The sequence below is a fragment of the Pseudomonas fungipugnans genome (assembly GCF_029955235.1).
Taxonomy (GTDB): Bacteria; Pseudomonadota; Gammaproteobacteria; order Pseudomonadales; family Pseudomonadaceae; genus Aquipseudomonas; species Aquipseudomonas fungipugnans.
Genome location: NZ_JARBWL010000001.1, coordinates 1,668,205 through 1,725,875, shown reverse-complemented (window position 1 = coordinate 1,725,875; position 57,671 = coordinate 1,668,205). Strand labels below are relative to the sequence as shown.

Here is a 57,671-nt window from a genome sequence, read left to right as displayed (position 1 = left end):
TGTTTGGCACCTCGATGTCGGCTCATCACATCCTGGGGCTGAAGCCGGTCCCAAGGGTATGGCTGTTCGCCATTTAAAGTGGTACGCGAGCTGGGTTTAGAACGTCGTGAGACAGTTCGGTCCCTATCTGCCGTGGACGTTTGAGATTTGAGAGGGGCTGCTCCTAGTACGAGAGGACCGGAGTGGACGAACCTCTGGTGTTCCGGTTGTCACGCCAGTGGCATTGCCGGGTAGCTATGTTCGGAATAGATAACCGCTGAAAGCATCTAAGCGGGAAACTAGCCTCAAGATGAGATCTCACTGGGACCTTGAGTCCCCTGAAGGGCCGTCGAAGACTACGACGTTGATAGGTTGGGTGTGTAAGCGCTGTGAGGCGTTGAGCTAACCAATACTAATTGCCCGTGAGGCTTGACCATATAACACCCAAGCAATTTGCTGACTCGAAAGAGCACCAGATTGCGGTGTGTGAAGACGAAACGAACCGAAAGTTCGAGAAACAAACACACAAATCTATCGCATACCCATTCGCTGGAGCGTGATCCGTAAGGAACACGAGCTGGCTACCGAATTTCTTGACGACCATAGAGCATTGGAACCACCTGATCCCATCCCGAACTCAGCAGTGAAACGATGCATCGCCGATGGTAGTGTGGGGTTTCCCCATGTGAGAGTAGGTCATCGTCAAGATTAAATTCCGAAACCCCTATCTGCGTACGCAGGTAGGGGTTTTGTTTTTGTCCGCAGGAAAGTGATTTGAAAAGGATTGCCCACGGCAATCCCCTTGAACCTTTTCAATGAAACTTCGGTAACACGTACTCGGCTATCTCTTCAATCACTTGCGCGACCGGCCGTTCACTGCGCCGTACATGCAGGCCAACGTGCTGAACACCCGCTTCACGCAATGCCTGGAGCTCATCGATCAGCGCCAATCGCCCGCACGTGCCGCCAAATCGAACACGTTGCATCGGGGCGTGTGGATTAGCCGCTAAATCCAGATGAATGAAACTGATGTATGGCTTCTCGCCTCCAACTTCCCGCCACAACCCCACCCGCCGACGGTGCTCCTCTGGCGTGCCGGGATAAGCGAGCCAGCCGTCCATATGTTCACCGATCCAGGCTGGGGATTGTTGCCCTAGCCCGGCTACCAACAATGGAAAGGGCTGATCCCGCTCGGGCAGCAAGCGAGCGCCTTCAGGCAAGCGTCCGTTGCCCTGACTGCGCAACAACTCGACTGTATCGCGAAAGATTTCCCCTCGCTGCTCATAGTCCACGCCAAACAACGGGTACTCCATCGGCCGGTCGCCACTGGCAACACCCAGAAGCAAACGTCCATCACTTAACTCATCGACGCTGTTGGCCGCCTTGAGCGTCAACCACGGCTGACGCAATGGCAGGACGACCGCTGCTGTACCCAACATGATGTTGTCGGTGATCCCGGCCAGATACCCCAGATAGGAAAAGGTTTCGAATACCTGGGCCGCATCACCGAAGTGAGGATCGTAAATGGGCACATCCCGCATCCACAGTGCTCGAAACCCGGCTTCGTCGGCCAGGCGTGCCATGGCCGTGTGTTGTTTCAGGTCCGGAACACCAAAAGGCCGGTTTGCGTTCATTCGCAGGCGCTGACCGTCGCTCGACCAATCGTTATCCAGCGGTAGCTCCAGCCCCATGGAAAACCCGCTTTTACCCAACAATCGTTGAAATCGTGAATGCATGGAAAACTCCGTGGAAGGACTAACAGGCACCCAGTATCCCGAGTCCGTTCTGTAAGAAAAATGCACGAACCCGAACATCAATCTTGAGCAAGACGCACAAATACAACCGCGCCATAAGCACGTCCGACTGTCGTTTTGGCCTTCAAGGACAACCGTTCGAGAAAATCGCGCTAAAGTGATCGCGCAGTTTTTGGTATGGTGCAGCTCGTTTTTTAACGGACCGAGTTCAAGCCTACGGATCGGCACCCTTTTAATCGTCAAAGAGTTGCTGCAGAAATGCCCGAACCGATACCCATCAAGGACCACGAAAAAGAGACGCGCCTGGTCAACAAGAGGCTGATGGCCTGCGCCTTGTTTGTGGTCGCTATTACCTGCGCGCTGGTGGTGCGCATGTACGTATTGCAAGTGGTCGAATTCGACTACCACTCCACCATTTCCGAAAACAACCGGGTCCACGTGTTGCCGATCACCCCGACCCGTGGGCTGATCTATGACCGCAATGGCGTGGTGCTGGCGGATAACCGGCCCAGCTACAACCTCACCATCACTCGCGAACGCACCACCGACGTCAAAGCCGAGCTGGACGAAGTGGTCAACCTCCTGCACCTGCCCGCCGAAGACCGGACGTTGTTCGACAAGGCGATGAAGCAGGCTCGGCACCCGTTCGTGCCGGTCACGCTGTTTTACGAATTGACCGAAGAGCAAATCGCTGTGTTGGCGGTCAACGAGTTCCGTTTGCCGGGCCTCGATGTCGAACCACAGTTCGTCCGTCATTACCCGTTGGGCGTGCATTTTGCACATTCCATCGGTTACGTCGGGCGCATCAACGAGAAAGAGTCCAAGGCGCTGGATTCGGTGGAATACCGAGGCACCCAATCGATCGGCAAGACCGGCATCGAAAAATTCTACGAATCCGAGCTGCATGGCCGGGTAGGCTATGAAGAAGTCGAAACCAACGCTCAGGGCCGCGTGCTGCGCGTGCTCAAGCACACCGATCCGATCCCGGGCAAAAACATTGTCCTGAGCCTGGACGTCAAACTTCAGGAGGCCGCAGAAGACGCACTGGGTGATCGCCGTGGTTCGGTGGTCGCGCTGGACCCGTCCACCGGCGAAGTGCTGGCTATGGTCAGCAAGCCAAGTTTTGACCCGAACCTGTTCGTGACCGGTATCAGCTTCAAGGAATACGCGGCGCTGCACGATTCCATCGACCGGCCGCTGTTCAACCGCGTGCTTCGTGGCCTCTACGCTCCCGGCTCGACCATCAAGCCGGAAGTGGCCATCGCCGGCCTTGACGCCGGCGTGGTGACCCCGCAGACCCGTGTGTTCGACCCCGGTTATTACCAACTGCCAGACTTCGATCATAAATATCGCAACTGGAACCACAGCGGCGACGGCTGGGTAGACATGGACGCGGCGATCATGCGCTCCAACGACACCTATTTTTACGACCTGGCCCATAAGCTGGGCATCGACCGTCTGCACGATTACATGGCCATGTTCGGTCTCGGCGAGAAGGTCTCGCTGGACATGTTCGAAGAGTCAGCAGGGCTGATGCCCTCTCAGGCCTGGAAGCGCGCCACACGTCGTCAGCCGTGGTTCCCCGGTGAAACCGTGATCCTCGGTATCGGACAGGGCTATATGCAGGTCACGCCGCTGCAACTGGCCCAGGCTACGGCCCTGATCGCCAATAAAGGCGTATGGAACCGGCCGCATCTGGCCAAGACCATCGACGGCGTGGCCCCGGTGGACGAACATCCGATGCCGAACATCCTGCTCAAGGACCCGCGTGACTGGGAGCAGGTCAACCACGGCATGCAGATGGTGATGCACGACGCGCGCGGTATTGCCCGTGCAGCTGCCGTCGGCGCCCAGTACCGTATTGCCGGCAAGAGTGGTACCGCACAAGTAGTCGCGATCAAGCAGGGCGAGCGCTACAACCGGGCGAAAACCCTGGAGCGTAACCGCGACAACGCCTTGTTCGTCGGTTTTGCTCCGGCCGAACATCCCAAGATTGTCATTTCGGTGATGATCGAAAACGGCGAAGCCGGTGGTCGTGTCGCCGGCCCAGTGGTGCGGCAGATCATGGACGCCTGGTTGCTCGATCAGGAGGGGCATCTGAAACCACAATACGCCGCGCCCGCCAAGGCCCCCGGCGATCCTCACGTTTAAGGCCCAATGTTTTCCGGCACTGTCTCACGAAAGCTCGCAGATGCATGCTCCTTCCTAATCAATAACTGACTTGCGCTTTCAGTATCGAAAAGGAAGGAGCGACCCGCATCGCGAGCAAGCCCGCATCCACGTTTTTATGGGTTAGCTGTCCAGGCTGGTATACACCTTGCGGCCGCCTTTCCAGGTTTCGCATACCTTGATGTCGCGGATACTGGTGGCCGGGACTTTTTCGTCGAGCGGGTCCTGTTCAAGAATCACCAGATCAGCAAAGTGGCCATCCTGTAACGATCCCATCCAGTTCTCGGCATGGCATTGCCAGGCGGCGTCATAGGTGATGGCTTTCAAGGCTTGTTTGCGTGACAGGCACTCGGCTTCGTTGAGGATCGGTTGCCTACGCGGGTCGCTGATAAACAGGCCCTGGTCATCGCGCATGCCCTCCATTTTTCGGGTCACGGCTTGCTCCATGGAGCGCAGCGGCCCCAGTGGTGTGACCGAACAATCGCTGTGCAGGGAGATTCTCAGATCGTGCTCCAGGGCCGACTTGCACAGATCAAGCATCTGTGTGGCTTTGTCCTCGAAAATCGCCTTTTCGAAACTATAACCCCAGTAACCGACGTGACCGATCAAAAAGCTGGGAGAGATGCCCAGTTTTTTCATGCTCTGCAGATGGGCGTCGGACAGCAGCGAACAGTGTTCGATGCGGTGTCTTTTTTCAAGTCCACTGCTTTTTTTCAGCGCTGTCTCGTAGGCGGACAGTGTGAAGCTGATTGCCCGGTCACCGTTGGCATGAATCATCAGTGGCCAGCCGGTGGCCATGGCTTCGTTGATGGTCGCCTGATAAGCGTCGGGAATCACCGTCGGGGTCGTGGTTCCATCCGGATCACAGAAGTTGAAGTTGCCCAACTCGGGCTTCGTCTTACAGCAATACGGTTGGGCCTGGTAGCCCGTCAGCCCCTGGTTGGAGCCATCCGATATCACCTTGAGCCCGGCTTGATAAAAGCTTCTGGCGGCTTCCTTGGTAACAGGGAAATCAGCCTTTTGTTTCGAATCTTTACTGTCGTAGGGCACGGCATAACCGATCCGTACGTTGCGGTGGTGCATCAGGTCATACGCTTTCAGGATATTTTTGGATACCTTGTCCATCATGGCGTCGTAGAGCAGGGTCACCCCCCGGCGGGACGCCTGTTCGAAATAGTCCTTGATGTGGCTGAAGATGTTCAACAGGTCGAGGGCCTGCTTGAACGGAATCGAATAGATGGCTGGCAGCATGCCGGCTTCTTCCTGGAGGTTGCCACGGGTGGCGTCGAGGTATGCCTGGAAGGTCCGGTATTGCTCGCGCAATGCTTTGCTGTGTGCGTTCTGGCTGTTGTAGACGGCCTTGCACGCCGCGGTATTCAAATAAATGGTGTGCATCGAGGCGCTGATCATCAGCAACGGGTTTTGCGTCACGATGCAGTCAAGATTGCCGACCTTGTCCCCGGTTTCATTGAGGTCGCAATAAAACGTCGTAAGTTGGTTGAGATCGTTTTTCACCTCCTTGAACGGCATCAGCGCCGGGTCGACCATGCGGCCGAGAATCCAGGTCGAACTGTCCTTGGGAATGTTTTTACGGATTTCATCCTTCAGCCAGTTCCAGTCATAACGGGGGCGCAACCGCTGGTCTTTCTTGAGTGCCGCCGGGTCCGACCGGTCCTTGGCCAAGTCCGCAGGCGATAACTCCACGATGGCGCCCAGGTCCAGCCAGCCTTGTATGGCAGACGTCTGCACGATGTGCACATGAGGCTCGATTAACCCGGGCAGCAGGGTTTTGCCTTCCAGTTGTTGAGTCTTGCAGTTGATGCCTTTGGCTTTCATGCGAGCCCGGACATCGGCGAGGCTGCCAGAGGCGACAACGTCGCCTCCATGGATGGCCAGGGCTTCGACCCGGTCATCCATGTTGCCGTCCTTGAGTGGGTAAATCACGCCGCCGGTGAAGATGATCGACTCGCTGCCGGGTTCTGGTGCGAGCGAGGACCCCTTGCCCGTGTGGGCTGTCAGGTCGAGGGTGTGTTTGAGCGCCTTCCATATCGGGTTTTCGCAGCCGCAATGGGTGCAGTTATGATCATTTCCTTTTGATCCCATGATGCTTTCCTCAGGTTTTCGGTGGTTTGAGGCGTAGGGCACATGATGTGCGAAATGCAAGCGTAGCAGGCACTTTGCTATTGAGCGGGGAGGTCTATCTTTTCAAGGGGCGGAAGGCACAGGGCAACTCATATCCCCCTCCTGACACTTCAAGTAATTCTTGAATGCCTCGACCCGCACCTTGGTCAGGTCCGTGACGCAATTGTTGTAGATCAGCGGGTACACACTGCCGCCTGCCACCCCGGACGCCGAGAACTTGCACTCCGCATCCCGAAAACCGATCCACGAACGTTGGGCGCCGACCAGCAGTTTTTTCGCCTCCGGGTTGTCCTTCAATCGCGTGGTGATTTGCTGATAAAGCGTATTCAACTCTTTATCCGCGGTCTTGTTCTGCTCGGAGGCACACTGATTCATGGTGGCCTGATCGCTGGCATTGTCGCAGTCCACGGCATGGGCCAGGGGGCTGAGCAACAGAGGTGTCAGCGCCAGAAGAAAGCGAAGGTGCATGGGAAATCTCGCTGTGTCAGGGAATGTAGAGCTGCAGTGTAGCGAAGTGTCTACCGGGAGCGGTCATGAGTGGTTGGCTCAATGAACGTCGTCTCTGTCAGCCTTTGCAGATCCGGTTTGGACAAGCCTTGAAGCGCCTTGGCAATCAGCCCGGCGAACAACTGACAGCATTCAATTGCTTCTGTCGCGGCATGCGTCACCCGTGAGCTGTTCGCAGCGTGAGTGCTGAGCTGATCCAGGTCAGGGAAGTAGTACAACACCACGGGCACCAGCCGCATCAAAGAGCCATTGCCGGCCGTACAAGGATCGGAGGAGCCTGCGAACGGGTCACCGGTTTCCTGATAGCGCTTCAGGGCGTCCCTTACCGTCATGCCAATGTCGAAGCATTCGCCGGTTGAACTCAGATACCCCCCATTGCCACCAGTTGAGGTAACGGCCCATCTGATCGGTTGCGTCGAAACCTTTTTTGCTCAGCAGGCTTTCAGCCAGGCAAAGGGCCATTGAGGTGTCATCGGTCCTTGTCCGGTTCAACTATGCTGCAAACGTTAACAGTTTCGGCGGGTCGGCTACTGCTTCTTGGCCCTTGAAAATGCGCCCGGATATTTCCCGAACGCGGGATGACAGCCACCGCCAGATACAACTTAGGGTTGGACTTATGGTCTTACAGGCCTACTGTTCAATACAGGAGGTGACTTATGAACCCAGCATCAGATCGTATCGAAAGGAAGATCCTGCTCAAGGCGCCACGTTCGCAAGTCTGGCGCGCTCTGGCCAATGCCGAGGCATTTGGCCAATGGTTTGGCGTGGCGCTCGAGGGCAAGCGTTTTGTCGCCGGTGAATGGACGCAAGGGCAGGTGACGTACCCCGGTTATGAACATCTGTTGTGGAACGTCCTCGTCGAACGGGTCGAGCCGGAGCGGGTGTTTTCGTTCCGCTGGCACCCTTATGCGGTGGAGCCGGACGTCGACTACACCCAGGAACCCACCACGCTGGTGTTGTTCGAACTTCAGGACATGGACAACGGTACGTTGCTGAAAGTAACCGAGTCAGGTTTCGATCACGTCCCCCAATATCGCCGGCTCAAGGCATTCCGCATGGACAGCCGTGGCTGGGACGAGCAGATGAGCAACATCGAACAGTTTCTGACAACCACCGCCAAGACACATGTGCATCAAGGAGGCTGATGCCGGCATGTTTGAACCCTGGTTGACACGTTGGGCGCTGGTGCCGGACGGCGAGCCGATCATCACGCCGGGCGGTCGTTTGTTGCCGGTGCGTAGGGGCGATGTACCCGCGATGCTGAAAGTTGCCGTGGATGCCGAGGAAAAGTTCGGCAACCTGTTGATGACCTGGTGGGGCGGTGAGGGCGCGGCGCGTGTCTTGGCACATCATGGCGACGGCTTGTTGATCGAGCGGGCCATGGGTCGCCGTTCGCTGATGCACATGGCGCTCAACGGCGAGGACGACAAGGCAAGCCGCATTCTCTGCTCGGCACTGGCGCGTCTGCATGCTCCGCGCTCATCGGAGCCGCCACCACTGGTGCCTTTATTTCTTTGGTTCTCCTCGTTACGCCAAGCCGTTACCCACCATGGCGGCCTTTATTCCCTGAGCTTTGCTATCGCCGAAGCATTGCTGGCCGATCCGCAGGATGTGGTGGTATTGCACGGTGACATGCATCACGACAACGTCCTCGATTTTGGCCTGCGAGGCTGGCTGGCCATTGATCCCAAGCGAGTGATCGGTGAACGGGGTTACGACTACGCCAACCTGATTTGCAATCCCGATTTGCCTACTGCAACTGATCCGTGGCGCTTCGGGCGGCAAGTCAACGTCGTCGCCGAGGCTGCCGGATTGGAGCGCCGGCGATTGCTCCAATGGGTGCTGGCGTTTGCAGGGTTATCGGCGGCGTGGTTCCTGGAGGATGACGACACCCTGGCGGCGGAAGGTCAGCTGCAGGTCGCCAATCTCGCGGCCTCGATGCTCGAAATCTGACACGCCTAAGGGTTTTCGGAAGGGTTGCTATGGCGAATGTCCTACACGCGGTGGTAGCTATGTCGTCTATTGCACTTTGGATTCGAGGCGTAATCTAGCTCCATCAACTGAAGCACAGGAAGTGCTCAGGATCACGGATGATCGACCATAAGCACGGAGCGCTGACGACAGGGAGTCGCAATGGTCTTGGAAAAACCCGCTTCGGCGGGTTTTTTTATGTCTGGTGAAAAGTCCTGCGTTCAAATGGTCAAAAGCTTACACGCGGCCACGAACATGTCGTCTGTTCAGGTGCCCGCCACAGGCTTAATCTGAACCCATCAACTGCAGCACAGGGAGTGCTCAGGATCATGGATGATCGGCCAACAGCAAGGATTGCTGACGACAGGGAGTCGTAATGGTCTTGGAAAAACCCGCTTCGGCGGGTTTTTTTATGGGCGTCGTAAAAAGATGTTGGAGTGGTGGCCATAAGCTATTATCTCGACCCTCAACCGCTTTAATTCGAAATACTTGAAAGGATTTCAATGTCATCCCCCGTCGATAGCGCCTCAGTCACCCAGTCCGCCCTGAACGAAAGCACGCCACCCTCGGCCGGTCAGCCTGTATTGAATACGCCAATTGCGCAGTCTCCGGTCTCGGGGGCCGCCCGTTTGCGACGGTGGTGCAAATCGGGCTGGAGCTGGTTGAAATCGTGCGTCTGCATGTCAGCAAAAGTCCTTCGGTGGATTTTACTTTCGCCCTGGTACTTGTTTGTGCTGATCCGGAAAGTCAACCGGACGACAGTGCCAAACAGTTACTTCAAATATTTGGCTTTCTTCAAGGAGGGCATGGGAAGGTATATCCCCTTTGTTCGAGCTGACGACGTCAGTCCATTGTCCTTCAGGTTGGCGAGACGTCTGGGTGACCCATTCCTGACATCAAAAATCGTCTTGGTGATGCTGGGGTTCGGGGTGGTATTCAGGGCGCTCTACAAGTATCACGATACGACCGTTATGAAGGCCTTGGTCACGACCACTGAAACCTTGAGTTGGGGCCATATTCAGGGGCGTTTTGCCGAGAATGTGGTACTGATCCTGGCCGGGGTTTGCGTGGTAGGACTGAAGTATCTATTGGTGGATTACAGGCGGCTGGCCAAGCTTGCGGCGTTTGAGTCCCGTCGAAAAGAACCATCGTTTTACGGCATCAAAGCCTTCATCCAGTACATTTTGCGTCGTAATCCTGCTGATAGCTGGCTGGTTAAAAAAATCGATGCGCTTCACCGCGCTGAGTTTCAGAGCATTGTTTTCATCAGTACGGGGTCCCAGGCGTTGCTGGAGGCCCGATTGATGCAGCCGTCCAGCGGTATGGGGATCCTGGATGGACTGGAAGATGAAGAAAAAAAAGCCGTCAACAAGGTTGCCCGAAATCTGATCATCAATTATCTGGTCCCGGTATCTGAGGCCACGGAACTGGCCGTTCGGTTGATCCTGTGTGAAAGCGGTGATTCAGCACTGGTCAATGCTCTGCTCACCAGCCGAGCAGTTCCCGCGCATTGGAAGTCGTACTATAAATTCGCACCCGAGCTGATGGTTGCAATGTGATCCGAGCCATGTTGCTGACGCCCTGCCACGGTCATTGCCGTGGCAGGGCGGGCCAGGCCCTGAAGGCTGGACATCTACACATCTTTAGAGGGTCGGAAAAAATCTGTGACGTGACACATACAAGATGTGTAGATATTTATCCTGCAATTCGACAATCGCGCTCCTTCGACATCCGCCGCGCTTTGCAGGTTTTGCTGTTCCGCCGCGTTGACCACTCCCAGCACTTCTAACGGTCATCCCCCGTGAGCGTTTGCTCGCCTCCATCCAGATGCAGCTCCCCTCGACACATTCATCAACTCGTTAGTTGGTCTTCCTCAGTAATTACTGTTGTTCTTTAGAGTATGTAATCTTATTCTTACGGACGTGTTTTTCTGTAAATAATTCTCACTAATTCGCGCGTAGTCTTATTCTTACGGACGACTATAAAGTTTTGGCAAATAGCCATAATTTTCCCGCGTGACTTGGTGTGACAAGACTACGCAATTAAGTGAATCGGACGACTTTTTTATTAAGCATCGCTATGGATAATTGCCAGGCGTTGAGCGGTGTCCTGAATTGCAATGCAAATAGTTGGAAAAATTGAACGCTCCAACACTTTCAGGAAACTGTTCAAGCGCTTAACAAGTCCTGCGCACAACCGCGGCCAGGATTCCGTTGTGATATTCAATATTATGTGAGCGTCTGCAAATGAAATCTAAAGTGAAAACCACGCTGTTAACTCTCGGGCTCTTGGCAGGCTCGATCTCTGTTGCTCATGCGGCGGATGGAACGGTTACGTTTTTGGGGTCGGTGCATTCGGGTGCTTGCTCTATCAAGCCTGACTCCGTAGATCAGACGGTTCGCCTGGGTGCAATCGCAAAGCATCAGCTGGAATCTGGCGGCAAGTCGACAGCCCGCAGCTTTTTTATCGAGCTTGAAGGCTGCGATCTGTCCAGCCTCACTGACAAGACGGTGACCACTGCCTTCACTGGCGCGCAGTCGACCATTGTTCCTGGCGCGATCGGCACTGTCGGCGACGCGGGCGGCATCGGCATCATGATGACCCATGGCGGCCGACCTATTGTGCTGGGTACCCCTACGACCCCGCAGATCATTTCCGACGGTAACAACACGCTGGAATTCGGTGCCCACGTACAAGGCCAGGCCACCGGCCCAATTGTTCCTGGTGAGTTCAGCGCGGTCACCAATTTCACCTTGGCTTATCAGTAAGTTTTTCCCCCGCCACTTCGGGTGGCGGGGGGAAGCTGGCGGGAGGTTCAGGTGAAAACATTCATAAGTCTCGCTATCGGCTCCTCATTGACGATGTTCATCAGCCCTTGGGTATTCGCGCAGGCGGATGCGCAAGGCGATGGGGTCGTCACGCTGGGAGGCGTGGTCATCGATTCAGCCTGCGGGCTGGAAACGGCCACTGTCGATCAAACCATCGAGATGGATTCCGAACCCATAGGCCGGCTTTTACGAGACGGGGAGGGGCAAAAAAAGCCCTTCCAGTTGCGTCTGGTGAATTGCTCGGTCACTCGTCCCGATCCCTCGCGCCCCGGCGCAACGCTGCCGGATTGGGAACATCTGCGCGTGACATTCGACGGCCCTGCCGACAGGGGCGGGCGCTCTTTTGCTGCCTTTGGCAGCTCGCAAGGGGTTGCCTTCCATATTCAGGATGCGGCGGGTGAGGAGAGTGTTCCGGGAGTGCCGATGGCGCTGCATCCGGTGGTCGATGGCGACATGACGCTCAACTACACGGTGCACTTGGTGGGCAACGGAGTGCCGCTATTGGCGGGGGATCACACGGCCGCCGTGCGGTTCAAGTTGGAATACTTTTGAAGAATGATGGGTTGCTTGCATGTGGAATGCGTCGAAAGTCATAAATACGCTTCGCCCGGGCTTCTTTGGCGGGTTGATATCACTGGCAGGAACTGCAATGGGCGCCGGGGATATTGAGTTTAATACCGACGTTCTTGATCTGAGTGATCGAACCAATATTGACTTGTCTCGGTTTGCACGCAGCGGGTTTATCTTGCCCGGCAACTACTCGATGGTGGTGCAGTTAAATACCCAGCCAATTACTGAGCAGTCAGTGGCGTTCTATCCGCCCGATGATGATCCCAAGGGAAGTCAGGCCTGTTTATCGCCAGAACTTGTAGAGCAGTTGGGCCTGAAACAATCCGGCGTTGCAAAACTGCGCTGGTGGAAAGACGGGCAGTGCCTGGACCCTCAAGGTTTGCCCGGTATGGAGGTCAGCGCAGACCTGGCCACCTCCACACTGAGCATCAATCTGCCCCAGGCCTATCTGGAATACAGCGCCATCAACTGGGACCCGCCTTCGCGCTGGGATGAAGGGGTGCCCGGGCTGCTGATTGACTACAACATGACGGCGCAGTCGAGCTACCGCAGGCATGACGGTACCCGCAATGACCTCACGGGTAACGGAACACTTGGGGCCAATGCCGGTGCCTGGCGCCTGCGGGCGGATTGGCAGGGGCGTGTCGAGAAAGACCGCGAGTCGGCGGCCAGGCGGCAAAAACTGGAATGGAGCCGTTACTACGCTTATCGCGCCCTTCCTGAGCTCAAAGCGCGCCTGGTGGTAGGCGAGGACTACCTGTATTCGGACCTGTTCGACAGCTTTCGCTTTACCGGGGCCGGGCTCAAGTCGGATGAAAGCCAGCTGCCACCCAACTTGCGCGGTTACGCGCCGGAAGTGGTCGGCGTCGCCAAGACCAATGCCAAAGTCATCGTCAGCCAACAGGGGCGTGTGCTGTATGAAACGCTGGTGGCGGCAGGACCTTTTCGTATTCAGGACCTGAATGACGCCGTGTCCGGCAGGCTGGATGTGCGGGTGGAAGAGCAGGACGGTTCGGTACAAAAATTCCAGCTCGATACGGCAGGCGTTCCCTACCTGACGCGTCCTGGGCAGGTTCGTTACAAGCTGTCTGCCGGGCAGCCGTCCAATCTCCAGTACCACGACGACGGTGCCTTCTTTGGTACCGGGGAATTCTCCTGGGGCATCAGCAACGGCTGGTCGCTGTTGGGCGGTGCGATATTGGATAACAACTACCGTGCGCTGTCGGCCGGGGTGGGTCGTGATCTGCTGGCGTTCGGGGCCATCTCGGTGGACGTGACAGAGTCCCGTGCACACCTTTGGAACGAGACGCTCAAGGGGAAATCCTACCGGCTTCAATATTCCAAGAACTTCGAACAGTACGACAGCCAGGTCACCTTCGCGGGTTACCGATTCTCCGAAAAGAACTTCTTGAGCATGAGCCAATACCTGGATGCCAAGCATTACGGGATGAACGGCGAACTCGGCGGGCGGGGCGTGTATGACCAGAACGGTGAGTTTGTTGAACACTGGAGGCCGATTGGCGGTAACAAGGCACTTTATACGGTCACGGTGAATAAGCAGTTCCGTGACCTGGGCGCCACTGTATACGCCAGTTACAACAAACAAACGTATTGGAATCGCCCGCAGACTCAGCGCTGGAACTTGTCTGCGTCACGCTACTTCAATCTCGGGACCGTCAAAAACCTGAACATGTCCCTGAATGTCTACCGCACTCGGGAGTATCACCATAAGGATAACGGGATGTCGCTGACGGTCAGCTTGCCGTTCGGGCGCAGCGGCACACTCTCGATGGATGCTAATAGATCCGGGGGCGATAACAGCTTTTCAACGCGCTTCAGCGATCGCATCGATGAGCGCAATAGTTACCAACTGGGGGCCAGCAATAACTCCGCCAGTGGTTACCTGAGTCACATCGGGGACCAGGCCGACGTCGACCTGAGCGCGAGTACGCAACAAGGCAATAACCGAACCCTCAGTGCGTCAGTTCGCGGCGGCGGCACGCTCACGCCTTACGGTGCGGCGCTCCATCGTACAACCAGTACCGGCGGAACCCGACTGATGGTCGACACCGGTGGTGTGTCCGATGTGCCTGTGCGGGGTTATGGCACGCCGACCCGCAGTAACGCCTTCGGCAAGGCGGTCATTTCCGATATCAGCAGCTATCAGCGTACGGCGGCCAGCGTCGATCTGGAGCGCTTGCCGAACAATGTCGAAGCCACTCAATCAGTGACGCAACTGACCCTCACAGAAGGGGCAATTGGTTATCGATCACTGGAAGTGATTTTCGGTTCGAAGGCCATGGCGGTTCTTCGCTTGCCGGATGGCAGTTCACCGCCCTTCGGCGCGACGGTGAAGAACATGAAACAGCAGGACACCGGAATTGTGAATGACGGCGGCAATGTCTACCTGAGCGGCATTCAGGCTGGCAAGCAGATGATCGTCAGTTGGGGGGGGAGTGAGGGATGCATCCTCACGCTCCCGGCCATTTTGCCAATTGATGGCTTGACCGATGCCCTGCAACTGTCCTGCCAGCGGATAGCCACTGAACAATCTTTACCCGAGCCGGCAGCGCTGACCGGGACGCGTAACACTATGGAGAACACATCCTCATGATGCTGAACATACGCCTCACCTGCCAGGCCTTCGCACTGTTGGCTCTGGCCTTGAGCCAGGGTGCCAACGCCGCGGTTGCCCTGGACCGTACCCGAGTGATTTTTGATGGGGGCAAGGATGCCACCAGCGTGAACATCACCAATAACAACACCCAGTTGCCGTATCTGGCCCAGGGCTGGATCGAAGATGAAGCGGGCAAAAAAATAACCTCGCCCTTGATCGTGCTGCCGCCGGTTCAACGATTGGAGCCCGGCAAACAAAGCCAGGTGAAAGTTCAGGCGTTGCCGGCGGTCAAGTCGCTGCCCCAGGATCGAGAGACGGTCTTCTACTTCAACTTGAGGGAAATTCCGCCACGCAGCGACAAGGCCAACACCCTGCAAATTGCGCTGCAAACCCGGATCAAACTGTTTTACCGGCCCCAAGCCATTGCGCCCAGCCAGCAAGACTTGTCCACCCCCTGGCAGGAAAAGCTGACCCTTACCCGAAAAGGCGACCTTTATCAGGTGAACAACCCCACGCCTTACTACGTGACCCTGGTGGATGCACGCAGCAGCAAGGACGGTAAAACCGTACCGGACTTCGAGCCGGTGATGGTCCCGCCCAGAGGTTCGCAGACCTTGGGGCCAACGGCCAAGGCACTCGGCACAACCCCCTATCTGGCCTACGTGAATGATTACGGCGCACGTCCGCAGCTGGCGTTCACCTGCAGTGGCGAGACGTGCAACGTGAACGTGCAAGCCTCGCTGCCCAGTCAGTAGTGCCTGCCGCCGGAGAAAGTCATGAAGTTAGACAACGTGAAGGTCCTGGGCTGTCTGTTACTGGCCTTGATGGCAAGCGCGCACGCCCTGGATGAAGAAGAGATCGAGGGCATGGTGGGCAGGCTGAATATTCGTGGGGCCATGCATGAAATGCCTTGCAGCCTGGAGATGACATCCATTCATCAAACGATTGATCTGGGCGCCATCTCCGCCGGCCAGCTGCAACGGCCTGGGGATCAGGCGACCGCCAAGGCATTCCAGCTGCGTTTCAAGGATTGCCAGCGAACTGCCGGCAAAATCGCCAATGAGCGTACGGGGAACCTGACATGGAGTGCCCACCAACCCGTGTTGTCGGTGGCGTTTGACGCGCCCGCCGATGCCGATGATCCACGGCTGGTCAAGGTGCAGGGCATCACCGGGATGGGCCTGCGTTTGACCGATGCCGAGGGGCGGGACGTGCAGCTGGGCTCAAGGGGCGAGCCGTTGTTTTTGCCCTTGGGCGACAGTACTCAAACCTGGAATGTCCAGCCCACGCGCACTTCCGCGCCATTGACCAGCGGGGCATTTCGGGCCGTGGTGGATTTCAGGCTCAACTATGAGTAAGGGCAGAGCGATGGCTAAGTTAACCGGCTCGCGGGCCATGTTTATCGGAGGGGGCCTGCTGTGGGCCGTCAGCCAGAGTGGGCAGGCGGCAACCAACCTGACCATCCGCGCAGTCATTATTGCGCCTCCGCCGTGTGTGATTAACGGCGGCAGTACGCTCAATGTGCCGTTCGGCAATGACCTGCATACGACACGCATCGACGGCGTCACGTATCGCCGGGATGTGCCGTATACCGTCAGCTGCACGCCCCCCGTCTACAGCAATGCGATGACCCTGGAGCTCAAGGGCGTTGGCGCGGCGTTTGATAGCAATGTGCTCTTGACCCGCAAGACGGACCTTGGGGTAAAGCTGTTCGTCAACGGTGCTGACTGGCCTCTGAATACGACCGTGAGATTTACCCATCCCAACTTCCCCGTCGTGCAGGCAGTACCGGTCAAACGCGTGGGCAGCACGCTGACGGGAGGGGCATTTGATGCCACCGCCACCCTTGTGGTCGAGTACCAATAATGAGGAACGATCAATGACTTTTTGGTCGCAGCGAGCATTGCTCGCCTTGTGTTCAATCGGCCTTTGCAGTGGTGCGTCGGCCAACGTGACGTTCAGCGGCACGCTGAACGAGCCCCCTCCTTGCACCATTGATTCTGGAAGCACGATTGAAGTGGACTTTGGCGATGTCGGCACAAAGCGTGTCGACGGTGTGAAATACCGCAGGACGGTCGGCTACACCATCCGATGTGGCCCCTCCACGCTGCCGTGGTTGCTGAGGTTGAGCATCAACGGCACCGCCACGACGTTTGACAACACAGCGGTGCAGACCAGTGTGCCCGAACTGGGTATTCGGCTGTTTCAAAACAACGTGCCGTTTCGACTCAATACGCCGCTGGACATCACCTTGTCGTCACCGCCGACATTGGAAGTGGTACCCGTCAAGCAGCCGGGTTCTGTTCTGGCCCCCGCCAGGTTTACGGCGGTGGCCACGCTGTTGGCCGAATACCAGTAGGAGTCGAGTCTATGCGACATGAAAGGGTTCAAAAGGGCTGGTCATGCGCCGGGTTGGCAATACTGCTGACCGTCGGCCTGACCTCCACTGGGCACGCGGCGGACAACCTGAGATTCAAGGGCAACCTGGTCGAGCAGGCCTGCACGATCCGGCCTGGTGACGAGGCAATCACGCTGGAACTCTGGGACGTTGCCAGCAAGCACCTCTACATCAACACGCGCACGGTAGGCAAAGGTTTCAGACTGCACCTGGACGACTGTGACACCACGATCAGCGAGTCGGTCAGCATCACGTTCGGCGGTGTGGAAAACCGTGAGCTGCCCGGGTTGTTCGCACTGGATGGTGGAAGCGGTGCCTCAGGTATCGGGCTCGGTATTGAGACGTTGAACAACAGGCTATTGCCCGTCAATACCGCCAGCGACGAACAGCGGTTGACCAATGGCAACAACATCATTGAGCTCAAAGCCTATGTGCAGGGCGAGCCGAATGCCATCAGGGATCAGACCATTGGGCATGGTGCCTACAGGGTGAGCTCTATTTTTACACTGGATTATCCGTAATGAAACGACTCTATGGAATCATTGTACTTCTCGGCCTGATCAGTGTGACTACGACCGTGAAAGCCAATCAATGCCGCATAGATGGCGGAGCCTGGCTAGAGGTCAATACGGGCGATGGTGTGGACTTCCAGGTCCGGGTGACTGTCCGGGCGGACACGGACACAACCCGTATCCTGCTTGAAGGGGCGAGGCTTGAGTGCCGATTCACCCCTGAGGGGTCTACCCCAAATCCTGCGCAGGATTACTGGGCAACCGGTACAACATTCGGCCCGGCCTGGACAGCCGGCGCGAAGTTCAGCCACTTGGGCTCCGGCTTGCGAATAAACGGAACGTTCTACAACGCCCCTGTTCCGGGGGGGATTCGGATTGCGACCATGCCGAATAATGCTGCCGCTGTTCCGGTCAATGTAACGCCCTATATTTTGCTGCGCAACAATCCAGTGACACCTATCGATATTCGAACAGGCGACATTCTTGGCACGTTGCGTCTCGACCAGACCAACAATTATGACCCCACCTGGAGAACTTTAAGGCTCGTTTACACCGCCGCCAACAACTTCACCATCTCCCCCTCAACTTGTACGATCAACAATAACAACCTGATCGTGATCGACTTCAACGAGGTGCATCAGAGGGCGATCGGCACTGATCCGCTGACATCGACCGTTCGCATGAACCAACGGCTGAACTATTCATGCCCCGGCCCGGGGAGTGTTACCAGCCCGATCACCATCACCTACCAAGGCACGCCGTCCTCGTTCAGCACGAGCCTGCTGACGATGAGCAATCCGGATGTGGGGACCGCCCTTGTCCGTGGGGGGGCTGCGGTGCGAGTCAACGGTTCGTTCCAGAGCCAGATTACCAACAACTCGGGGGGCGACGATGTGATGTTTTCTCTTGTCAGGCGTGCAGGGTCCCTGCCTGCCGCCGGGCCCATAAACGGGAGCGGTGTACTCGTGATGGGTGTGCCATGACACACGCACCAGGCTAAGGCCGAAGCCACGTCGTTTCATCGTGCAATCTTCTGGACAGGGGAGCGGTGGCAGGTGTTGCCAACGCGGCCATCGGCTGGATAACCAGCCGCAGGCCGTAGCGGTGTAGAGACCCGTGCCTATAGGCCAAGCCGCTCGGCCACTCTATGGACGATCTCCCCACGCTGCCTTAACGACACTGCTGTTCGTCTGTTCGCCTCCTGCAATACCGAATCCGGTGCCGTCTGCGGGCTGCCCGATGCAAATGGCGGCGCTGGCGCGTACTCCAGCTGCAACTGCACCAACTGCGCCGTGTCCTTATCGAACAGCTCCGCCGCCAACGTCAGGGCAAAATCGATCCCCGCCGTGATGCCGCCGCCTGTCAGCAGATTGCCGTCGCGCACCACCCGATCCTTTACCGGCGTTGCACCCAACGGTGCCAGCAGATCGTGAAAGGCCCAGTGCGTGGTAGCGCGCTTGCCCTTGAGCAGGCCCGCCGCGCCGAGCACCAGGGCGCCGGTGCAGACCGAGGTGACGTACCGCGCAGCCGCCGCTTGCGCCTTGATGAAGTCCAGCGTCTGTTCATCCTCCATCAAGGGCCCGACACCGCTGCCGCCGGGAATGCAAATCACGTCCAGTGCCGGGCAGTCTTCAAAAGTAGTGGTGGGTTTGAGCACCAGGCCGGTGCTGGCGGTGATCGGCATCAGGTCTTTCCAGACCAGGTGCACTTTTACATCCGGCAACGAGGCGAGCACATCGTAAGGGCCAGTCAGGTCCAGTTGTTGAACCTGTGGAAACAACAAAAAACCGATCTGCAACGTCATGGCATTTTTTCTCCGGGGTGGGATAGACGGCTTCACTGTAGGCTCGTAGGATTTGGCGTATACGCCAATAACCCCACGAATTACGCCAATCATGCCGAAAGCCATTCACGTACTTGCGTTTGCCAATGTGCAGTTGCTGGACGTCACCGGGCCACTGCAAGTCTTCGCCTCAGCCAACGACATCGCCCGGCAGCAGGGCCAGCCCGCACCCTATGCGCCGCTGGTGATTGCCAGCGGTGGTGGGGCGGTGATGTCATCTGCCGGGTTGGCGATGCTGGCCGAGCCATTGCCCGAAACGGCCAGCGACACCCTGATCGTCGCCGGTGGCTGGGGCGTCTACGCAGCAGCAGAAGACGAACAGCTGGTGGCGTGGGTACGTGAGCATGCAGCAGGTTGCCGGCGCGTGTCTTCGGTGTGCACCGGGGCGTTCTTGCTGGCGGCCAGCGGCTGGCTCGACGGCCGGCGAGTGGTGACCCACTGGACCCGATGCGAAGAGTTGGCGCAGAAACACCCATTGCTTCAGGTCGAACCCAATCCGATTTTCATCAACGACGGTCCGGTCTGGACCTCGGCGGGGGTGACTGCCGGCATTGATTTGGCGCTGGCCATGGTCGAAGCCGACCTTGGCCGGACCATGGCCCTGGACGTGGCCCGGCAGCTGGTGGTGTTTCTCAAACGCCCCGGCGGCCAGTCACAGTTCAGCGTGACCCTGTCACTGCAACAGAAGGGCAAGCGTTTCGACGATCTTCACGCCTGGATCGGCGAAAATCTCACCAAAGACCTCGGCATCCCGACCCTGGCATTTCAAGCGGGCATGAGCGAACGCAGTTTCATCCGCCATTATCGGGCCGACACCGGCCAGACCCCGGCCCGCGCTATAGAACTGATCCGGGTGGAAACTGCCCGCCGCCTGCTCAGCGACACCGGGGTCGCGATCAAACGGGTGGCCGTGCAATGTGGGTTCGGCAGCGAAGAGACATTACGACGCAATTTCCTGCGGGCCATGGGCGTGACGCCGCAGGCCTATCGCGAACGGTTTTCAGTTAGCCCTGCAACAGATCCAGTAACGCCTTGAGTGTCGCCTGCGGCGCTTCCTCGGGAATGTTATGCCCAACGCCCGCCAGCACCCGGCGCTCATAGCGCCCGGTGAAATGCTCGATGTCTTCGTCGATTGCCGAAGCAGGCCCGACACCGTCTTCAGCGCCGCACAGGGAAATTGTCGGTACGCCGATCGCCGGTTGTCGCGCCAGGGCCTGCTCCATCCATTCCAACGACGGATCGCCGGGCGCGTACATGAAGCGATGGCGGTAGGAATGAATCACCACCTCGACGAAATCCGGGTTGTCAAAGGCCGGCGCACTCAGCGGATAGCGCTCGGCACCTTCGGCCCAGGTCGGCGACCACAACTGCCAAAGCAACTCACACAGCGCCCGGCGATTTTGCGTCAGACCTTCAACGCCGCGCGGCGTGTGAAAGTAGTATTGATACCAGAGGCGATGCTCGGTGACCGGGTCCAGCGGCTGCGTGGAGCGGGGAATGTCCTGCACATTGTAGCCATCTCCCGTGACCAGGCAGCGAACCCGCTGCGGATCCAGCGCCGCCACAACACACGCCGCCCGACCACCCCAGTCATAACCGCACAGGGCGACTTGCTTGATGGCCAGTGCATCCATCAAATCGAGCAAGTCCTGGGCGAGCGCCGCTTGCTGACCTGAGCGCGGAACATCGGGGCGGGTGAAACGGGTCGGACCATAGCCGCGCAGATACGGCACGATGACACGATAACCCCGTGCGGAGAGGGCCGGAGCGATGGCATCGTAGCCACGCGGGGAATAGGGGAAGCCGTGGAGCAGGATGACGGGATCGCCGGTCGTTGGGCCGTGGGATTCGTAGGCGACATGCAGATTTGGCGTCGTCACGTACTGGATTGCGGGTGGCATGGTCACAGGGGGACTCCAGAAAAAAAGCACCCTGCAACTTTAGACGATCGGAACTCAGTCTTCGCGAAACCCGTGGCGAGGGCGCTCGCTCCCACTGGAGTACGAAGCGCTCCCCCCTTTAAACAGCGCCGAACCTCAGGCTTCCACTTCTGCCACCTGATTGAAATACTTCGACCGATCCGGCGTAAACGTCACCGCCATCTTCGTCCGGGAACAGGTCAAGGCCCGCTCTTCCCCCAGATCAACGTCCAGATCCTCCCCGCGCAGCCCCTGCCACTGCGCCAGGTACTTAAGCGAGCCGTACTTTTCGAGTTTCTTCAGGCTGCGACTCACGCCACCTTTCCAGCCCAGCACCGGCAGTTCACCGGCGAGGCACTGCCTGGCGAGGCCGGGGAAGCGGGCGGCGCGCTGGCGGCCGATTTCCCAGCATTTGATCAGGCCCTTGTCATGGGCTTCCCACAACTCGTCCCGGTTCAGGCCGGATCGCAGTGGAGTATCGATGGGGCGGTGGATACGCACGGTCATTCTCGTTCCTTGAATTCGGGTTTTATTGGACAGCTCCGCTGTGCCCGTTGGCGATGGATGTTAGGGGGGGATGTAACAGCTGGCAACAAGGCATTTCAGGATGTTTGGACGAGCGGCAGGAGGGGATGGCGGGGGATTTGTTTGTTTTGTGTCGGTCGGCGTTCTACGTGGATTCGTCCAGATGGAGGTTGCAGCGATCGGCAGCTCCATAAGCGTAAATGCTTTAAATACAGGAATTTCCCGGGAGGAAAACCATAGGCCACAGGGTCGCTGCATGCCCGAACAGGGAAGGTCGTATCGCTACAGGCATAGGCAGTCGTTTATGTTTTAAAGTATCGATCCGACGGATTTGACCTGAAAAGGGGATATTTCCGACATGTTGTAGTGGCTGGGGATGACAGGGCCTGGCGAGCAATTTTTGCGCATTGCTCCATGGCCCCATCGCGAGCAGGCTCGCTCCCACAGGGATTGTGTTGCTCAGCGGGTGTTTTGTGGTTCGGAAGGGCCCCCTCACGGCTGCCAATAATTCTTCTCCCCACTCAACTTCCGATCCAGAAAACTCGCCGCGCTGATCAGCGCCAGGTGTGTCAGCGCTTGCGGGGTATTGCCCAAATGCCGTGCATGGTTATCGAACTCCTCGGCATACAGTCCCAACGGGTTCGCATAGCGCAGCAGTTGTTCGAATTCCAGGTGCGCCTTGTCCACCTGGCCGGCGCGGGCCAGGCATTCGACGTACCAGAACGAGCAGGCGGCGAAGGCGCCTTCGGTGCCGACCAGGCCGTCGATTTCGGTGTCATCGTTGCGGTAGCGGTAGACCATGCCGTCGCGCACCAGGGTTTTCTGGATGGCTTCAAGCGTCGACAGCCAGCGCGGGTCCTTGGCGCTGACGAATCGCAGCAGCGGCATCAGCAGCATGGAGCCGTCCAGGGCGGTGCCGCCTTTGTACTGGACGAAATGCCCGCGCTCTTCGTTCCAGAAGTTGTTCCAGATGTCGGCGTAGATCGCCTGGCGGGTCTGGTCCCAGCGGGCGAACGGGGCGGGCAGGGAGCGTTTGGAGGCCAGGCGGATCGCCCGGTCCACGGCCACCCAGCACATCAATCGTGAATGCAGGAAGTCGTGTTTTTCGCCGCGCATCTCCCAGATGCCGACGTCCTTTTGTTCCCAGGTCTCGCAGACTTGATCGACCACTTCGATGGTGTGTCTCCAGCCTTCGTGGGAGATGGCTTCGCCGTATTTGTTGACCAGATACACCGCATCCATCAGTTCGCCGAAAATATCGAGTTGCACCTGATCGTAAGCCTGATTACCGATGCGCACCGGTTTCGCGCCGCCGTGGCCGGACAGGTGCGTCAGCTCCGTTTCCGGCAATTCCTGACGGCCGTCGATGGCGTAGAGGATATTGAGTTTCATCGGCTGGCCATGACAATCGCTGACCCGACCGCGCATCCAGCGCATGTAGTCGTTGGCCTCCTGGACAAACCCCAGGCGCATGAACGCGTAGATGGTGAACGAGGCGTCGCGAATCCAGGTGTAGCGGTAGTCCCAGTTGCGTTCGCCGCCGGGGGTTTCCGGCAGGCCGAAGGTCGCGGCGGCGAGGATCGCGCCGTGTTTGCGTGAGGTCAGCAGTTTCAGCGCCAGCGCCGAGCGGTTGACCATTTCACGCCAGCGGCCACGGTAGTTGGACTGGCCGATCCAGTCGCGCCAGAACTTCTGCGTGCGTTCCATGCACATGACAGCGCCGCCTTCCTTGAAGCGTGGGTCGTCGATGCCACCGAGCAGGAATTCGGCGCTCTGATCCTGCGTCAGGGTGAACGTAGCCACCGCGGCGTCAGCGTCGGTGCTCATGATTTGATCCGACCTCAGGCGCATCGACGGCTGCCCGTCGGCCGCGAACGTCACGTCCTTGGCATCCATGCCTGCACGCGTCCTGGCGCGTGCGTAATCGTGGCGCACCGCGCACCGCATGTGCATCGTCGCCGTGCCGCTGACTACCCGCACCCGACGCATCAACACCGGCAGGTCATCCTCAGTGTCCCCAATGGGCAGCAGGTCGGTGACTTCCACCACGGCGCGATCACTGAGCCAGCGGGTTTGCAGGACATTGGTGTCCGGCAGGTAGATTTGCTCACGGCGAGCATCGGGCAGATCGGGGGACAGTTGAAAAATCCCCGCCTCGGGCGTGTCCAGCAGCGAGCAGAAGATCGACGGGCTGTCGAATTCCGGCCAGCAGAAAAAATCCACACTGCCCTTGTCGTTGACCAGCGCCGCACTGCGCATGTCACCGATGATGCCGTGGGCGTCGATTGGGCTTTGTCGTTCGAGGTGATGATCAGCCATTGCCACGGAACTCCGGATAGAGGCTCATGCCGCCGTCGATAAATAGAGTGGTGCCCACGATGTAGTCGGACAAATCAGAGGCGAGAAACACCACCGCGTTGGCGATGTCCTCGACGTCGCCGATACGCCCGTAGGGGATGAGTTTGAGCAGTTCCAGCGCGGCGTCGCCTTCGGTGGCGGCGCGGTTGATCGCCGTGCGAATCGCCCCCGGTGCGATGCTGTTGATGCGGATTTTCTGCTGGCTGACTTCCTGGGCCAGGGTCTGCATCAGCATGTCGACGCCGCCCTTGGACGCGGCGTAATTGACGTGGCCGGCCCAGGGAATTCGCTGGTGCACCGAACTCATGTGGATGATCTTGCCGGCGGCGCGGGACACGCCTTCGCGCACCCCCTGTTGACTGAAGATCCGCAGGGCGGCGCGGGCGCAGAGGAACTGGCCGGTGAGATTGACGCCGATTACCTGATTCCAGTCGGCCAGGCTCATGTCCACGGCGTTGGCGTCTTTTTGCATGCCGGAGTTGGCCACCAGAATGTCCAGCGTGCCGAAGGCGTCGAGGGTCTGGGCGAACAGCCGTTCAACGTCCTCTTCCCTGGACACGTCGGCACCAATGGCAATGGCGCGGCCGCCGCTGTCGTTGATCTGCTTGGCCAGTGCTTCGGCGGGTGCGGCCTGGGCGTTGTAGTTGAGGACGACGGCGGCACCGGCAGCGGCCAGTGCCTTGGCGGCACCGGCACCGATGCCGGAACTGGCGCCGGTGATCAGGGCCACTTGTTGGTCGAGGGAAATCAGCATGGAGGTTAGCGCCTTGAGGTGAGGGCTTATTTAGCTGACTGATGCTGTGGCAGAGAGTTCATTTGTGCTCGGTTGTGTGGTGGCAGTGTCAGCCTCATCGGGAGCAAGCTCGCTCCCACGGGGGATCTGTGGCGTTCACAAAATTACTGTGGGAGCGAGCTTGCTCGCGATGGGGCCTTAACATTCAACCAACATTTCAACCCTTTCCCCTCAACCAGCCTTTGTGGCAATTTGCACACCCAGCTCAAGGCCCCGCCCCCCATGGCAAACCCCTACCGCGAACTCTTCAACGCCCCCGGCGCCCGTGCTTTTGTCATCGCCGGGATGATTGCGCGCATGCCGATTTCCATGACCGGCATCGGCCTGATCACCATGCTCTCGCAGCTGCACGGCGGCTACGGGCTGGCCGGCGCCGTCGCGGCGACCTTCGCCCTGGCCACGGCATTCTGCGCACCGCAGGTGTCACGGCTGGTGGACCGCTTCGGCCAGGGCCGGATCCTGCCGGTATCCGCCTTGCTCGGCGGCGGTTCGCTGTTGCTGCTGTTGCTTTGCACCCGCTTGCAGGCGCCGCATTGGACGCTGTTCGTGTTCGCTGCCATCGCCGGTTGCATGCCGAGCATGTCGGCGATGGTGCGGGCGCGCTGGACCGAGCTGTATCGCGGCCAGCCGCAATTGCAGACCGCTTATGCGCTGGAATCGGTGCTGGATGAAGTGTGTTTCATTGTCGGGCCGCCGCTGTCGGTGGGGCTGTGCGTGGTGGCGTTCCCCGAGGCCGGACCGCTGGCGGCGTTGCTGGCGCTGGCCATCGGCGTCACGGCATTCGTAGTGCAACGCGGCACCGAGCCGCCTGTGCACCCGCACGAGTCCGAGCATCAGGGCTCGATCATCCGCTCCGGCGAAATCCGCCTGCTGATGCTGTTGATGACGGCCATGGGCACCATTGTCGGCGTGGTGGACGTGGTCAGCGTCGCCTTCGCCCAGCAACAGGGGCAGCCGGCGGCGGCGAGTATCGTGCTGTCGGTGTACGCCATCGGTTCGTGCCTGGCGGGGCTGGCGTTCGGTGCTCTGCGTTCCAAGGTGCCGCTGCCACGCCTGTTCCTGTATGGCGGGGTGGCGACCGCGGTCACCACCTTGCCGCTGTTATTGGCGACCAATATTTTCGGGCTGTCACTGGCCGTGTTCGTCGCCGGGCTGTTCTTCGCGCCGACGTTGATCGTCGCCATGGCGCTGGTCGAGCAGATCGTGCCGCCGGCCAAACTCACCGAAGGCCTGACCTGGCTGGTGACCGGCCTGAGTGTCGGCGTGGCCATCGGCGCCGCCAGCTCCGGCTGGCTGGTGGACGCTTTCGGTGCGCGCAGTGGCTTCTGGCTGGCGATTGCGGCAGGGGCGGTGGTGCTGGGATCGGCCGTGCAGAGTTTCCGCCATTTGAAATGACCGCCTGTCGGTGGCGGCCCGCCGACGCCCCGGACTAATTCGCGCCGTGCCTCATCCGTTCTCTTTTACAGATAACCCATTGAGGTAAATGCGGTGACAAAACTGACACTGCTGTGCCTGCCCTATTCGGGCGCCAGCGCCATGGTCTACAGCCGCTGGCGGCGCCAATTGCCGCCCTGGCTGCAACTGCAACCGGTGGAGCTGCCCGGTCGCGGCGCCCGCTACGACGAACCCCTGCAAACCGACATGCGCGCCCTGGCGCTGCAACTGGCCCGGGAACACAAGCCGGCATTGCAGGCGCCTTATGCACTGTTCGGCCACAGCCTGGGCGCCTTGCTCGCCTGCGAGATGGCCCATGCGTTCCGTGCCCTTGGTGCCCCGGAACCGGTGGCGCTGTTCGCCTCCGGCACCGCCGCCCCGAGCATGCGCAGCGACTACGACCGGGGTTTCGCCGAAGCGCAAAGCGACGACCAGTTGATCGAGCAGTTGCGCACCTTTCAGGGCACCAGCGAAGAAGTGCTGGGCAATCAGGAACTGATGAGCCTGACGCTGCCGATCCTGCGTGCCGACTTCATGCTGTGCGGGCGCTTTCGTCCGATGCAGCGACCCCTGCTCAAGTGCCCCGTGCATGTGCTCGGCGGCAAGGAAGACAAGGCCACCACCGAACAGTTGATCGGCTGGAGCAAGGAAACCCAGGGCAGTTTCTCGGTGGACATGATGACCGGCGGGCACTTCTTCATTCATGAACATGAGGCCAAGGTCATCCGGATCATCAAGAACCATCTGGAAGTCCATCACCGCCGTCACGCGCAGCTGGCGGCGCCGGCTTACTAGCGCGCGGTTCACTTATTGACTGTTTACAGGAGGCCCGTCATGGGTGTTGCTGTGGGATTTTCCGTTCGGCCCTTGTTGCCGCAGCGCGGACGCTTGCCATTGCTGGTAGAGGCGAGCGAGCCGGATACCAGCCTGTTGGCGGTGTTCGATGAATTGAACGCGCTGGTCGATGAGCATTTGCTGCGCGATGGCGGCATTCTGTTTCGCGGCTTCAAGCTCGACGGTGCCGAGCCGTTCCGCCAGTTCGCCGCCAGCTTCGGGCACCCGTTGCTCAACTACGAGTTTGGCTCGACGCCGCGCACCAACGTGACTCAGGGGGTCTATACCTCCACCGAGTACCCGGCGCATCAAAGCATTCCGTTGCACAACGAACAGGCCTATTCCCGGGACTGGCCGATGCGCATCTGGTTCTACAGCATGATCGCCGCCAGGTCCGGTGGCGAAACGCCGATTGCCGACAGTCGCGAAGTGTATCGACGCATTCCGGCGGCGATCCGCGAACGCTTTGTCAGCAAGGGCCTGATGTACGTTCGCAACTTCGGCAACGGGCTGGACGTGGCCTGGGAAGACGTGTTCAACACCGAAGACCGGGCCGTGGCCGAAGCCTATTGCCAGGCCCACGGCATCCTTTGCGAGTGGAAGGACGACGGCGAACTGCGCACCCGCCAGACCTGCCAGGCGGTGGCGCGTCACCCGGTGACGGGCGAGATGGTCTGGTTCAATCAGGCGCACCTGTTCCACATCTCCAACCTGCAACCGGAAGTGCGTGAAAGCCTGCTGGACATCGTCGACGAAGAAGACCTGCCGCGTAACGTCTATTACGGCGACGGCTCGCCCATCGAAGACAGCGTGCTCAGCGAGATTCGTGCGGTGCTCGACGACTGCGCCATCAGCTTCCCCTGGCAGGCAGGCGATGTGCTGATGCTCGATAACATGCTCTCGGCCCACGCCCGCTCACCCTTCGAAGGCCCGCGCAAAGTGATCGTCGCCATGGCGCAGGGGCATTCTCAGGACGAGTTCTGACCCTCAAACACCCTACTCACCCACTGTGGGAGCGAACTTGCTCGCGAAAGCGGTGTGTCAGCTACATTGATGTCGGATGACACACCGCCTTCGCGAGCAGGCTCGCTCCCACACGGGTTATGGCTCCTGGCCTGAGCGCTTCGCCCACCCCCGCTAAATCATCCCCTTTGTCATTCGTTCTTGTTGATACGACCGGGTCTCCCGGTCACGCCGCCGATCAGCAAGGACCTCACGCATGAATGCCGCAGACGCACAGAAACTAGCCCGCCGCTTTATCGAGTTGCCACAGGACAAGCGCCGCTTGTTCCTGGCCGGCATGGCCCGCGAAGGCATCGATTTTGCGCAGCTTCCCATGACCGCCTGTGTCGGGGCCGCCGAGCGTGACGGCCTGTCCTACGCCCAGCAGCGGATGTGGTTTCTCTGGCAGCTGGACCCGCAAAGCGCCGCCTACAACCTGCCGATGGCGGTGCGCCTGGACGGCGAGTTGCAGCCCCAGGCGCTGGAGCAAGCGTTCAGCCTGCTGGTGGCGCGGCACGAGTGCCTGCGCACCACCTTCGGTCAGGAGGGCGAACGTGCCTTCCAGCAGGTCAGCGAGCCCCGTGAACTGAAGCTGGCGATCACCGACCTGAGCGCCGTGCCCGAGGCCCAGCGCTGGGCCCGTGCGCAGCAGCACATGATGGCCGAAGCCACTCAGGCCTTCGACCTGCAACAGGGGCCGCTGCTGAGCCTGCGCCTGTTGCGCCTGGCCGAGCGCCAGCATGTCCTGCTGCTGACCCTGCACCACATCATTGCCGATGGCTGGTCGATGAACATCCTCATCGACGAGTTCATGAAAACCTACGATGCCCTCGTCGCCGGCCAGTCTCCGACGCTGCCGGTCTTGACCGTGCACTACCGCGACTACGCCCTGTGGCAGCGCAGCTGGCTGGAGGCGGGCGAGCGCGAGCGTCAGCTCGATTACTGGCGCACGCAACTGGGCGAAGAGCATCCGGTCCTCGAATTGCCGACCGACCGCGCCTACCCGGCGCAATCCAGTCATCAGGGCGCGCGCCTGGAAAAAGTCATCGACAGCGCCCTGCGCCAGGACCTGAAGAACCTCGCGCAACGTCAGGGCGTGACGCTGTTCGTGGTGCTGCTGGCCGCGTTCAAGACCTTGCTGCATCGCTACAGCGGCCAGACCGACATCCGCGTCGGCGGCCTGATTGCCAACCGCACCCGCAGCGAAACCGAAGGCCTGATCGGCTTCTTCGTCAACACCCAGATCCTGCGCAGCGAAGTGACCGCGCACACCCGTTTCGCCGACCTGTTGCAGAACCTGCGCCAAGCCGCGCTGGGTGCCCAGGCCCATCAGGAGCTGCCGTTCGACGCGCTGATCGAAGCCCTGCAACCGGCCCGCAGCCAGAGCCACAACCCGTTGTTCCAGGTGATGTTCAACCACCAACCGCTGGTCACCGACCTGCAAGCGGTACAGCTCGATTGCGGTTTGCAGGTGGGCTACCTGAGCGAGGCGCAACTGGCCGGCAGTGGCCGCCAACATGCCGCCACCAGCGACCTGATGCTCGATACAAGGGAGGAGGGCGAGCACCTGTTCGCCGCCTTTACCTACGCCACCGACATCTTCGACGAATCGACCATCGCCGCGCTCGCCGGGCATTGGCATAACCTGCTGGCATCGGTGTGCCGCGATCCGCAACAGCCGCTGGGCGAGTTGTCGATGCTGGCCGCGACCGAACGCGACGGCTTGATCCAGAACGCCGACAGCCCAGCGCAGCTGCCTTGCGTGCAGCAGCTGTTCGAAGCGCAAGTGGCGCGCACGCCGCAGGCGCAGGCGCTGATTCTGGCAGACGAAGCCGCGCCGTCCTTGAGCTACGCCGAACTCAATCAGCGCAGCAATCGCCTGGCCCATCACTTGCGCGCCAAAGGCGTCGGCCCCGACGTGCTGGTGGGGGTGGCGCTCGGTCGTTCGCTGGAACTGGCAGTGGCCTTGCTGGCGGTGCTCAAGGCCGGTGGCGCCTACGTGCCGCTGGACCCGCAAACCCCGGCCGAGCGCTTGCGCCATGTGCTCGATGACAGTGGTCTGCAACTGCTGCTGACCGACAGCACAACCCTGACCCACCTGCCCACGCTGCAAGGCATCGACTGCCTGTGCCTGGATCGCCTGCCGAACGGTGATGTCGAGAACAACCCGCCGGTCGCGGTCGATCCGCAGAACCTCGCGTACGTGATCTACACCTCAGGTTCTACCGGGCGTCCCAAAGGCGTGGCGGTCAGCCATGGCGCACTGAGCGAATTCATCGAACGCGCCATCGACTACAGCGACCTGCGCGAGGGCGACCGCGTCTTGCAGTTCGCGACCAGCAGCTTCGACGGTTTCGTCGAGCAGTTCTTCCCGCCGCTGTGCCATGGTGCCTGCGTGGTGCTGCGCGACACACGGTTGTGGGACAGCGCGACGCTGCATCAGGTGATCCTCGAACACGGCATCACCCTGGCCGACTTGCCGGCCGCCTACTGGTACTGGCTGGTGCAGGATTACGCCGCCAACCCGCCGGCGCATTTCGGTGCCCTGCGCCAGATTCACGTCGGCGGCGAGGCGATGGCGGTGGACGGTCTGCGTCTGTGGCAACGCGCCGGGCTCGGTCATGTGCGCCTGCTCAATACCTATGGGCCGACCGAAGCCACCGTGGTCTCGACCATTCACGACTGCACTGCGCTGACACCAGAAGCGGTGTCGTGGCGCGGCATTCCGATTGGCCTCGGTCTGGCGCAACGGCGTCTCTACGTGCTCGACGATGATTTGAACCTGCTGCCTCAAGGCGCAGTGGGCGAGTTGTACATCGGCGGCCCCGGCCTGGCGCGTGGTTATCACCGGCAGCCGACCCTCAGCGCTGAACGTTTTATCGCCGACCCGTTTGCCGCTGGCGAGCGTCTGTACCGCACTGGCGACCGCGCCCGCCGGCGCGCCGATGGCGCCGTGGAATACGTCGGCCGTGTCGATCATCAAGTGAAAATTCGCGGCTTCCGCATCGAGCTGGGCGAAATCGAATCGCGCCTGCAGCAATGCGCGGGCATTCGTGAAGCCGTGGTGCTGGCCTTGCCGCTGACAGGCGGCCTGCAACTGGTGGCGTACCTGGTCGTCGATGAAGCGGTCATCGACAGCGCCGCCGAACAGGCGGTTTTCCGTCAGCAAATCAGAGGCCTGCTGCAAGCCAGCCTGCCGGACTACATGGTCCCCGGCCATTTGCTGCTGTTGCCGCGCCTGCCGCTGACCCCCAGCGGCAAGCTGGACCGCAAGGCCTTGCCGGCACCGGACCCGAGCCAGTTGCAGGTCGACTATCGAGCGCCGCAAAGCGATACCGAACAGTGCCTGGCGCAGATCTGGCGCGAGGTGTTGCAGGTTCCCCAGGTCGGTCTCGACGACCACTTCTTCGAGCTGGGCGGCCATTCGCTGCTGGCCGCGCAAGTGATTGGCCGGATCAAGCATCAACTGGGCGTGGTCTTGCCGCTGCGCATTTTATTCGAGAAACCGCTGCTGGGTGATCTGGCGCTGGAGCTTGAACAACAGGCCGGCATTGCCACGGATAACGACTGGTCCGACATGGATCAGTTCATGAGTTCTTTGGAGGGAGTAGACGTATGAGCGGCACTATGGCGGAACGCATTGCTAAAAGGTTCGTCGGTTTGCCGCTTGAGCAACGTCGACTGTTTCTGGCCAGGTTGCGCGAGGAGGGCAAGGATTTCAGCCTGCTGCCGTTGCCGGTCAGCCGTCACGACTGCGCGCAGATCCCGTTGTCGTTTGCCCAGCAGCGCCTGTTGTTTCTCTGGCAGCTGGAGCCGCAAAGCGCCGCCTACAACATGGCCGCCGGCCTGCGTCTGCACGGGCACCTGAACGAGTCGGCGCTGCTGCGCTCCTTCGACCATCTGGTGGCGCGCCACGAGGTGCTGCGCACGGTGTTCCACACGGACGGCGAGCAGCCGACCCAGGTGATCCTCGACCAGCAGAACATAGCGCTGCAACGCATCGATCTGTCGGGCATTGCTGCGCAAGACCGCGAAGCGCAACTGGCGCAGCAGGTCAATGCGGTCACCGCGCAGCCGTTCGATTTGCGTCACGGGCCGCTGCTGCGTGCCAGCCTGTTTTGCCTGGCCGATGATGAATTCGTGCTGGTGGTGAGCATGCACCACATCGTCTCCGACGGCTGGTCGATGGACGTGATGGTCAAGGAGTTCGTGCAGTGCTATCAGGCGTTCAGCCTGGAGCGCGAACCGCAACTGCCGGCGCTGGTCTTGCAGTACGCCGACTACGCGATCTGGCAACGGCGCTGGCTGGAAGCCGGCGAGGGCGAACGCCAACTCGACTACTGGCGTCAGCAATTGGGTGAAGAACACCCATTGCTCGACGTGGCGGCGGACTTTGCCCGACCACTGAACCAGAGCTATGAAGGCCAGACCCTGAGCTTCGATTTCGGCGCCGACCTGTCGCGCCAGCTCAACGCTTTTGCCCGCGCCCAGGGCATCAGTCTGTTCATGCTGGTGCTGGCCGGGTTTTCGCTGTTTGTGTCGCGTCAGGCCGGGCAGCGGGACATTCGCGTCGGCGTGCCCAATGCCAACCGTGGCCGGGCTGAAGTCGAGGGGCTGATCGGCTTCTTCGTCAACACTCAGGTACTGCGTTGCCAGGTGGACGAGCGCGGCAGTTTCAATGATCTGCTGGCGCAGGTGCGCGAGGCATCGTTCGGCGCCCAGGCGCATCAGGAACTGCCGTTCGAACAACTGGTGGACGAACTGGTCGCCGAGCGCACCCTGGGTCATAACCCGCTGTTCCAGGTCAAGTTCAACCAGAACGTCGGCATGCAGAAACAGCGTGCGATGGACCTGCCGGGCCTGAGCGTTGCCGAATACCCACTGGACAAGGAAGGCACGCACTTCGACCTGGCGCTGGACATCACCGACGACGGCGCGCTGATCCACGGGCAGATGACCTACGCCAGCGACCTTTATCAACGCTCGACCATCGAAGGCTTTATCCCGGCGTTGCTCGGTCTGTTCGGCGAACTGTTGAAGGCCCCGCAGGCGCCGTTGCACAACGTCGCCGCACCGCCCGTGCGATTGGCCGACACGCCACGCGAGCCGGCGCTGCCGGTGTTGCAGCACTGGGATCGTGAAGTCGCGCGGCAACCCGAGGCGTTGGCCGCCCGAGGGCTGGAACAGAGCCTGAGTTTCAAGGCGCTGGATCAGGCGGCCAATCAGCTCGCGCATTATTTGCAGGCCCAAGGTGTGCAGCCAGGCCAGCCGGTGGCGGTGCTGATGGAGCGCTCGCTGGACTGGCTGACCTGCGTGTTGGGGATTCTCAAGGCCGGGGCCGTGTACATGCCGCTGGACGTCAAGGCGCCTGCCGCACGCTTGCAGCCGATGCTCGAAAGTGCCCAGGCAAGGCTGCTGCTGTGTGCTGACGGTGACGAACGCATCACCCAGCTGGGCGTCGCGGGCCTGGCCTTTGCGCCGTCGCAGTGGCACGACCAACCGCTGACCTGCCCTGCGCTGAACCTGTCGGCGCAGGCACCGGCCTACGTGATTCACACCTCCGGTTCCACCGGGCAACCCAAGGGCGTGCTGGTGAGCCACGGCGCGCTGGCCAGTTACGTGCGCGGGGCGCTGGAGCGTCTGGCGCTGGCGCCGGACGCGAGCATGGCGCTGGTCTCGACCATTGCCGCCGACCTGGGCTTTACCGTGCTGTTCGGCGCCTTGTGTTCCGGGCGTCTGCTGCATGTGTTGCCGGAAGAACTGGGCTTCGACCCGGACCGCTTTGCCGACTACATGGCGACCCACCGGGTGGGCGTGCTGAAAATCGTGCCGGGGCATCTGTCGGCACTGTTGCAGGCAACTCGCGCCGCCGATGTATTGCCCGAACACGCGCTGATCGTCGGCGGCGAAGCCTGCTCGCCAGCACTGCTGCAACGGGTGCGGGAACTGAAACCGGGCTGCCGTTTCATCAACCACTATGGCCCGAGCGAAACCACGGTCGGCGTGCTGACCCATGAAGTCGTCGCGCTCGATCCGGATGCCCGCAGCATCCCTGTCGGTGCAGCATTGCCGGGCGCACACGTCTACGTACTCGACGACGTGCTCAACGCCGTCGCCGATCAGGTGGCCGGCGAGTTGTACATCGGCGGCGACAGCGTGGCCCTCGGTTATCTGGGCCAGCCGGCCCTGACCGCCGAGCGCTTCCTGCCGGATCCGTTTGGCGCGGCCGGTGCGCGGGTCTATCGCAGCGGTGACCGGGTGCGGCGCAACCGGCGACAGGCGCTGGAATTCATCGGCCGCGCCGACGATCAGGTCAAGGTGCGCGGTTATCGCGTCGAGCCGGCCGAGGTCGCGCGGACCTTGCTCGGCCTCGATGGCGTGAGCGAGGCCGCGGTGCTGGCCCTGGCGCTGGACGGTGATGAATCGCGCCTGCAACTGGTCGCCTGGTGCGTGGCCGCCTCGGCCGCGTCGCTGACCGTGGAGGACCTGCGTCAGCAGTTGCAGGCCTGTCTGCCGGACTACATGGTGCCGGCGCAGATCGTCCTGCTCGACCAACTGCCGCTCACCGCCAACGGCAAACTGGACAAACGCGCCTTGCCGGTGCCGGGCTTGGTCACTCAGCGTTATGTCGCGCCAGTGGGTGAGGTGCAAGAGAAGCTCGCGGCGATCTGGGCCGAGGTGCTCAAGCTTGAGCGCGTGGGCAGCACCGACAACTTCTTCGAACTGGGCGGCGACTCGATCCTGAGCCTGCAAATCATCGCCCGGGCCAAGCGTCAGGGCATCAAGCTGAGCCCCAAGCAATTGTTCGAGAAACAGACCATCGGCCAACTGGCAGCGGTGGCCAAACTGATCGAGGCCAAGCCGGCGGTGGTTGCGCCACAACAGGTCAGCGGCACCCTGCCGTTGCTGCCGATTCAGGCGCGGTTCTTTGAGATGGACATTGCCCAGCGTCATCACTGGAACCAGTCGGTGATGTTGCAACCGCAAACGGCGCTCGATGCCGGTCATCTGAAGGCGGCCCTGTCTGCCCTGATCGAGCATCACGATGCCCTGGCGCTGAATTTCCAGGCGTCCGGCGACCGTTGGCAAGCGACCTTCCAGAGCCCGCGTGATCCAGAGCTACTGTGGGTGCGTGAGCTGAACGACCTGGCCGATCTGTCGGCCTTGGCGAATCAAGCTCAGCGCAGTCTCGACCTGCAACAAGGGCGCTTGTTGCGCGCGCTGCTGGTGAATCTGCCTGACGGCGCGCAGCGCTTGTTGCTGGTTATCCATCACCTGGTAGTGGACGGCGTGTCCTGGCGGATCCTGCTCGAAGATTTGCAGCAGGCCTACACCGCACTGGCGGCGGGCAAGGCGATTGCGCTGCCGGGCAAAAGCAGCGCGTTGCAGAGCTGGGCCGAGCACCTGCATCGCTACGGGCAGGGCGAAGCACTGGCCGCTGAACGCGATTACTGGAGCCATACGCTGGACGCCGTCGGGGCACAGCTGCCGCAGGATTTCCCACAGTCTGTCCAGACCCAACAGCAAGCTGCCCGTGCCACCTCGCGCCTGAGCAAGGCGCTGACCCACAAGCTGCTCAAGGTCGCGCCCGCCGCCTACCGCACTCAGATCAACGACCTGTTGCTGACGGCGCTGGCGCGGGTGCTGTGCGACTGGAGCGAGCAGCCGTCGGTGCTGATCCAGCTCGAAGGCCATGGCCGTGAAGACCTGTTCGATGACCTGGACCTGAGCCGCACTGTCGGCTGGTTCAGCAGCTTGTTCCCGGTGCGCCTGACCCCTGAAGCCGCGCCAGGTGATTCCCTGAGCGCGATCAAGGAACAGCTGCGCGGGGTGCCCGGCAAAGGCATCGGCTACGGCGTATTGCGTTACCTGACCCAGGCCGAGCCGCTGCGGGCCATGGCACAACCACGGGTGACGTTCAACTATCTGGGCCAGTTCGACGGTGCGTTCAGCGCCGCCGACGGCGCCTTGTTCGTGCCCACCGGCGAAAGCACCGGCGCCACTCAGGACAGCGCGGCGCCGCTGGGCAACTGGCTGAGCATCGATGGCCAGGTGTATGACGGCGAGCTGGAACTGAGCTGGACCTTCGGCACCGGCATGTATCGCCCGCACACCATCGAAGCGCTGGCCACGGCCTATCGCCATGAACTGGAGCGGCTGATCGATCATTGCTGCGACAGCGGGCAGGCTGGCGTCACCCCGTCGGACTTCGCGCTGGCGAGCCTGACCCAGGCGCAGCTGTCGGCACTGCCGGTGCCGGCGCGGGACATCGGCGATCTGTATCCGTTGTCGCCGATGCAACAGGGCATCCTGTTCCACAGCGTCAACGAGCCCGACGGCCCGGCCTACACCAACCAGTTGCGGGTCGATGTGCAGCATCTGGACACCGAGCGTTTCCGCCAGGCCTGGCAGCAGACGGTCGATGCCCACGAGATTCTGCGCACCGTGTTTGTCTGGCCTGAAGACGCCGCGGCGGCGGTGCAGGTGGTCCGCCAGACGGTGCAGATGCCGTGGAGCGTGCAGGACTGGCGCGGTCGTGCTGATCTCGATACGGCGCTGGAGCAGTTGGCCCGGGATGACCTGGCCAATGGTTTCGAGCTGGACCAGGCACCGCTGTTGCGCGTGCTGCTGGTGCAAACCGGCGACGACCGGCATCACCTGATCTACACCAGCCACCACATTCTGATGGACGGCTGGAGCACCTCGCAGTTGTTCGGCGAAGTGCTGCAACGTTATGCCGGCATCACCCCGGCCACGTCGCAGGGACATTATCGCGATTACATTCAGTGGCTCGGCCAGCGCGATGCGCAGGCCAGTCGCACGTTCTGGCGGTCGGCGCTTGCCAGCCTTGAAGAGCCGACCCGTCTGGCCAGTGCCATGGCGCCGCGTCAGGCGCTGAGCAGCGGTTATGCCGATCACCAGCATGTGTTCAGCGAACAACTGACGACCGACCTGAACCGCTTCGCCCGGGAACAGAAAGTCACCCTCAACACCCTGATGCAAGCCGCATGGCTGGTGCTGTTGCAGCGTTACACCGGTCAGGACAGCGTGGCGTTCGGCGCCACCGTGGCCGGTCGTCCGACCGACTTGCCGGGTGTCGAGCAACAGATTGGCCTGTTCATCAACACCTTGCCGGTGGTGGCCGCGCCGTCCGCCGAGATTGCGGTAGGTCAATGGCTGCAACAGGTGCAGAGCCTCAACCTGGCCCTGCGCGAACACGAACACACGCCGCTTTACGACGTGCAGCGCTGGGCCGGTCTGGGTGCGGGTTCGTTGTTCGACAGCATTCTGGTATTCGAAAATTACCCGATGGCCGAAGCGCTGGAGCAGGGCGAGGCCACCGGTCTGGCATTTTCCGGCATTACCCGTCAGGAACAGACCCACTACCCGCTGACGCTGGTCGCGGTGACCGGTCGTGAATTGAGCCTTGGGCTGAGCTTCGACCGGGCCTGTTTCGATGCGTCGACCATCTCCGGCCTGAGCGTTCAGCTCGAAAGCCTGATGACCCAGTTCCTTGCCGATGCCACGCAGCCGCTGGGCGCGCTGCAACTGCTGGACGCCGGGCAACGTCAGGTCGCCGCTGATTGGGGCAAGGCCAGCATTACCGCGACGGATTCACGCACGGTGCTGCAACGGATCGAGGCGCAGGTACAGCGCCAGCCGGACGCGGACGCCATCCTGTTCGCCGATCAGCAGATCAATTACCGCAGCCTCGATGCGCGCGCCAATCGCCTCGCGCACAAACTGCAAGCGCTGGGCGTCGGCCCGGAAGTGCGGGTGGGCGTGTGCATGCGCCGCACGCCGGACATGCTGGTGGGCTTGCTGGCGATCCTCAAGGCCGGCGGCGCCTATGTACCGCTGGACCCGGACTATCCGCAAGAGCGCCTGCTGCACATGCTGGAAGACAGCTGCGCGACGGTGCTGCTGACCGAATCCGCGGCGCTGGCGCTGTTGCCCGAGACGTTGTCGGCGCAAGTGCTGGTGGTCGAGCCGCGTCTGGACTGGCTGGATGATTTCCCGGCCACGGCACCTGCGATCCGCCTCGATGCGCAGAACCTGGCCTATGTCATCTACACCTCGGGTTCGACCGGCAAGCCCAAGGGCGTGGCGATCACCCATGGCAACCTCGGGGCGCTGATCCAGTGGTCCGAGGGCGTGTACAGCGCCGAGCAGTTGCGCGGCGTGCTGGCGTCAACCTCGATCTGCTTCGACCTGTCGGTCTGGGAAATCTTTGTCACCCTGGCCTGCGGCGGTTGCATGGTGCTGGCGGACAACGCTCTGGCGCTGGCCGATTTGCCGGCCCACGAGCGGGTCACGCTGATCAATACCGTGCCGTCGGCGATTGCCGCCCTGCAGCGTGCCGGGCAGATTCCGCCGTCGGTCGGCACCCTCAACCTGGCCGGTGAACCGCTCAAGCAGACGTTGGTGGACACGCTGTACGCGAGCACCTCGGTCAAGCAGGTCTACGACCTGTATGGGCCGTCGGAAGACACCACGTACTCGACGTTCACCCTGCGCAGCGCCCACGGTCAGGCCAACATCGGCCGGCCACTGGACAACACCGTCGCCTACCTGCTCGACAGTCAGTTGCAGCCGCTGCCGGCGGGCGTCGCGGCCGAATTGTACCTGGCGGGCGCCGGTGTCACCCGGGGTTATCTGATGCGTGCCGGACTCACCGCCGAGCGCTTTGTGCCGGACCCGTTCGCCAGCAACGGCGAGCGTCTGTACCGCACCGGCGACCTGGTACGCCAGGGTGCAGACGACAAGATCGAGTACATCGGTCGCGCCGACCATCAGGTGAAAATCCGTGGTTTCCGCATCGAGTTGAGCGAAATCGAAGCGCGACTGCTGGAGCAGCCCGAGGTCCGTGAAGCCGTGGTCCTGGCCCAGGACGGCGCCGCCGGCAAGCACCTGCAAGCGTATGTGGTGGCCGCGCAACCGGACGTGGATCGACAGGCGCTGGTCGAACAACTGCGCTCGGCCCTGAGCGGCCGCTTGCCGGCGCACATGGTGCCGGGGCACCTGCACCTGATCGACGGCGTGCCGCTGACCCCCAACGGCAAACTGGACCGCAAGGCGCTGATTGCCATGGGTGGCAGTCCGATCCAGCAGCGCTTTGAGGCGCCGCACACGGACCTGCAACGGCAAGTGGCAATCATCTGGCAGGAGGTGCTGGAGGTCGAGCAGGTGGGTCTCACGGACAACTTCTTCCAGCTGGGCGGGCACTCGTTGCTGGCCACCCTGGTGGTGACCCGGATCAAGGAGCGTCTGGGCGACAAAGTGGCACTCAAGGAGCTGTTCGAAACCGACACGCTGCAAGCGTTCTGCACTCGGATAGAAGCGTTGCGCGTCGAAATGTCGCCGGTTCAGGACGAATTGGCTAAATCCCTGGAGGCCCTCAAACGTCTATCCCTCGATGATCTGGAAAAACTGATTTCTTGAGAGGGAACAACGCGTGCAAGAGTTAATCGAGTCGGTAGGACAACTTTCGGCTAAGCAAAGAAAGGCTCTGGCGGTTCTGCTCAAGCAGAAAGGCGTCAACCTTTTTGACATTGCCCCGGTTTTCAAGCGCACGGCCGAAGAACCGTTGTTGCTGTCCTACGCTCAACAGCGCCAGTGGTTTCTCTGGCAATGGGCGCCGCACAGCGCGGCCTACAACATCCCCACGGCCCTGCGTTTGCAGGGGCCGCTGGATGTGTCCGCGCTGCAACGCAGCGTCCAGGCGCTGATCGAACGTCACGAAACCTTGCGCACGGTGTTCACTCAGGAAGCCGGCCAACCCTTGCAAGTGGTCCTGCCCGCAGGGCCCTTTGCCCTTGATACCCATCAACTGAGCCCGGAACAGGCGAATAACCCGGATGCGGCCATCCAGGCCTTCGTCCAGACCCAGAGCCAGAAGACTTTCGATTTGCAGCACGGCCCGCTGTTGCGCGCCGCCTTGCTGCAAGTCACCGCCAATGACCATGTGCTGGTGCTGACCCTGCACCACATCGTCTCGGACGGCTGGTCGTTACAGGTCATGATCGAGGAACTGGTGCAGCTCTACGCCGGTTTCAACCTCGGGCACGACGCCGGCCTGCCGGCCCTGGCCATTCAATACGCCGACTACGCGCTGTGGCAGCGCCAGTGGATGGAGGCCGGCGAGCAAGCGCGGCAACTGGCCTATTGGCAGGAAAAACTCGGTGGCGAACAGCCGGTGCTGGAGCTGCCGATGGACCGCGCCCGCAGCGTCGACCAGAGTTTCGCCGGCGCCAGTCATAACCTGATTCTTGATTCGGCGCTGAGCAACGGCCTCAAGGCCTTCGCCCGTCAGGAGAACGTCACGCTGTTCGTGCTGTTGCTGGCGTCGTTCCAGGCGCTGCTGCACCGCTACAGCGGCCAGGCCGACATTCGCGTCGGCGTGCCGGTGGCCAACCGTGGCCGGGTGGAAATCGAGCGATTGATCGGTTTCTTCGTCAACACCCAGGTGCTCAAGGCCGACGTGGACGGCCAGGGCCGCTTTGTCGATCTGCTGCGCCAGGTCAAGCAAACGGCGCAGGAAGCCCAGGCGCATCAGGACCTGCCGTTCGAGCAACTGGTCGAAGCGCTGGAGCCGGGCCGCAGCCTGAGCCACAGCCCGTTGTTCCAGGTGATGTTCAACCACACGGCGGAACGTCGGGCCAGCGTCGAAACCCGTCTCAACGGGCTGCACATCGAACCCCTCGAATGGCAGAGCCAGACCGCGCAATTCGACCTGGTGCTCAACACCACCGAGCAGGCCCATGGCGTCGAAGCGGTGCTCAAGTACGCCACCGACCTGTTTGACACGGCGACCATCGAACGCCTGGCTCAGGACTGGACCCAGCTGTTGCAGGGCATTGTCCAGGACCCGACCCAGCGCATCGGGCAATTGCCGATGCTCGACAGCGCCCGGCAACAACAGTTGCTGGCACAGTGGAACCCGGCGCGGGTCGAACACCCGGTCAGCCAGTGCGTCCATCAGGCCATCGAAGCCCAGGCCGCACGTCACCCGGACGCGGTGGCCGTGGTGTTTGGCGAGGAGCGCCTGAGCTACGCCGAGCTGAACCGCAAGGCCAACCGGTGGGCGCATCAGCTGATTGCCCAGGGCGTCGGCCCGGATGTGCGGGTCGGGGTGTCGGTCGAGCGTTCGCTGGACATGATCGTCGCCATTGTCGCCGTGCTGAAGGCCGGCGGTGCCTACGTGCCGCTGGACCCGAGCTACCCGGACGATCGCCTGAGCTACATGATCGAGGACAGCGGCATCGAATTGCTGCTGACCCAGGGTCAGCTGTTGGCGCAGTTGCCGATTCCGCCGGGGCTGGTCTGCCTGGACCTGAACCAGCCGCCAGCGGGCAGCGACGCCAACCCGCTGTGCCTGACCACGCCGGACAGCCTGGCCTACGTCATCTACACCTCCGGTTCCACCGGCAAACCCAAGGGCGCGTTGCTGCCGCACAGCAATGTCATCCGCCTGTTCAGCGCCACCGATCACTGGTTCGGTTTTGGCCCTGACGACAGCTGGACCCTGTTCCATTCCTATGCCTTCGATTTCTCGGTCTGGGAAATTTTCGGTGCGCTGTTGTATGGCGGCAAACTGGTGGTGGTGCCGCATGACGTCAGCCGTTCGCCGGAAGATTTCTATACCTTGCTGTGCGATGAAAACGTCACGGTGCTGAACCAGACGCCGTCGGCGTTCAAGCCGCTGGTGCAAGTGGCCAGCGCCTCGGCGCGCAACAACAACCTGCGTTACGTGGTGTTCGGCGGCGAAGCGCTGGAAGTGCAGAGCCTGCGCCCGTGGTTCGAGCGTTTTGGCGACCGTGCACCGACCCTGGTCAACATGTACGGCATCACCGAAACCACGGTGCACGTCACTTATCGCCCGCTGTCCATGGCGGACTTGCAGCACAGCCACAGCAGCCCAATTGGCGAGCCGATTGTCGACCTGTCGTGGTACTTGCTCGACGGCGCGCTGAACCTGGTGCCCCAGGGCTGCATTGGTGAGCTGTACATTGCCGGCGCCGGTCTGGCCCGGGGTTACCTGAATCAGGCGGGCATGACCGCCACCCGTTTCGTACCCGATCCGTTCAACGCACACAGTGGCGAACGCCTGTACCGCACCGGCGACCTGGCGCGGCTGCGCGGCGACGGGGTGATCGAGTACATCGGCCGGATCGACCATCAGGTGAAGATCCGCGGCTTCCGTATCGAGCTGGGCGAAATCGAAACCCAACTGCTCAAATTCCCGGCGGTGCGCGAAGCGGTGGTGCTGGCGGTCGAGGGGCTCAGCGGTCAGCAGCTGGCGGCGTGGATCGTGCCGAACCAGACGCTGGAGGCCGACGCTCACGCAGCCCTGCGCGATGCGATCAAGGCGCACCTGCGCGAGTCCCTGCCGGACTACATGGTGCCGGTCAGCTGGGCATTCCTCGAGCGCCTGCCGCTGACGGCCAACGGCAAACTGGACCGCAAGCAACTGCCGCAGCCGGACGTGATCTCGGTGCAGGAAGTGTATGCGGCGCCGCGCAGCGAACTGGAGCAGCGTCTGGCCGACATCTGGCAGGACGTGTTGAAAGTCGAGCGCGTCGGCCTCAATGACAACTTCTTCGAGCTGGGCGGTGATTCGATCATTTCGATTCAGGTGGTCAGCCGGGCGCGTCAGGCGGGCATCCGCTTCTCGCCCAAGGACATCTTCCAGCACCAGACCGTGCAACGCCTGGCCACCGTCGCGCAACAGAGTGACGCGGTGCTGGCGATGCAGGGCGATGTGCTGGGCGCGGCGGTATTGACGGCGATCCAGCAGTACTTTTTCGGTAACGCCATCCCCGAGCGTCAGCACTGGAACCAGTCGATCCTGCTGACCCCGGCCGAGCCTCTGCACGCGGCGCCGCTCGAACAGGCGCTGCTGCACCTGCACCGTCATCACGATGCCTTGCGCCTGCGCTACCGTGAAACCGAAGGCGGCTGGACCCAGCAACATGCCGCTGTCGATCAGCCGCAGTCGTTGTTGCGCAGCGTCACCCTGGCGGACAGCGAAGCCTTGCCGGCGCTGTGCCTGGAGCTGCAACGCAGCCTCGACCTGAATCACGGGCCGCTGATCCGCGCGCTGCTGGTCGAGCTGCCGGACGCCAGCCAGCGCCTGCTGCTGGTCATCCACCACCTGGTGGTGGACGGCGTGTCGTGGCGTATTTTGCTGGAAGACCTGCAGAGCGCCTATCAACAACTGAGCACAGGACAGCCCCTGCGCCTGCCGGCCAAGACCACCGCGTTCAAGGATTGGGGCGAGCGCCTGCAAGGCTATGCCCGCAGCGCCACGCTGGAGTCCGAGCTGGCTTACTGGCGCGAACAACTGGCCGTGGCGCCGGTCGAGCTGCCGCTGGATAACCCGCAGGGTCAACTGCAAAACCGCTTCGAGCGCAGCGTCGATACGCGCCTGGATGCCGAGCGCACCCGGCAACTGCTGCAACAGGCCCCGGCGGTCTATCGCACCCAGGTCAACGACCTGCTGCTGACCGCGCTGGCGCACGTGCTGTGCGACTGGACCGCCTCGGACAGCGCGCTGGTGCAACTCGAAGGACATGGCCGTGAAGACCTGTTCGACGACCTCGACCTGAGCCGCACCGTGGGCTGGTTCACCAGCATGTTCCCGGTGCGCCTCACCCCGCAAGCGAGCCTCGAAGGTTCGATCAAGGGCATCAAGGAACAACTGCGGGCGATCCCGAACAAGGGCATCGGCTTCGGCCTGCTGCGTTATCTGGGCAGCGCCGAATCGCAAGCGGCCCTGAGCGATCTGGCGCAACCGAAAGTCACCTTCAACTACCTCGGTCAGTTCGACAACAACTTCGACGAAGACGCCCTGTGGGTGCCGGCCACCGAAGACAAGGGCGCCGGCCAGGATGCACAGGCGCCGATGAGCAACTGGCTGACCATCGATGGCCGGGTGTATCAGGGCCAGTTGAGCCTGACCTGGACCTACAGTGGCGACGTCTTCGAAGAGGCGACCATCAACGCCTTGGCCCGTGCCTATGAAGTGGCGCTGGGCGAGCTGATCGATCACTGCCTGAACCACCCAAGCGGCGGCCTGACCCCGTCCGACGTGCCGCTGGCCGGTCTGTCCCAGGCGCATCTGGACAGCCTGCCGATGGCCGCACAACGGATCGAGGACATCTATCCGCTGGCGCCGATGCAGCAGGGCATTCTGTTCCACAGCCTCTACGACGCCGATGCCAGCGCCTACGTGTACCAGATGCTGCTGGACATCGACGGCCTCGACGTGCCGCGCTTCCAGCAAGCCTGGCAGCGCGTGGTGGACCGCCATGAAGTGCTGCGCGCCGGTTTCATCTGGGGCCGCGACGGTCTCGATGCACCGCTGCAAGTGATCAATCGTCAGCTGACCCTGGAAATGCCGGAAGTCGATGTGCGCGGCGAACCCGATCTGGCCGCCGCCCTTGAGACCCGTGCCCGGGCGGACCGTGAGCGCGGTTTCGATTTGCAGAACCCGCCGCTGCTGCGCCTGTGCCTGCTGCGCACAGCGGATGATCGGCATCGCCTGATCTTCACCTGCCACCACATTCTGATGGACGGCTGGAGCAACTCGCGGATGTTCGGCGAGGTGCTTCAAGACTACGCCGGGCACCCGGTGCCGAGTGCCCAGGGGCGTTATCGCGACTTCCTGGCCTGGCTGCAACGCCAGGACAAGGACGCCGCGCAAGCCTTCTGGCGCGGGCAACTGGCCGAGCTGACGGAGCCGACACGACTGGCGTCCGCCTGCCAGGGACAGACCGTGCCGGGACCGGGCAAGGGCATGCATCGCCTGCATTTCGATGCGGCGTTCACCCAGCGCCTCAACGGGTTTTCCCGCCAGCAACAAGTGACCCTCAACAGCCTGGTGCAAGCCGCCTGGCTGCTGGTGCTGCAACGTTACACCGGGCAGACCAGCGTCGCTTTTGGCGCCACGGTGTCCGGACGTCCGGTGGATTTGCCGGGCATCGAGCAACAGCTTGGGCTGTTCATCAACACCTTGCCGGTGATCGCCAGCCCGCCAGCCACCAGCAGCGTGCGCGACTGGGTGCGCAGCGTGCAGGACAAGAACCTGCTGCTGCGCGACTACGAGCAGACGCCGTTGCAAGATATCCAGCGCCTGGCCCAACTCAGTGGCGAAGCGCTGTTCGACACCCTGCTGGTGTTCGAAAACTACCCGGTCTCGGACGCGCTGGAAGCCAATCCGGGCGGCCTGCGCTTCAGTGGCCTGGAACACCGCGAGCAGACCAACTACGGCCTGACCCTGATCGCCGGCGCCAGCGACGTGTTGAACCTGGACTTCAACTACCTGACCGAACACTTCGCCGAGCGCAGCATTCTGGGCCTGGCGGCGCATCTGCAAGAAGTGCTGCGCCAGTTCCTTGAAGCACCGCAACGCCTGCTGGGTGACATCGGCCTGTTGTCGGCCACCGAGCTGCACACGCTGGCACAGTGGAACGAGCATCACGCCGTCTACCCCGCAGAACTATTGATTCAGCAGGGCTTTGAAGCGCAGGTGCAGACTCGCCCGCAAGCGCTGGCGCTGAGTCATGCCGGTGTCGCCCTGAGCTACGCCGAACTCAACCGCCGCGCCAACCAGCTGGCTCGCCGTCTGGTGACGCTGGGCGTCGGCGCGGAAGTGCGGGTGGGCGTGGCGATGCCGCGTTCGGCGGAGCTGGTGATTGCCCTGATGGCCGTGCTCAAGGCCGGTGGCACCTACGTGCCGCTGGATCCGGATTACCCGGCTGATCGCGTGGCCTACATGCTGGAAGACAGCCAGGCAAAAGTCCTGCTGACCCAGCAGGCGCTGCTCGCGCAATTGCCACAGACCGGTGTGCAGTTGCTGTTGGTCGAGGCAGGCGGTCTGGCCTTTGTCGAGTGTGCCGCCGACAACCTTGAACCGCGCGGTGATTCGGCCAACCTGGCGTACGTCATCTACACCTCCGGTTCCACCGGCAAACCCAAAGGCGTGGCCATCGCCCACCGCAACGTACAGGCGCTGATTCACTGGTCCCGCGAGGTCTATAGCGAAGACGACCTGCAAGGCGTGCTGGCCTCGACGTCGGTGTGCTTCGACCTGTCGGTGTGGGAGATTTTCGTCACCCTGGCCCGTGGCGGATCAATCGTCATGGCGCGCAATGCGCTGGAACTGCCGGACCTGCCGGAGCGCGATCAGGTGCGCCTGATCAACACCGTGCCGTCGGCCATCGCCGCGCTGCAACGCGCTGCACAGATTCCGCAGGGCGTGCGCATCATCAATCTGGCGGGTGAACCGCTCAAACAAAGCCTGGTGGACACGCTGTACCGCGAGACGTCGGTGGAGCATGTCTTCGACCTGTATGGGCCGTCGGAAGACACCACGTATTCGACCTGGACCCGCCGCGAAGCCGGTGGCCAGGCGAACATCGGCCGGCCACTGGTCAACACCACGGCGTACCTGCTCGACGCACAGCTGCAAGCGGCGCCCATTGGCGTCGCGGCCGAGCTGTACCTGGCCGGCGACGGCATCACCCGTGGCTACCTGTTCCGTCCGGGCCTGACCGCCGAGCGCTTCGTGCCCAACCCGTTGGCGAACAACGGTGAGCGCATGTACCGCACCGGCGACCTGACGCGCCTGGGCGACGACGGCCGGATCGAATACGTCGGGCGCATCGACCATCAGGTCAAGGTCCGTGGTTTCCGTATCGAACTGGGTGAAATCGAAGCGCGGCTGCTGGCCAATGCCAGCGTGCGCGAAGGCGTGGTGCTGGCGGTGGATGGCCACAGCGGTCAACAGTTGGTGGCCTATGTGGTGCCAACCCAGGCCGACTTGAGCCCGCAGGCACAGGACGATCTGAGCGAAGCGCTGAAGGCCGCGCTCAAGGCGCACCTGCCCGATTACATGGTGCCGGCGCAGTGGCTGTTCCTCGATCACTTGCCGCTGACCCCTAACGGCAAACTCGACCGCAAGGCCCTGCCGACCCCCGACGCCAACGCGGCGCAACGCGATTACGTGGCACCGCGCACGGCGCTGGAACAGCAACTGGTGCAGGTCTGGCAAGACATTCTGAAAATCGAACGGGTCGGTATCAGCGACAACTTCTTCACCCTGGGCGGCGATTCGATCATCTCCATCCAGGTGGTCAGTCGGGCGCGTCAGGCGGGCATTCGCTTCACGCCCAAAGACCTGTTCCAGCAACAGACCATTGAAGGTCTGGCCACGGTGGTGTCTTTCGATCCGGCGCTGCTGGCGGCCGATCAAGGCGCCGTGACCGGCAGCACGCCGTTGTTGGCGCTGCAACAGTGGTATCTGGAGGCACCGGCCGCACAACGTCCGGGCAACCATTCGGTGTTGCTCGAACCGCTGGCGGCGCTGACGCCGGAGCTTGTTGAACAGGCTTTGCAAGCGTTGCTGCAGCAGCACGACAGCCTGCGCCTGAGCTTCGCCGACGGCGTTGCTCACTATCGCGAAGCGGCTGGCGCGATGTTCCGTCAGCAGCGCGTGAGCGACTTCGCACAACTGCAAATTTTCGCCGAACAGGCGCAAAACCAGCTGGATGCCGAGCAAGGCCCGCTGCTCGGCGCGGTGTTGTTCGAACTGCCTGAAGGCGAGCAACGCTTGCTGGTGGTTGCTCACTGGCTGGCGGTGGACAGCGTTTCCTGGTCGCTGCTGTTGCAGGACTTGCAGCGTGCCTGCCAGCAACTGCAAGCCGGTGACACGGTGAAATTCGCGGCCAAGACCACCGCGTTCAAACGCTGGAGCGAACAACTGCTGGAGCATGGCCGCAGCGATGCGCTGCTGGTGCAGTGGCCGTTCTGGCAGGCGCAACTGAGTGGCGATGCAATTGAGCTGCCGCTGGATCAGCCGCAAGGTCAATCCGCGGCGGTCACGCTGGTCGAAGCGCTCGATCAGACCGCGACTCACAAACTGATTGCGCAAGCACCCGCCGCTTACCGCACCGAATTCAATGAGCTGTTGCTGACGGCACTGGCGCGGGTGATCTCGCGCTGGAGTGGTCAGGCGTCAACCCTGGTCGAGCTTGAGGCAGACGGTCGACACGCGCTGGGCGAGGCGCTGGACCTGAGCCGCACCGTCGGCGGTTTCCGTCATCGTTACCCGGTGCGTTTGACCGGCGGCGAGCGGCTGGCCGATTCGATCAAGCAGATCAAGGAGCAACTGCGTGCGGTGCCGGATCAGGGCATCGGCTATGGCCTGTTGCGCGAGCGTCTGCAAGGGCAGGGCGCGCGCATCGGTTTCACATTCCACGACAGCGTCGATGTGGTCGGCGATAGCGTGTTCGTGGCCGGCGCTGCAACCCCGGCGCAACATTCTTCCAGTCACTGGCTGAGCCTGGATGCACAGCTGCGCGACGGCGAGTTGCAGGTGCACTGGTCGTTCAACCGGCAGCAGTTCAACACCGCGACCATCCAGCGTCTGGCGCAGGAATACGTGCAGGAACTGGGCGCATTGGTCGAGCATTGCTGCCTGCCGGACAGCCGTGGCCTGACGCCGTCGGACTTCCCGCTGGCGGGCCTCGATCAGGCGCAACTCGATGCACTGCCGGTGCCGGCGGGCGACATCGAAGACATCTACCCGCTGTCGCCGATGCAGGAAGGCATGCTGTTCCACACCCTGTCGGATAACGGCAGCAGCCTGTACGTGCAGCAGGTCAGCCTGCCGGTCAAAGGGCTGGATGTGGAGCGTTTCCGTGGTGCCTGGGACTTCATCATCGAGCGCCAGGCCATTCTGCGCACCAGCTTCCATTGGCAGGACGGGCTGGCCAAACCGTTGCAGATCGTCCAGCACCGCGCCGCGTTGCAGATGCAGGTACTCGATTGGCGCGAGCGCGAGGTCAGCGAAGCACAGATCGCCGAGTTCGCCACCGAAGACCGTGCGCTGGGGTTCGACCTGGCTCAGGCGCGTCTGCAACGAGTGACCTTGCTGCGCCTCAGCGACGAGCAGTTCCAGATGATCTGGACCAGCCACCACATCCTGATGGACGGCTGGAGCAGTTCGCGTTTGTTCGGCGAAGTGTTGCAGTACTACGGCACCGGTCAGGTCAATGGCGAGAACGGCCGTTATCGCGACTTCATCGCCTGGCTGCAAGCGCAGGATCAGGACGCCCAGGAGCTGTTCTGGAAAGCCCGCCTGGCCTCGGTCAACGAGCCGACGGCGCTGAGCCAGGCCATGCATCCGCGTCATTCGGTGGATGTGGCCGGGCACGATGCGATCTATTCGAACTGGGACAAATCGCAGACCGCACGCTTGCAGCAGTTCTGCCGCGACCTGCGCATCACCCCCAACACCTTGATCCAGGGCGCGTGGCTATTGCTGTTGCAGCGTTACACCGGCCAGCGCACCGTCACGTTCGGCGCCACCGTGTCCGGGCGTCCCGAGAGCTTGCCGAATGTCGGCAACATGCTCGGGCTGTTCATCAACACCTTGCCGATCATCCAGACGCCGGAGCCGGATCAGCGGCTGGCTGACTGGCTGAATCAGGTGCAGGCCTACAACCTGGACATTCGCGACTATTCACAGGCGCCGCTGGCGGATGTGCAACGCTGGTCGAATCTGGGCGGGCAGGGGCTGTTCGACAGCATCGTGGTGTTCGAGAACTTCCCGATCGATGACCGCTTGCAGGAAGAAAATGACACCGAGCTGACCTTCGGCAAGTCCATCGGCCATGGTGTGACCAACGTGCCGATGGACCTGGCGGTGATGCTCGGTGACGAGTTGTCCATCGAATACCTGTACCTGCGCAGCCACTTCAGCGCCGAGGCGGTGCAAGGCATTCGCCAGACGATGGAGAACACCCTTGAGGCGATGATGAGCGCGCCGTACGAACGCCTGGGCAACCTGCAGCGTTTGTCGGGCGAGCAATGGCAGGCGATGCAGGCCTGGAGCGCGGCGCCGGCCGCCGAGCATCAGGCGACCCTGTTGCCGCAGCTGATCAGCCAGCACGCCGTGAACCAGCCCGAGGCGATTGCCTTGCAATGCGCCGGGTTGAGCCTGAGCTATGCCGAACTCGAACAACGCGCCAATCGCCTGGCCCACTGCCTGATCGCCCATGGCGCCGGGCCGGAAGTGGTCATCGGCGTCGCGCTGCCGCGTTCGCTGGAAATGGTCGTCAGCTTCCTCGCGGTGCTCAAGAGCGGTGCGGCTTACGTGCCACTGGACATCGATTATCCGCCGGAGCGTCTGGCGTACATGATCGAGGATTCGGGCATGGCGCTGCTGCTGACTCAAAGCAGCCTGCGTGCCACGCTGCCGGCCCCCGAAGGCCTGCTGCGCCTGGAAATCGATCACCTCGACGAAGCGCTTTACCCCGACCACGCGCCGGTTTGCCGGGTGCAGGAGCAGGGGCTGGCGTATCTGGTCTACACCTCCGGTTCCACCGGTCGGCCAAAAGGCGTCGCGGTCACTCAGGGGCCGTTGAGCATGCACTGTCAGGCCATCGCCAAGCTGTATGAGATGGACAGCAGCAGCTGCGAACTGCACTTCATGTCGTTCGCCTTCGACGGCGCCCATGAACGCTGGTTGAGCACGCTGTACAGCGGCGCTCGCCTGGTGATTCGCGACGGTTGCCTGTGGACCCCGGAGCAGACGTACGAGGCCCTGCACCAGTACGGCATCACCATCGCCTGCTTCCCGCCGGCCTACCTCAAGCAGCTGGCTGAATACGCCGCAGCGAGTGGCATCGCGCCGCCGCCAGTGCGCATCTACTGCTTCGGTGGCGATGCGGTGCCGGACCAGACATTCGAGCAGGTCAAGGCGGCGCTGCGGCCCGAGTTTTTCACCAACGGCTATGGCCCGACCGAAACCGTGGTCACGCCGATGCTGTGGAAAGTGCCGGTCAGCCAGCACTGCGAAGCGGCTTACGCGCCCATCGGCCGTGCGGTCGGCGCCCGTTCGCTGTACGTTCTGGACGAAGACCTGAACCCGCTGCCACCGGGCTTTTCCGGCGAGTTGTACATTGGCGGCTACGGCATCGCCCGTGGTTATCACCGTCGCCCGGACCTGACCGCCGAACGCTTTGTGCCCAACCCGTTTACCCCGGGCGAACGGCTGTATCGCTCCGGCGACCTGGTGCGGCTGCGCCCTGATGGCGTGGTCGACTATGTCGGGCGTATCGACCATCAGGTCAAGGTGCGCGGCTTCCGTATCGAGCTGGGTGAAGTCGAGGCCAGCCTGCGGCAACTGGATCAGGTCAGCGATGCGCTGGTGATCGCCCGTGACAACGCCAGCGGCAAACAGCTGATCGGCTACGTGGTCACCGAAGGCGGACAGGAGCTGGGCGACGCGCTCAAGGCCGGTCTGCGGACAACGCTGCCGGAGTACATGGTGCCGGCGCAGATTGTCTGCCTCGACGCTTTCCCGGTCACGCCCAACGGTAAACTGGACCGCAAGGCGCTGCCGGAACCGGAGTTCAAAAGCGAAGAATACGTCGCGCCACGCAATCAGCAGGAACAGCTGTTGGCCGAGATCTGGGCGCAGGTGTTGCAGGTGGAACAGGTCGGGATCACCGACAATTTCTTCGAACTGGGCGGCGACTCGATCCTCAGCCTGCAAGTGATTTCCCGGGTCCGCAACCACCCGACGCTGAACATGGAACTCAAGTTGCGCGATTTGATGCGCTTGCAGACGATTGCCGGCCTTGTCGAGCAGGACGTGGCCAAGCCGGACTCGCAGCCGCCGCGGGTGGATGTCACTCAGGTGGCCAGCGAAGGGCTGTTCAACTTGCTGCCGATTCAGGAGTGGTTCTTCGCCGAGGGCATGGCCGAGCCGCACCATTACAACCAGTCGCTGCTGCTGAGTGCGCGCCAGACCCTGGACCTGGATGCACTGGAGCGGGCGCTGGGCTGGATCGAAAAACATCACGATTCGCTGCGCCTGCGCTTCTGTCAGGAAGGCGGACGCTGGTGGCAGGGTTATGCCACCCCGAGCGACAACCGCGAGCCGCTGCTGTGGCGGCGCGAGGCGCAGGACAGTGAGCAGGTGGAAGCCCTGGCCAACCTGACCCAGCGCAGCCTCAAGCTCGACGACGGGCCGGCCTGGCGGGTGGTGCACATCGCCTTGCCGGATGGCGCGGCGCGGTTGCTGGTGGTCATTCACCACTTGGTGGTGGACACGGTGTCGTGGCGAATTCTGCTCGACGACCTGAAGGTGGCGTACGAGGCGTGCGTCATGGGCCTTGAGCCGCAACTGCCGATCCGCACCAGCAGCTACCGGGCATTTGCCGAAGCGTTACAGGCGCAGGCGCCGGTGATTGCCGAGCAGGAACTGGGCTACTGGCTGGAGCAACTGGATCAGCCGGGCGTCGATCTGCCGTGCGACAACCTGCGTGGCAAGAATCAGGTTCGGCAACAGGCGCAGGCACGACTGAAGTTGTCCCGCGAGCACACCGAGCAGTTGCTCAAACAGGCGCCGGCGGTCTATCGCACGCAGATCAACGATCTGCTGCTGACCGCACTCAGCCGTGCGCTGTGCCGCTGGAGCGAGCAGCCTTCGGCGCTGATTCTGCTGGAAGGCCATGGTCGTGAAGACCTGTTCGAAAGCATCGACCTGAGCCGCAGCCTGGGCTGGTTCACCAGCATGTTCCCGGTGCGCCTGAACCCTGGCGAGGACATCGGTGCGTCGATCCTCAAGGTCCAGTCGCAGCTGGCGGCGGTGCCGCAGAAGGGCATCGGCTATGGCGTGCTGCGTCATCTGGCCGGCAAGCCATTGGCCCGACAACTGGCGGACCTGCCGCAGGCGCGGGTGACGTTCAACTACCTGGGGCAGTTCGACCAGAGCTTCGACGAGCAAGCCCTGCTGGTGCCGGCACTGGAGGAAACCGGTGACAACTACAGCCTGAAGGCGAACCTGGGCAACTGGCTGGAAATCGTCGGCCAGGTCTATGACGGTCAACTGGCGCTGCGTTGCATCTACAGCACCCAGCGCTATCGGGCCCAGACCCTGGACGGCTTCATGCAGGGCTACCAGCAGGAACTCGAAGCGTTGATCGAGCATTGCATGGCGCGGCTGTAACCGAAACCCATGTGGGAGCGGGCTTGCCCGCGATTGGGCCAGTACATTCAATATTGATTTTGTCTGTCACTGCGCAATCGCGGGCAAGCCCGCTCCCACATTGGGAATAGCGCCGCGTTCTCCACTTTGTTGAAACAAGGACTCTATCGAATGTCGTTACACCCTGATCTGGAAGCCTTCCTCGACCTGGCCCAAGACAGCCAGGACGCGGGCCTGCCGGCGATGCACCAACTGACGCCGGCCCAGGCCCGGGACACCTTTGAACAGACCACCGCGCAACTGCGCTGGGACGCGCCGCAGGACATCGATGTGCTGCAGGTCAGCACCTCGGCCCGTGACGGCGCGCCGCTGGCCTTGCGTCTGTTTCGCCCGCATGGCGCAAGCGCACCGATGCCGGTGCTGGTGTACTTCCATGGCGGCGGTTTTGTGGTGGGTAGCCTGGATTCCCACGATGGCGTCTGCCGTGAGTTCTGCCGCCGCACGCCGTGTGCGGTGTTGTCCGTCGGTTATCGGCTGGCGCCAGAGCACCGCTTCCCGACGGCCCTGGAGGATGGCGAGGACGCCTTGTCCTGGCTGGCCGAACACGCCCGCTCGCTGGACCTGGACATTGCCCGCGTCGCCTTCGGCGGCGACAGTGCCGGGGCCACACTGGCCACCGTATTGGCGTTGCAGGCGGTGGTGCAGCCGCAGACCGTGGCCATTGTGCCCAAGGCCCAGCTGCTGTGTTACCCGGTCACTGATGCGTCGCGCACCCATGATTCGCGGGTGTTGTTCGGTGAGGGTTATCTACTGGAAAACGAAACGCTGGACTGGTTCTACCAGCACTACGCCCGCACCCCGCAAGACTGTCTGGACTGGCGCTTCTCGCCCCTGCTGGCCGAGGATCTGCGCGGCGTTGCACCTGCGATTGTGCTCCTGGCCGGCCTCGACCCGCTGCTGGACGAAGGCCAGGCCTACGTCGACAAACTGCGCGAGCAGGGCGTGAGTGTCGAACTCGAACATTGCTCGGGGCTGACCCATGACCTGCTGCGCATGGCCTCGGTGATGCCGGATGTGCTGGCCGTGCATGAACGCTTGAGCCGGGCGTTGAGTCTGCATTTGGGTTGAGCACTGGGGAAGGTGGGCGATCAGAAAATTTCGCATATTCCAAAGGCTGACCCACACTCTGTGGCGAGGGGATAAATCCCCTCGCCACAGGTTTCGCGTTGCCGCACTTTTTCCCGCAGGGTCTTTGCGTAAAAAAGCCGCGCTAAATGCGCGGCTTTCTTTTTTTCAGTGCAATCAGAAGTCGGCCTTCACCGACATCACGAAGTTGCGCGGGTCACCGTAGAAGTTGCCGAAGCCTTCGGTGCCGATGGTGGTGTAGTAGCGTTTGTCGAACAGGTTGTTGCCGTTGAGCGCCACCGACCAGGTGTCGTCGATGCGGTAGCCGATGCGGCCGTTCCAGATGGCATAGCCGGACTGGGTGATGTTTTTGTTGCTGGTCGGCGAGGTGCGGTAGTTGTCGCTCTGGGCGTTGACGCCGGCACCGACGGTGAAGCGCTCCAGCGGGCCGCTCAGGCTGTAGTCGCCCCATACGCGCAGCAGATGACGCGGTACGTAGGAGTTGTACGACAGGCCATCCTGGGTCGGGCTGGCGTCTTCGAGGATCTTGGTCTGGGTGTAGGTGTAGCCGGCCAGCAGTTGCAGGCGATCAATGACTTCACCGCTGACTTCCGCTTCGAAGCCCTGGGCGCGGACTTTGCCCGAGTTGATCGAGCAACTGCTGTCCTCGCAACGAGGGTCATCCTGGGCCGCGTCTTTCTGGATGGTGCGGAACAGGTTGAAGGAGCTGTTCAGACGACCGTTGAACCACTCGCCCTTGATCCCCAGCTCGTAGCTCTGGCCAATCAGTGGCTTGAGGGTCGAGCCATCGAAGGTCTTGTAGCCGCCTTGCGGGGTGAAGATGTCCGAGTAGCTGGTGTACGCCGTCAGGTTGTCGTTGATGTCGTACAGCAGGCCGGCGAACGGCGTGACCTGGCCGGTTTCCGTGGACGAAGAATGGTTTGGCGTGCCTTCGCCCTTGTAGTACTGCACCTCGTCAGTCTGGGATTTGTACCAGCTGACGCGGCTGCCCAGCACGAAGGTCAGCGGGTCGGCGAGTTTCAGGCGGGCGGTGGAGTAGACGCCGTATTGCAAAATGCTGGTGTCCACCGGGCCGCCACGGGACGCATTGGCCAGGTAGTAGCTGTCGTCGGGCTTGGGAATGTGGTGATCAGGATCGAGCACGTTCTGGCGCTGGGGCAGGGCGGCCACGGCGTAGAAGTCGTCCTTGCGCGAGCGACTGGCGTTGGCACCGACCGTCAGCTCGTGTTGCTGGCCGAAGGCGTCGAACTTGCCGTCGACATAGGCATCGAGGCCATAGTCGACCTGATCGTAATCATAGATGCTGCCCAGCATCAGGGTGCTGGAGCTGGTGGCGCCGACCGGCACCGAACCGCTCGGGAAGGCGTATTCCATGTCCTGGGTGTTGCGCGAATAAACCCCGGCCACTTTCAGTGCCCAATCGTCGTTGAGCTGTTGTTTCAGGTCTGCGTAATACGTGGCGCGTTTGCTGCGCTGGGTGTTCCACGAGGTGTTCAGGCAGGTCGAGCGCTTGAGGTGCAGGTCGCTGCCATCGGCGTAGCGCGGCAGGCCGCCCCAGCACGGGGTGGCGGCGAGGTCTTCGTAGGCGATGCCCAGACCCAGGGTGGTGTCGGGGCTGAGGTCGAAGTCCAGGGCGCCGTAGTAGATCTGGTCCTTGCGGCTGGCGACGTCATAGAAGTACTGACGGGTCTGCTGGGTCACCACGGCCCGGCCACGGATGGTGCCGGCGTCGTTCAGCGGACCGCCGGTGTCGACCTGGGCGCGATAGTTGTCCCAGGTGCCGGCGGACAACGACAGTTCAGTGTGTGCAGTGTCCTGACCGCGCTTGCGCACGAAGTTGACGCCACCGGCCGTGCCGCCCGCGCCCTTCATCATGCCGGCCGCGCCGCGCAGGATTTCCACGCGATCATAAATCGCCATGTCGCTGTTGAAGCTGTCGGCCTGTACGTAGCTGCTGCCGATGTCCAGCGGCACGCCGTCGTACTGATACTGGCCGGTCATGCGGAAACCGCGCGAATAGAAATACTTGCCGCCCATGGGCGAATCGTAAACGGTGATGCCCGGGGTCTTTTCCATGACCTGTTCGATGGTGTTCAGGTTCTGGTCATCGAGCATTTTGCGGGTCATTACCGTGACCGATTGCGGGGTTTCCTTGAGTGAGTGCACTCCCTTGCCAATGGTCACACCGCCCGTGGTGTAGGAGTTGCTGCCCTCGGTGGTCGCTGTCAGCTGCTGCCCGGTCACGCTGGTCGGTGCCAGCTCCAGCGCGTCGCCCGAAGCCGGCGCCAGCAGGGTCACGGTATTGCCGTCACGCTGATGGCGAATGCCGGTGCCCTTGAGCAGGGCGTTGAGCGCGGCGTCTTCATCGAAGCGACCGTTGAGCGCGCCGGAGCGCAGGTTCTGGATGGTCTCGGGGCTGTAGATGACTTGCAGGCTGGTCTGCTGACCGAGGGTTTGCAGCGCTTGGCCCAATGGCTGGGCCGGGATGTTCAAGCTCCATTCCTGAGCCTGTACATAGGGTGTCACGGCCATGGTCAACGCCAGGCCGAGGCCGGTGGTGGCCAGTCGCGTGCGGGTGGCGCCGTGCATCAGCAAGGCTCGAGTCAGAGGGCGGAGCATGAAGCGGGATGCGGACATGAGGTTAAGACCTTGGCAGGTATAGTTGTTAATGGTTCTTATTCATCTCATTAAGACGAGGAAGCCGCGGTAAACCGGAAAACTATTTTTCCGATCAGGCCGCGGCTTCGTCGATCAGGCCGGTTGCAGTTCGCTTTTGACCTTGCCGGCCTCCATGCGCACCAGTTGATCGGCCACGTCGAAGTAACGGTCATCGTGGGAGATCACGATGATGGTCTTGCCCAGGCGCTTGAGGTCGGGCAACAGCTCGGTGTAGAAAATCCGGCGGAAGGTCGGGTCCTGATCGGCCGCCCATTCATCGAACACCAGCACCGGGCGCTCTTCGAGCCAGGCGTTGACCAGTGCCAGGCGCTTGCGCTGGCCGGTGGACAGGTCGGTGGTGCTGAAGGCGCCGTCGCGCACGCTGACCTTGTGCGCGATTTCCAGGCGTTCGAGGTAACGGGTCGCGTCCTGCGGCACCTGCTGGTCACCCTGGATCAGGTCATCGAACAGGTAGTAGTCGGCAAACACCGTGGTGAAATGCTGCCGGTAATCGTCGCGGTTGAGGGCGGTGATCGGCTGGCCGTTGACGCGAATCTCGCCCTCGGTCGGCGAATAAAGCCCCAGCAGCAGCTTGATCAGGGTGGTCTTGCCGCAGCCGTTCTCGCCGACAATGAACACGATGTCGCCCTGGGCGATTTTCAGGTTCACCGGGCCTAGGCGGAACGGCTCGCTGCCTTCCACGGCCGGGAAG

At 61.7% G+C, this 57,671-nt stretch carries 31 protein-coding genes, 2 rRNA genes and 1 pseudogene (2 of these 34 only partly in view); 23 read left to right on the top strand and 11 right to left on the bottom strand.

Going from position 1 to position 57,671, the window contains the following annotated elements; genetic code table 11:
• Both POF45_RS06690 and rrf read left to right on the top strand, forming a co-directional pair.
• Nucleotides 1-416: ribosomal RNA gene (locus POF45_RS06690) — 23S ribosomal RNA — on the top strand; it begins 2,476 nt to the left of the window's first position.
• A gap of 155 nt (nucleotides 417-571) precedes the next feature.
• Nucleotides 572-687, top strand: a 5S ribosomal RNA gene (gene rrf / locus POF45_RS06685).
• A gap of 104 nt (nucleotides 688-791) precedes the next feature.
• Here rrf and POF45_RS06680 read toward each other — a convergent pair.
• A complete protein-coding gene (locus tag POF45_RS06680) occupies nucleotides 792-1,715 on the bottom strand; it encodes a TIGR03571 family LLM class oxidoreductase (RefSeq protein ID WP_282315391.1) in 924 nt (307 codons plus the stop codon).
• A gap of 276 nt (nucleotides 1,716-1,991) precedes the next feature.
• On the opposite strand from POF45_RS06680, the gene mrdA reads away from it, so the two are divergent.
• Complete coding sequence (gene mrdA / locus POF45_RS06675) at nucleotides 1,992-3,884, top strand: penicillin-binding protein 2 (RefSeq protein WP_259495318.1); 1,893 nt, start codon at nucleotides 1,992-1,994, stop codon at nucleotides 3,882-3,884.
• Nucleotides 3,885-4,025: 141 nt separating this feature from the next.
• On the opposite strand, the gene POF45_RS06670 is transcribed toward mrdA, so the two are convergent.
• The 3 genes and pseudogenes from POF45_RS06670 to POF45_RS06660 all read right to left on the bottom strand — a co-directional run.
• Nucleotides 4,026-6,005: an amidohydrolase gene (locus POF45_RS06670; protein WP_282315390.1), complete on the bottom strand. Its 1,980-nt coding sequence runs from the start codon at nucleotides 6,003-6,005 to the stop codon at nucleotides 4,026-4,028.
• A gap of 102 nt (nucleotides 6,006-6,107) precedes the next feature.
• The gene (locus POF45_RS06665; RefSeq protein WP_259495316.1) at nucleotides 6,108-6,512 is read right to left on the bottom strand and encodes a lysozyme inhibitor LprI family protein; all 405 of its coding nucleotides are present in this window, start codon (nucleotides 6,510-6,512) and stop codon (nucleotides 6,108-6,110) included.
• A 74-nt stretch (nucleotides 6,513-6,586) separates the two neighbouring features.
• Nucleotides 6,587-7,028, bottom strand: a pseudogene (locus POF45_RS06660) (ADP-ribosylglycohydrolase family protein); the annotation flags it as partial.
• A 179-nt stretch (nucleotides 7,029-7,207) separates the two neighbouring features.
• Here POF45_RS06660 and POF45_RS06655 point away from each other — a divergent pair.
• The 12 genes from POF45_RS06655 (at nucleotide 7,208) to POF45_RS06600 (ending at nucleotide 18,430) form a co-directional block, all read left to right on the top strand.
• Nucleotides 7,208-7,696: an SRPBCC family protein gene (locus POF45_RS06655; protein WP_259495314.1), complete on the top strand. Its 489-nt coding sequence runs from the start codon at nucleotides 7,208-7,210 to the stop codon at nucleotides 7,694-7,696.
• Nucleotides 7,697-7,703: 7 nt separating this feature from the next.
• Complete coding sequence (locus POF45_RS06650) at nucleotides 7,704-8,504, top strand: aminoglycoside phosphotransferase family protein (protein ID WP_282315389.1); 801 nt, start codon at nucleotides 7,704-7,706, stop codon at nucleotides 8,502-8,504.
• Nucleotides 8,505-9,025: 521 nt separating this feature from the next.
• Nucleotides 9,026-10,081, top strand: a complete 1,056-nt coding sequence (locus POF45_RS06645; protein WP_282315388.1) for a hypothetical protein — start codon at nucleotides 9,026-9,028, stop codon at nucleotides 10,079-10,081.
• A gap of 687 nt (nucleotides 10,082-10,768) precedes the next feature.
• The gene (locus POF45_RS06640) at nucleotides 10,769-11,290 is read left to right on the top strand and encodes a fimbrial protein (RefSeq protein ID WP_259495308.1); all 522 of its coding nucleotides are present in this window, start codon (nucleotides 10,769-10,771) and stop codon (nucleotides 11,288-11,290) included.
• A gap of 51 nt (nucleotides 11,291-11,341) precedes the next feature.
• On the top strand, nucleotides 11,342-11,902 hold the full coding sequence (locus tag POF45_RS06635) for a fimbrial protein (RefSeq protein WP_259495306.1): 561 nt from the start codon (nucleotides 11,342-11,344) through the stop codon (nucleotides 11,900-11,902).
• Between the two features lie 19 nt (nucleotides 11,903-11,921).
• On the top strand, nucleotides 11,922-14,534 hold the full coding sequence (locus POF45_RS06630) for an outer membrane usher protein (protein ID WP_282315387.1): 2,613 nt from the start codon (nucleotides 11,922-11,924) through the stop codon (nucleotides 14,532-14,534).
• Nucleotides 14,531-15,292, top strand: coding sequence for a fimbria/pilus periplasmic chaperone (locus tag POF45_RS06625; RefSeq protein WP_259495302.1), 762 nt, complete (start codon nucleotides 14,531-14,533; stop codon nucleotides 15,290-15,292). The genes POF45_RS06630 and POF45_RS06625 overlap by 4 nt, the downstream gene beginning before the upstream one ends.
• Nucleotides 15,293-15,313: 21 nt before the next feature.
• Nucleotides 15,314-15,895 carry a fimbrial protein gene (locus POF45_RS06620; protein ID WP_259495300.1) on the top strand — a complete coding sequence of 194 codons (582 nt, stop codon included), beginning with the start codon at nucleotides 15,314-15,316 and terminating at the stop codon, nucleotides 15,893-15,895.
• A 10-nt stretch (nucleotides 15,896-15,905) separates the two neighbouring features.
• Nucleotides 15,906-16,403: a fimbrial protein gene (locus POF45_RS06615; protein ID WP_259495299.1), complete on the top strand. Its 498-nt coding sequence runs from the start codon at nucleotides 15,906-15,908 to the stop codon at nucleotides 16,401-16,403.
• A gap of 13 nt (nucleotides 16,404-16,416) precedes the next feature.
• On the top strand, nucleotides 16,417-16,896 hold the full coding sequence (locus POF45_RS06610; protein ID WP_259495296.1) for a fimbrial protein: 480 nt from the start codon (nucleotides 16,417-16,419) through the stop codon (nucleotides 16,894-16,896).
• Between the two features lie 11 nt (nucleotides 16,897-16,907).
• On the top strand, nucleotides 16,908-17,456 hold the full coding sequence (locus POF45_RS06605) for a fimbrial protein (RefSeq protein WP_259495295.1): 549 nt from the start codon (nucleotides 16,908-16,910) through the stop codon (nucleotides 17,454-17,456).
• Nucleotides 17,456-18,430 (top strand): fimbrial protein, encoded by a 975-nt coding sequence (locus POF45_RS06600; RefSeq protein WP_259495294.1) that lies wholly within the window; start codon nucleotides 17,456-17,458, stop codon nucleotides 18,428-18,430. The genes POF45_RS06605 and POF45_RS06600 overlap by 1 nt, the downstream gene beginning before the upstream one ends.
• Nucleotides 18,431-18,567: 137 nt before the next feature.
• Here POF45_RS06600 and inhA read toward each other — a convergent pair whose 3' ends face one another.
• Nucleotides 18,568-19,251: an isonitrile hydratase gene (gene inhA / locus POF45_RS06595; RefSeq protein WP_259495292.1), complete on the bottom strand. Its 684-nt coding sequence runs from the start codon at nucleotides 19,249-19,251 to the stop codon at nucleotides 18,568-18,570.
• A gap of 91 nt (nucleotides 19,252-19,342) precedes the next feature.
• Here inhA and POF45_RS06590 point away from each other — a divergent pair, with 91 nt between their 5' ends.
• On the top strand, nucleotides 19,343-20,326 hold the full coding sequence (locus POF45_RS06590) for a GlxA family transcriptional regulator (RefSeq protein ID WP_259495290.1): 984 nt from the start codon (nucleotides 19,343-19,345) through the stop codon (nucleotides 20,324-20,326).
• On the opposite strand, the gene POF45_RS06585 is transcribed toward POF45_RS06590, so the two are convergent.
• The 4 genes from POF45_RS06585 to POF45_RS06570 all read right to left on the bottom strand — a co-directional run bounded on the left by POF45_RS06585 (nucleotide 20,295) and on the right by POF45_RS06570 (nucleotide 24,846).
• A complete protein-coding gene (locus tag POF45_RS06585; protein ID WP_282316012.1) occupies nucleotides 20,295-21,191 on the bottom strand; it encodes an alpha/beta fold hydrolase in 897 nt (298 codons plus the stop codon). The genes POF45_RS06590 and POF45_RS06585 overlap by 32 nt on opposite strands.
• A gap of 135 nt (nucleotides 21,192-21,326) precedes the next feature.
• Complete coding sequence (locus tag POF45_RS06580; protein ID WP_259495288.1) at nucleotides 21,327-21,716, bottom strand: hypothetical protein; 390 nt, start codon at nucleotides 21,714-21,716, stop codon at nucleotides 21,327-21,329.
• Nucleotides 21,717-22,226: 510 nt separating this feature from the next.
• Nucleotides 22,227-24,053, bottom strand: a complete 1,827-nt coding sequence (locus tag POF45_RS06575; protein WP_282315386.1) for a glycoside hydrolase family 15 protein — start codon at nucleotides 24,051-24,053, stop codon at nucleotides 22,227-22,229.
• Nucleotides 24,046-24,846, bottom strand: a complete 801-nt coding sequence (locus tag POF45_RS06570; RefSeq protein WP_282315385.1) for an SDR family oxidoreductase — start codon at nucleotides 24,844-24,846, stop codon at nucleotides 24,046-24,048. Before POF45_RS06570 ends, POF45_RS06575 begins: the two co-directional genes overlap by 8 nt.
• Nucleotides 24,847-25,107: 261 nt before the next feature.
• On the opposite strand from POF45_RS06570, the gene POF45_RS06565 reads away from it, so the two are divergent.
• The 7 genes from POF45_RS06565 to POF45_RS06535 all read left to right on the top strand — a co-directional run bounded on the left by POF45_RS06565 (nucleotide 25,108) and on the right by POF45_RS06535 (nucleotide 54,283).
• Nucleotides 25,108-26,280 carry an MFS transporter gene (locus POF45_RS06565; RefSeq protein WP_259495284.1) on the top strand — a complete coding sequence of 391 codons (1,173 nt, stop codon included), beginning with the start codon at nucleotides 25,108-25,110 and terminating at the stop codon, nucleotides 26,278-26,280.
• Between the two features lie 93 nt (nucleotides 26,281-26,373).
• On the top strand, nucleotides 26,374-27,114 hold the full coding sequence (locus POF45_RS06560) for a thioesterase II family protein (RefSeq protein ID WP_282315384.1): 741 nt from the start codon (nucleotides 26,374-26,376) through the stop codon (nucleotides 27,112-27,114).
• A 39-nt stretch (nucleotides 27,115-27,153) separates the two neighbouring features.
• Nucleotides 27,154-28,137 (top strand): TauD/TfdA family dioxygenase, encoded by a 984-nt coding sequence (locus POF45_RS06555; protein WP_259495280.1) that lies wholly within the window; start codon nucleotides 27,154-27,156, stop codon nucleotides 28,135-28,137.
• 235 nt (nucleotides 28,138-28,372) lie between these two features.
• Nucleotides 28,373-31,774 carry an amino acid adenylation domain-containing protein gene (locus tag POF45_RS06550; RefSeq protein ID WP_282315383.1) on the top strand — a complete coding sequence of 1,134 codons (3,402 nt, stop codon included), beginning with the start codon at nucleotides 28,373-28,375 and terminating at the stop codon, nucleotides 31,772-31,774.
• Nucleotides 31,771-39,597: a non-ribosomal peptide synthetase gene (locus POF45_RS06545; RefSeq protein ID WP_282315382.1), complete on the top strand. Its 7,827-nt coding sequence runs from the start codon at nucleotides 31,771-31,773 to the stop codon at nucleotides 39,595-39,597. The genes POF45_RS06550 and POF45_RS06545 overlap by 4 nt, the downstream gene beginning before the upstream one ends.
• 13 nt (nucleotides 39,598-39,610) lie before the next feature.
• A complete protein-coding gene (locus tag POF45_RS06540) occupies nucleotides 39,611-53,176 on the top strand; it encodes a non-ribosomal peptide synthase/polyketide synthase (protein WP_282315381.1) in 13,566 nt (4,521 codons plus the stop codon).
• A gap of 150 nt (nucleotides 53,177-53,326) precedes the next feature.
• The gene (locus tag POF45_RS06535) at nucleotides 53,327-54,283 is read left to right on the top strand and encodes an alpha/beta hydrolase (RefSeq protein ID WP_282315380.1); all 957 of its coding nucleotides are present in this window, start codon (nucleotides 53,327-53,329) and stop codon (nucleotides 54,281-54,283) included.
• A gap of 174 nt (nucleotides 54,284-54,457) precedes the next feature.
• On the opposite strand, the gene POF45_RS06530 is transcribed toward POF45_RS06535, so the two are convergent.
• Both POF45_RS06530 and POF45_RS06525 read right to left on the bottom strand, forming a co-directional pair.
• Nucleotides 54,458-56,938, bottom strand: coding sequence for a TonB-dependent siderophore receptor (locus POF45_RS06530; RefSeq protein WP_282315379.1), 2,481 nt, complete (start codon nucleotides 56,936-56,938; stop codon nucleotides 54,458-54,460).
• Between the two features lie 114 nt (nucleotides 56,939-57,052).
• On the bottom strand, nucleotides 57,053-57,671 hold the 3' end of the coding sequence (locus POF45_RS06525; protein WP_259495272.1) for a cyclic peptide export ABC transporter. The gene runs 1,031 nt beyond the window's last position; only the last 619 of its 1,650 coding nucleotides appear in the window; its start codon lies off the right edge, out of view; it ends in the stop codon at nucleotides 57,053-57,055.

Coding starts and splice junctions, on each gene's coding strand:
- POF45_RS06680 (WP_282315391.1), bottom strand. CDS start 1,715: ATGCATTCACGATTTCAACGATTGTTGGGTAAAAGCGGGTTTTCCATG.
- mrdA (WP_259495318.1), top strand. CDS start 1,992: ATGCCCGAACCGATACCCATCAAGGACCACGAAAAAGAGACGCGCCTG.
- POF45_RS06670 (WP_282315390.1), bottom strand. CDS start 6,005: ATGGGATCAAAAGGAAATGATCATAACTGCACCCATTGCGGCTGCGAA.
- POF45_RS06665 (WP_259495316.1), bottom strand. CDS start 6,512: ATGCACCTTCGCTTTCTTCTGGCGCTGACACCTCTGTTGCTCAGCCCC.
- POF45_RS06655 (WP_259495314.1), top strand. CDS start 7,208: ATGAACCCAGCATCAGATCGTATCGAAAGGAAGATCCTGCTCAAGGCG.
- POF45_RS06650 (WP_282315389.1), top strand. CDS start 7,704: ATGTTTGAACCCTGGTTGACACGTTGGGCGCTGGTGCCGGACGGCGAG.
- POF45_RS06645 (WP_282315388.1), top strand. CDS start 9,026: ATGTCATCCCCCGTCGATAGCGCCTCAGTCACCCAGTCCGCCCTGAAC.
- POF45_RS06640 (WP_259495308.1), top strand. CDS start 10,769: ATGAAATCTAAAGTGAAAACCACGCTGTTAACTCTCGGGCTCTTGGCA.
- POF45_RS06630 (WP_282315387.1), top strand. CDS start 11,922: ATGTGGAATGCGTCGAAAGTCATAAATACGCTTCGCCCGGGCTTCTTT.
- POF45_RS06625 (WP_259495302.1), top strand. CDS start 14,531: ATGATGCTGAACATACGCCTCACCTGCCAGGCCTTCGCACTGTTGGCT.
- POF45_RS06620 (WP_259495300.1), top strand. CDS start 15,314: ATGAAGTTAGACAACGTGAAGGTCCTGGGCTGTCTGTTACTGGCCTTG.
- POF45_RS06615 (WP_259495299.1), top strand. CDS start 15,906: ATGGCTAAGTTAACCGGCTCGCGGGCCATGTTTATCGGAGGGGGCCTG.
- POF45_RS06610 (WP_259495296.1), top strand. CDS start 16,417: ATGACTTTTTGGTCGCAGCGAGCATTGCTCGCCTTGTGTTCAATCGGC.
- POF45_RS06605 (WP_259495295.1), top strand. CDS start 16,908: ATGCGACATGAAAGGGTTCAAAAGGGCTGGTCATGCGCCGGGTTGGCA.
- POF45_RS06600 (WP_259495294.1), top strand. CDS start 17,456: ATGAAACGACTCTATGGAATCATTGTACTTCTCGGCCTGATCAGTGTG.
- inhA (WP_259495292.1), bottom strand. CDS start 19,251: ATGACGTTGCAGATCGGTTTTTTGTTGTTTCCACAGGTTCAACAACTG.
- POF45_RS06590 (WP_259495290.1), top strand. CDS start 19,343: ATGCCGAAAGCCATTCACGTACTTGCGTTTGCCAATGTGCAGTTGCTG.
- POF45_RS06585 (WP_282316012.1), bottom strand. CDS start 21,191: ATGCCACCCGCAATCCAGTACGTGACGACGCCAAATCTGCATGTCGCC.
- POF45_RS06580 (WP_259495288.1), bottom strand. CDS start 21,716: ATGACCGTGCGTATCCACCGCCCCATCGATACTCCACTGCGATCCGGC.
- POF45_RS06575 (WP_282315386.1), bottom strand. CDS start 24,053: ATGGCTGATCATCACCTCGAACGACAAAGCCCAATCGACGCCCACGGC.
- POF45_RS06570 (WP_282315385.1), bottom strand. CDS start 24,846: ATGCTGATTTCCCTCGACCAACAAGTGGCCCTGATCACCGGCGCCAGT.
- POF45_RS06565 (WP_259495284.1), top strand. CDS start 25,108: ATGGCAAACCCCTACCGCGAACTCTTCAACGCCCCCGGCGCCCGTGCT.
- POF45_RS06555 (WP_259495280.1), top strand. CDS start 27,154: ATGGGTGTTGCTGTGGGATTTTCCGTTCGGCCCTTGTTGCCGCAGCGC.
- POF45_RS06550 (WP_282315383.1), top strand. CDS start 28,373: ATGAATGCCGCAGACGCACAGAAACTAGCCCGCCGCTTTATCGAGTTG.
- POF45_RS06545 (WP_282315382.1), top strand. CDS start 31,771: ATGAGCGGCACTATGGCGGAACGCATTGCTAAAAGGTTCGTCGGTTTG.
- POF45_RS06535 (WP_282315380.1), top strand. CDS start 53,327: ATGTCGTTACACCCTGATCTGGAAGCCTTCCTCGACCTGGCCCAAGAC.
- POF45_RS06530 (WP_282315379.1), bottom strand. CDS start 56,938: ATGTCCGCATCCCGCTTCATGCTCCGCCCTCTGACTCGAGCCTTGCTG.